General features: G+C 74.6%; 51 protein-coding genes and 2 rRNA genes (1 of these 53 running past the window's edge). 40 read left to right on the forward strand and 13 right to left on the reverse strand.

All coding sequences use genetic code 11. The features are described 5' to 3' along the window. From ACTWP5_RS27055 to ACTWP5_RS27065, 3 genes are all read left to right on the forward strand, one after another. Positions 1-106: ribosomal RNA gene (locus ACTWP5_RS27055) — 23S ribosomal RNA — on the forward strand; the annotation flags it as partial. A gap of 95 nt (positions 107-201) precedes the next feature. Continuing rightward, positions 202-319, forward strand: a 5S ribosomal RNA gene (rrf, locus tag ACTWP5_RS27060). Positions 320-848: 529 nt separating this feature from the next. Further along, positions 849-1,649, forward strand: a complete 801-nt coding sequence (locus ACTWP5_RS27065) for a hypothetical protein (protein ID WP_443223758.1) — start codon at positions 849-851, stop codon at positions 1,647-1,649. On the opposite strand, the gene ACTWP5_RS27070 is transcribed toward ACTWP5_RS27065, so the two are convergent. Further along, positions 1,567-2,913 (reverse strand): DUF1015 family protein, encoded by a 1,347-nt coding sequence (locus ACTWP5_RS27070; RefSeq protein WP_443223759.1) that lies wholly within the window; start codon positions 2,911-2,913, stop codon positions 1,567-1,569. The two genes, ACTWP5_RS27065 and ACTWP5_RS27070, sit on opposite strands and share 83 nt — an antisense overlap. 60 nt (positions 2,914-2,973) lie before the next feature. On the opposite strand from ACTWP5_RS27070, the gene ACTWP5_RS27075 reads away from it, so the two are divergent. After that, entirely contained in the window at positions 2,974-4,011 is a 1,038-nt protein-coding gene (locus ACTWP5_RS27075) for an HAD hydrolase-like protein (RefSeq protein ID WP_443223760.1), read from the forward strand. A gap of 54 nt (positions 4,012-4,065) precedes the next feature. Here the strand turns inward: ACTWP5_RS27075 and ACTWP5_RS27080 are convergent, their stop codons facing one another. Both ACTWP5_RS27080 and ACTWP5_RS27085 read right to left on the reverse strand, forming a co-directional pair. Beyond that, positions 4,066-4,947 carry a siderophore-interacting protein gene (locus tag ACTWP5_RS27080; RefSeq protein ID WP_443223761.1) on the reverse strand — a complete coding sequence of 294 codons (882 nt, stop codon included), beginning with the start codon at positions 4,945-4,947 and terminating at the stop codon, positions 4,066-4,068. A gap of 100 nt (positions 4,948-5,047) precedes the next feature. Continuing rightward, complete coding sequence (locus tag ACTWP5_RS27085) at positions 5,048-6,136, reverse strand: ABC transporter substrate-binding protein (RefSeq protein ID WP_443223762.1); 1,089 nt, start codon at positions 6,134-6,136, stop codon at positions 5,048-5,050. 163 nt (positions 6,137-6,299) lie between these two features. Between ACTWP5_RS27085 and ACTWP5_RS27090 the strand changes: the two genes are divergently transcribed. The 8 genes from ACTWP5_RS27090 to ACTWP5_RS27125 all read left to right on the forward strand — a co-directional run bounded on the left by ACTWP5_RS27090 (position 6,300) and on the right by ACTWP5_RS27125 (position 14,708). Then, positions 6,300-7,286, forward strand: a complete 987-nt coding sequence (locus tag ACTWP5_RS27090) for a FecCD family ABC transporter permease (protein ID WP_443223807.1) — start codon at positions 6,300-6,302, stop codon at positions 7,284-7,286. Between the two features lie 29 nt (positions 7,287-7,315). Further along, on the forward strand, positions 7,316-8,371 hold the full coding sequence (locus tag ACTWP5_RS27095) for a FecCD family ABC transporter permease (protein ID WP_443223808.1): 1,056 nt from the start codon (positions 7,316-7,318) through the stop codon (positions 8,369-8,371). Further along, entirely contained in the window at positions 8,368-9,297 is a 930-nt protein-coding gene (locus ACTWP5_RS27100; RefSeq protein ID WP_443223763.1) for an ABC transporter ATP-binding protein, read from the forward strand. The genes ACTWP5_RS27095 and ACTWP5_RS27100 overlap by 4 nt, the downstream gene beginning before the upstream one ends. Positions 9,298-9,340: 43 nt before the next feature. Then, the gene (locus ACTWP5_RS27105; RefSeq protein WP_443223764.1) at positions 9,341-9,628 is read left to right on the forward strand and encodes a hypothetical protein; all 288 of its coding nucleotides are present in this window, start codon (positions 9,341-9,343) and stop codon (positions 9,626-9,628) included. A 7-nt stretch (positions 9,629-9,635) separates the two neighbouring features. After that, on the forward strand, positions 9,636-10,457 hold the full coding sequence (locus ACTWP5_RS27110; RefSeq protein ID WP_443223765.1) for a TlyA family RNA methyltransferase: 822 nt from the start codon (positions 9,636-9,638) through the stop codon (positions 10,455-10,457). Further along, entirely contained in the window at positions 10,454-11,398 is a 945-nt protein-coding gene (locus ACTWP5_RS27115; RefSeq protein ID WP_443223766.1) for an NAD kinase, read from the forward strand. The genes ACTWP5_RS27110 and ACTWP5_RS27115 overlap by 4 nt, the downstream gene beginning before the upstream one ends. A gap of 73 nt (positions 11,399-11,471) precedes the next feature. Next, a complete protein-coding gene (gene recN / locus ACTWP5_RS27120; RefSeq protein WP_443223767.1) occupies positions 11,472-13,295 on the forward strand; it encodes a DNA repair protein RecN in 1,824 nt (607 codons plus the stop codon). Between the two features lie 279 nt (positions 13,296-13,574). Then, positions 13,575-14,708 (forward strand): glycosyltransferase family 4 protein, encoded by a 1,134-nt coding sequence (locus tag ACTWP5_RS27125; protein WP_443223768.1) that lies wholly within the window; start codon positions 13,575-13,577, stop codon positions 14,706-14,708. 236 nt (positions 14,709-14,944) lie between these two features. Here the strand turns inward: ACTWP5_RS27125 and ACTWP5_RS27130 are convergent, their stop codons facing one another. Then, entirely contained in the window at positions 14,945-16,756 is a 1,812-nt protein-coding gene (locus tag ACTWP5_RS27130) for a glycoside hydrolase family 15 protein (RefSeq protein WP_443223769.1), read from the reverse strand. 350 nt (positions 16,757-17,106) lie between these two features. Here ACTWP5_RS27130 and ACTWP5_RS27135 point away from each other — a divergent pair, with 350 nt between their 5' ends. From ACTWP5_RS27135 to der, 12 genes are all read left to right on the forward strand, one after another. Continuing rightward, complete coding sequence (locus ACTWP5_RS27135) at positions 17,107-18,813, forward strand: CTP synthase (protein ID WP_443223770.1); 1,707 nt, start codon at positions 17,107-17,109, stop codon at positions 18,811-18,813. Continuing rightward, positions 18,810-19,454, forward strand: a complete 645-nt coding sequence (locus tag ACTWP5_RS27140; protein WP_443223771.1) for an NUDIX domain-containing protein — start codon at positions 18,810-18,812, stop codon at positions 19,452-19,454. Before ACTWP5_RS27135 ends, ACTWP5_RS27140 begins: the two co-directional genes overlap by 4 nt. Positions 19,455-19,544: 90 nt before the next feature. After that, the gene (locus ACTWP5_RS27145; RefSeq protein ID WP_443223772.1) at positions 19,545-21,773 is read left to right on the forward strand and encodes a tetratricopeptide repeat protein; all 2,229 of its coding nucleotides are present in this window, start codon (positions 19,545-19,547) and stop codon (positions 21,771-21,773) included. A gap of 648 nt (positions 21,774-22,421) precedes the next feature. Continuing rightward, positions 22,422-23,411, forward strand: coding sequence for a ParA family protein (locus tag ACTWP5_RS27150; protein WP_443223773.1), 990 nt, complete (start codon positions 22,422-22,424; stop codon positions 23,409-23,411). Then, entirely contained in the window at positions 23,396-23,962 is a 567-nt protein-coding gene (locus ACTWP5_RS27155) for a hypothetical protein (RefSeq protein ID WP_443223774.1), read from the forward strand. Before ACTWP5_RS27150 ends, ACTWP5_RS27155 begins: the two co-directional genes overlap by 16 nt. Before the next feature lie 183 nt (positions 23,963-24,145). Next, positions 24,146-25,300: a segregation/condensation protein A gene (locus ACTWP5_RS27160; protein ID WP_443223775.1), complete on the forward strand. Its 1,155-nt coding sequence runs from the start codon at positions 24,146-24,148 to the stop codon at positions 25,298-25,300. Continuing rightward, positions 25,297-26,010 carry an SMC-Scp complex subunit ScpB gene (gene scpB / locus ACTWP5_RS27165; protein WP_443223776.1) on the forward strand — a complete coding sequence of 238 codons (714 nt, stop codon included), beginning with the start codon at positions 25,297-25,299 and terminating at the stop codon, positions 26,008-26,010. Before ACTWP5_RS27160 ends, scpB begins: the two co-directional genes overlap by 4 nt. Before the next feature lie 9 nt (positions 26,011-26,019). Further along, positions 26,020-27,273 carry a pseudouridine synthase gene (locus ACTWP5_RS27170; protein WP_443223777.1) on the forward strand — a complete coding sequence of 418 codons (1,254 nt, stop codon included), beginning with the start codon at positions 26,020-26,022 and terminating at the stop codon, positions 27,271-27,273. A gap of 56 nt (positions 27,274-27,329) precedes the next feature. Beyond that, positions 27,330-28,415, forward strand: coding sequence for a prephenate dehydrogenase (locus ACTWP5_RS27175; RefSeq protein WP_443223778.1), 1,086 nt, complete (start codon positions 27,330-27,332; stop codon positions 28,413-28,415). A gap of 171 nt (positions 28,416-28,586) precedes the next feature. Continuing rightward, positions 28,587-29,288 (forward strand): (d)CMP kinase, encoded by a 702-nt coding sequence (cmk, locus tag ACTWP5_RS27180; RefSeq protein WP_443223779.1) that lies wholly within the window; start codon positions 28,587-28,589, stop codon positions 29,286-29,288. Beyond that, the gene (locus ACTWP5_RS27185) at positions 29,285-29,929 is read left to right on the forward strand and encodes a lysophospholipid acyltransferase family protein (protein ID WP_443223780.1); all 645 of its coding nucleotides are present in this window, start codon (positions 29,285-29,287) and stop codon (positions 29,927-29,929) included. The genes cmk and ACTWP5_RS27185 overlap by 4 nt, the downstream gene beginning before the upstream one ends. A gap of 100 nt (positions 29,930-30,029) precedes the next feature. After that, entirely contained in the window at positions 30,030-31,502 is a 1,473-nt protein-coding gene (der, locus tag ACTWP5_RS27190; RefSeq protein ID WP_443223781.1) for a ribosome biogenesis GTPase Der, read from the forward strand. Positions 31,503-31,519: 17 nt separating this feature from the next. Here der and ACTWP5_RS27195 read toward each other — a convergent pair whose 3' ends face one another. Continuing rightward, positions 31,520-32,041, reverse strand: coding sequence for a hypothetical protein (locus ACTWP5_RS27195; RefSeq protein ID WP_443223782.1), 522 nt, complete (start codon positions 32,039-32,041; stop codon positions 31,520-31,522). A 191-nt stretch (positions 32,042-32,232) separates the two neighbouring features. Continuing rightward, the gene (locus ACTWP5_RS27200; protein ID WP_443223809.1) at positions 32,233-33,105 is read right to left on the reverse strand and encodes a hypothetical protein; all 873 of its coding nucleotides are present in this window, start codon (positions 33,103-33,105) and stop codon (positions 32,233-32,235) included. A gap of 422 nt (positions 33,106-33,527) precedes the next feature. Here ACTWP5_RS27200 and ACTWP5_RS27205 point away from each other — a divergent pair, with 422 nt between their 5' ends. Beyond that, positions 33,528-33,743 (forward strand): I78 family peptidase inhibitor, encoded by a 216-nt coding sequence (locus tag ACTWP5_RS27205; RefSeq protein ID WP_443223783.1) that lies wholly within the window; start codon positions 33,528-33,530, stop codon positions 33,741-33,743. 84 nt (positions 33,744-33,827) lie between these two features. Here the strand turns inward: ACTWP5_RS27205 and ACTWP5_RS27210 are convergent, their stop codons facing one another. After that, positions 33,828-34,718: a phosphatase PAP2 family protein gene (locus ACTWP5_RS27210; RefSeq protein WP_443223784.1), complete on the reverse strand. Its 891-nt coding sequence runs from the start codon at positions 34,716-34,718 to the stop codon at positions 33,828-33,830. A gap of 334 nt (positions 34,719-35,052) precedes the next feature. Between ACTWP5_RS27210 and ACTWP5_RS27215 the strand changes: the two genes are divergently transcribed. After that, the gene (locus tag ACTWP5_RS27215) at positions 35,053-36,669 is read left to right on the forward strand and encodes an MFS transporter (RefSeq protein WP_443223785.1); all 1,617 of its coding nucleotides are present in this window, start codon (positions 35,053-35,055) and stop codon (positions 36,667-36,669) included. Here the strand turns inward: ACTWP5_RS27215 and ACTWP5_RS27220 are convergent. After that, positions 36,656-37,099 (reverse strand): cell division protein SepF, encoded by a 444-nt coding sequence (locus tag ACTWP5_RS27220; protein WP_443223786.1) that lies wholly within the window; start codon positions 37,097-37,099, stop codon positions 36,656-36,658. The two genes, ACTWP5_RS27215 and ACTWP5_RS27220, sit on opposite strands and share 14 nt — an antisense overlap. A gap of 371 nt (positions 37,100-37,470) precedes the next feature. On the opposite strand from ACTWP5_RS27220, the gene ACTWP5_RS27225 reads away from it, so the two are divergent. The 3 genes from ACTWP5_RS27225 to ACTWP5_RS27235 all read left to right on the forward strand — a co-directional run bounded on the left by ACTWP5_RS27225 (position 37,471) and on the right by ACTWP5_RS27235 (position 41,420). Beyond that, positions 37,471-38,415 carry a S1 family peptidase gene (locus ACTWP5_RS27225; RefSeq protein ID WP_443223787.1) on the forward strand — a complete coding sequence of 315 codons (945 nt, stop codon included), beginning with the start codon at positions 37,471-37,473 and terminating at the stop codon, positions 38,413-38,415. Between the two features lie 544 nt (positions 38,416-38,959). Beyond that, the gene (locus tag ACTWP5_RS27230; RefSeq protein ID WP_443223788.1) at positions 38,960-40,045 is read left to right on the forward strand and encodes a S1 family peptidase; all 1,086 of its coding nucleotides are present in this window, start codon (positions 38,960-38,962) and stop codon (positions 40,043-40,045) included. A gap of 151 nt (positions 40,046-40,196) precedes the next feature. Continuing rightward, positions 40,197-41,420 carry a DUF5685 family protein gene (locus tag ACTWP5_RS27235; protein ID WP_443223789.1) on the forward strand — a complete coding sequence of 408 codons (1,224 nt, stop codon included), beginning with the start codon at positions 40,197-40,199 and terminating at the stop codon, positions 41,418-41,420. A gap of 40 nt (positions 41,421-41,460) precedes the next feature. Here ACTWP5_RS27235 and ACTWP5_RS27240 read toward each other — a convergent pair whose 3' ends face one another. Continuing rightward, the gene (locus ACTWP5_RS27240; protein WP_443223790.1) at positions 41,461-42,486 is read right to left on the reverse strand and encodes an aspartate-semialdehyde dehydrogenase; all 1,026 of its coding nucleotides are present in this window, start codon (positions 42,484-42,486) and stop codon (positions 41,461-41,463) included. Positions 42,487-42,699: 213 nt separating this feature from the next. Between ACTWP5_RS27240 and ACTWP5_RS27245 the strand changes: the two genes are divergently transcribed. The 7 genes from ACTWP5_RS27245 to ACTWP5_RS27275 all read left to right on the forward strand — a co-directional run bounded on the left by ACTWP5_RS27245 (position 42,700) and on the right by ACTWP5_RS27275 (position 50,185). Further along, on the forward strand, positions 42,700-43,002 hold the full coding sequence (locus ACTWP5_RS27245) for an urease subunit gamma (protein WP_443223791.1): 303 nt from the start codon (positions 42,700-42,702) through the stop codon (positions 43,000-43,002). A gap of 82 nt (positions 43,003-43,084) precedes the next feature. After that, on the forward strand, positions 43,085-43,396 hold the full coding sequence (locus ACTWP5_RS27250) for an urease subunit beta (protein WP_443223792.1): 312 nt from the start codon (positions 43,085-43,087) through the stop codon (positions 43,394-43,396). Next, the gene (locus tag ACTWP5_RS27255; protein ID WP_443223793.1) at positions 43,389-45,110 is read left to right on the forward strand and encodes an urease subunit alpha; all 1,722 of its coding nucleotides are present in this window, start codon (positions 43,389-43,391) and stop codon (positions 45,108-45,110) included. Before ACTWP5_RS27250 ends, ACTWP5_RS27255 begins: the two co-directional genes overlap by 8 nt. Before the next feature lie 13 nt (positions 45,111-45,123). Continuing rightward, entirely contained in the window at positions 45,124-45,825 is a 702-nt protein-coding gene (locus ACTWP5_RS27260) for an urease accessory protein UreF (RefSeq protein ID WP_443223794.1), read from the forward strand. Between the two features lie 11 nt (positions 45,826-45,836). Next, positions 45,837-46,550 carry an urease accessory protein UreG gene (gene ureG / locus ACTWP5_RS27265; RefSeq protein ID WP_443223795.1) on the forward strand — a complete coding sequence of 238 codons (714 nt, stop codon included), beginning with the start codon at positions 45,837-45,839 and terminating at the stop codon, positions 46,548-46,550. Then, positions 46,535-47,395 carry an urease accessory protein UreD gene (locus ACTWP5_RS27270; RefSeq protein ID WP_443223796.1) on the forward strand — a complete coding sequence of 287 codons (861 nt, stop codon included), beginning with the start codon at positions 46,535-46,537 and terminating at the stop codon, positions 47,393-47,395. The genes ureG and ACTWP5_RS27270 overlap by 16 nt, the downstream gene beginning before the upstream one ends. 93 nt (positions 47,396-47,488) lie before the next feature. Continuing rightward, entirely contained in the window at positions 47,489-50,185 is a 2,697-nt protein-coding gene (locus ACTWP5_RS27275; protein WP_443223797.1) for a hypothetical protein, read from the forward strand. Positions 50,186-50,194: 9 nt separating this feature from the next. Here ACTWP5_RS27275 and ACTWP5_RS27280 read toward each other — a convergent pair whose 3' ends face one another. Beyond that, positions 50,195-51,226, reverse strand: coding sequence for a helix-turn-helix domain-containing protein (locus tag ACTWP5_RS27280; RefSeq protein ID WP_443223798.1), 1,032 nt, complete (start codon positions 51,224-51,226; stop codon positions 50,195-50,197). 34 nt (positions 51,227-51,260) lie between these two features. Between ACTWP5_RS27280 and ACTWP5_RS27285 the strand changes: the two genes are divergently transcribed. Continuing rightward, positions 51,261-52,109, forward strand: coding sequence for a phytanoyl-CoA dioxygenase family protein (locus tag ACTWP5_RS27285; protein ID WP_443223799.1), 849 nt, complete (start codon positions 51,261-51,263; stop codon positions 52,107-52,109). A gap of 43 nt (positions 52,110-52,152) precedes the next feature. On the opposite strand, the gene ACTWP5_RS27290 is transcribed toward ACTWP5_RS27285, so the two are convergent. After that, on the reverse strand, positions 52,153-52,800 hold the full coding sequence (locus ACTWP5_RS27290; RefSeq protein WP_443223800.1) for an HAD family hydrolase: 648 nt from the start codon (positions 52,798-52,800) through the stop codon (positions 52,153-52,155). A gap of 26 nt (positions 52,801-52,826) precedes the next feature. On the opposite strand from ACTWP5_RS27290, the gene ACTWP5_RS27295 reads away from it, so the two are divergent. From ACTWP5_RS27295 to ACTWP5_RS27305, 3 genes are all read left to right on the forward strand, one after another. Then, positions 52,827-53,459: an AAA family ATPase gene (locus ACTWP5_RS27295; protein ID WP_443223810.1), complete on the forward strand. Its 633-nt coding sequence runs from the start codon at positions 52,827-52,829 to the stop codon at positions 53,457-53,459. Between the two features lie 24 nt (positions 53,460-53,483). Next, on the forward strand, positions 53,484-53,945 hold the full coding sequence (locus tag ACTWP5_RS27300; RefSeq protein WP_443223801.1) for a MarR family winged helix-turn-helix transcriptional regulator: 462 nt from the start codon (positions 53,484-53,486) through the stop codon (positions 53,943-53,945). A 68-nt stretch (positions 53,946-54,013) separates the two neighbouring features. Further along, positions 54,014-54,427: a GntR family transcriptional regulator gene (locus tag ACTWP5_RS27305; RefSeq protein WP_443223802.1), complete on the forward strand. Its 414-nt coding sequence runs from the start codon at positions 54,014-54,016 to the stop codon at positions 54,425-54,427. A 222-nt stretch (positions 54,428-54,649) separates the two neighbouring features. Here the strand turns inward: ACTWP5_RS27305 and ACTWP5_RS27310 are convergent, their stop codons facing one another. Next, positions 54,650-56,326 carry a glycoside hydrolase family 13 protein gene (locus ACTWP5_RS27310; RefSeq protein WP_443223803.1) on the reverse strand — a complete coding sequence of 559 codons (1,677 nt, stop codon included), beginning with the start codon at positions 56,324-56,326 and terminating at the stop codon, positions 54,650-54,652. Between the two features lie 114 nt (positions 56,327-56,440). Next, positions 56,441-56,483, reverse strand: the final stretch of a protein-coding gene (locus ACTWP5_RS27315; protein WP_443223804.1) for a LacI family DNA-binding transcriptional regulator. It continues 1,001 nt past the right edge of the window; the window shows 43 of its 1,044 coding nt (coding positions 1,002-1,044); the start codon falls outside the window, past its right edge; the stop codon is at positions 56,441-56,443.

Here is a 56,483-nt window from a genome sequence, read left to right on the forward strand (position 1 = left end):
TTTGAGGGGGTAAGGCTCCCGGTAGACGACCGGGTTGATAGGCCAGGGATGGAAGCCCTGTGAGGGGTGGAGTTGACTGGTACTAATAGGCCGAGGGCTTGTCCGCAGATGCTCGCGTCCACTATGACAGATTGATCGGCCCTTTTGTGGGCCTAATTGAAGAGTGTGCTTGTTCGCTTGGAGCACTTCTGAGAAGAGTGTTTCGGTGGTCATGGCGGGAGGGAAACGCCCGGTTATCTTTCCGAACCCGGAAGCTAAGCCTCCCTGCGCCGATGGTACTGCATGGGGGACCGTGTGGGAGAGTAGGACACCGCCGAACAATTATTGAGACCTCTGGCTCGCCAGCACACATGCTGGCGAGCCAGAGGTTTTTTGTTTTGCATACGACAGGAGTCGCGATGTCCTCTTCGTCTTCGTCCTCGTCATCCGGGGAGAATTCTGAGCCCGAGAGGCGTGAAAGCCGGGAGCGTCGGGACCGTGGCACGTTCCAGGGCCAGGGCCAGGGCCAGGGCCGGAGCGGTGACCGCGACCGGAATCGTGACCGGAGCGAGAGCCGCGGCCGTGAGGGCCAGTACCGCCGACGGGATACTCCGCGTGGCGAGGAGCGTCGCGGCGAGTACCGTCGGCGGTCGGACGATCGACCGGACAGCCGGGGCGATCGTTCCGGTCGACCCGCCCGGACGGGTGGCTCGGGCTGGGCGGAACGAGGAGACCGCCGCGGTGGGGATGGTCGCCGGGAGGGCGCCCGGGGAGGTTTCCGCGGAGACCGTGATCGGGATCGGGACCGGCGGGGTGGCTTCTCGCGGGACGGACGCGGCCCCCGTCGTGACGGTCGCGACGGTCGGGACATGCGCAGGGACCGTGACCGGCGCGACCGTGACCCGAACCGGGAGCAGGTGCGCAGGCCGCCGATCCCGGACGACGTGACAGGCGAGGAACTCGACGTGGCCGTCCGCCAGGAGTTGCGGAGCCTTCCGAAGACCCTGGCGACCGACGTCGCGAAGAACCTCGTGATGGTGGCGCGGCTGCTCGACGAGGACCCGCAGCGCGCCTACGAGCACGCCCGGACGGCGTTGCGGCTGGCCTCGCGCGTGGCGGCGGTCCGTGAGGCGGCAGGGTTCGCCGCGTACGCCGTCGAGAAGTACGGCGAGGCGCTCGGGGAGTTCCGGGCCGCGCGCCGCATGTCCGGCTCGGTCCACCTGTGGCCGATCATGGCCGACTGCGAGCGGGGCCTCGGTCGCCCCGAACGCGCCCTCGCCATGGCGGGCGAGCCGGAGGTGCGCCGACTGGACAAGGCCGGCCGGGTGGAGATGCGGCTGGTCGCGGCCGGCGCGCGGCGCGACATGGGCCAGGCCGAGGCGGCCGTCGTCACGCTCCAGAGCTCCGAGCTGGCCTCGCCCGCGCTGCACCCCTGGACGGCCCGACTCCGCTACGCCTACGCGGACGCGCTGCTCGCGGTCGGTCGGGAGGAGGAGGCCAGGGAGTGGTTCGCCAGGGCGCTGGAGGCCGACCAGCAGGGCACGACGGACGCCTCCGACCGGCTCGCGGAGCTGGAGGGTGTGGAGTTCATCGACGCTCTCGATCCGGACGCCGAGGAGGAGCCGGAGGCGGGCTCGGAGCAGGAGCACGAGGAGCCGCGGGAGGCGTAGCGGGCTCGTCGAGGGTGCGCATCACCAGTCCGGAGGCCGGCTTCGGCCCGAAGGACGTGGACTTGTGCGGCATGGTCACGCCCTCCTCGGCGAGACTCCGAACCGTCTCCTCCGCCACCGGCCGCATCAGGACGGCGCTGCCGCCCGTCTCCTTCGCGCGGGTGGCGGCCGCCGCCGCGTCGTGCAGATAGCCGATCCGCGACGCGGGGCCGTCGGCCAGGCCCCACACCTCACCCAGCAGCGCCGCGTGGAGCACGGTCGCGTCCAACTCGCGCCAGGCGGCGGGGCGGTCCGGCCGCACCGTCCTGGCCAGCAGTGCGGGGGCGGGCCGGTCCAGCAGGTGGAAGCTGCCGTCGGCGCCGGCGAGGACGAACGCCGTGCCCGGGGTCCGTGCGAGTGTCGCCAGCGCGGCGTCGAGCGAGCCGCCGAGCGGTCGGGCGCGGAAGGCGCCCGCGAGCCGGGCCAGCGCGTCGTCGGCGGTCGTCTCGGGGAGGAGACGGTGGATGGCCTGCACGCGCAGCGGATGGCGGGCGGCGTCGACGAGCAGAACCAGGCCCGTGTGCCACGGCGGGCGGTCGCCGTGCTCGGCGGCCAGCCGGAGGTAGGTGGCCCACCGGTGGTGGCCGTCGGCGATGAGGGCCCGGCGGCGCGCGAGGTCTCGCGTCACCTCCGCTGTCTCGGCCGGGTCCGTGACGGCCCACAGGCGGTGCGCGGCGCCGTCCGCGGTGGTGATCGACAGCAGCGGTGGCCGGGTGACGGCGCGTTCCACCACGTCGGCGGCGGCCGAGGGGCCGTCGCCGCGGTAGGAGAGCAGCAGCGGCTCCAGCTGCGCGGCGGTCGCCCGCATCAGCGCGGCCCGGTCGGCCACCACCTCCGGCATGACGTCCTCGTGGGGGAGCACGACGCCCGCCTCGGGAGGTGTCAGCCGCAGCGCGCCCATCACGCCCCGCTGGAGCGCGCCGCCGCCCGGTGGCCGCTGCTCGTACACGTAGAGGGCGGGCGTCGGGTCGTGGGCGAGCACGCCGTCCGACCGCCAGTGCCGCAGGGTGTCGGCCGCTTGGCGGTGGCCCGCCGCGGGGTCGGCGGCGCGCGGCAGGATCAGCCGCACGATGTTGTGGGGGTCGGCGGTCTCCAACGCGCGCTGGCCCCCGGGCCGGACCACGACGTCGTAGGGCGGTGACGTCACCGCCGCCAGTTCGCTGACGCGCTCGGGCACGTAGCGCAGGCCGCGGAAGGGACTCAGCTGGAGGCCGTCGGCACGCATCCTCGCATCGTAAGGGTGGGCCCGCTCCCACGCGGCCGGTCATGAGGGATGATCGGATGCATGAGTGACCTGGTGACAGCCCCTCGCGCTTCGACCCGCCCGCTGTGCGAGGCGTACGACGTGGCCCTGCTCGACCTGGACGGCGTGGTGTACGCCGGGGGCGAGGCCGTCGTGCACGCCGTGGACTCGCTGGCCCTCGCGCGGGCGCGCGGGATGCGCCTGGCGTACGTCACGAACAACGCCGCGCGCACCCCGCAGACCGTCGCCGAGCATCTGACGCGGCTCGGCGTGGCCGCCGACGCCTCCGAGGTCGTGACCTCGGCGCAGGCCGTGGCGCGGCTCATCGCCGAGCGGGTGCCGGCCGGCGCCCGGGTGCTGTGCGCCGGGGGAGAGGGGCTGCGGGTCGCGCTGCGCGAACGCGGCCTGGTGCCCGTGGACTCCGCCGACGACGCGCCGACGGCGGTCGTGCAGGGCTACGGCGGCCCCGGCATGGCCTGGGGGGTGCTGGCCGAGGCCGCCCTCGCCGTGGGCCGGGGGGTGCCGTGGTTCGCGTCCAACACGGACCTGACGATCCCGAGCGGCCGTGGCATCACGCCCGGCAACGGCGCCGCGGTGGAGGTGGTGCGGATCGCGACCGGCCGCACCAGGGAGCCGGTCGTGGCGGGCAAGCCGGCGCCGCCCATGCACCGGGAGACGATCCTGCGGACGGGGGCGAGCCGGCCCCTGGTGGTGGGGGACCGGCTCGACACCGACATCGAGGGCGCGCACGCCGGGGAGGTGGACTCGCTGCTGGTGCTGACCGGTGTGACGGACCCGGCGTTGCTCCTCGCCGCGCGGCCCGACCACCGGCCCTCCTTCGTGGCGGCCGACCTGCGCGGGCTGCTCGAGGCGCAGCCGCCGGTGCTGCCGGAGGGCGAGGGCTTCGCCTGCGGCGGCTGGCACGCGGTGGCCGGGGCCGAGGAGCTGTCGCTCGACGGCCCCGGCGGTGACCCGGTGGACGGCCTGCGGGCGCTGTGCGCCGCCGCCTGGACCCGGGCGGGTGCCGAGGACGGCGGCGGGCTCGCCGCGGGGAAGGCCCTGGCGCGGCTCGGCTGGTAGGCGCGGGACCGGGTTCGGCGGGCCAGGGAGGGGAGGCGGAGGTCCGCCCCGCGGCTACGCCTCGGGCGCTGCCTCGCCGGTGTCGCCGCCCTCCGCCGCGATCGCGGCCTCGATCAGGTCGTCCTCGCTGGTGCCGCGGCGCCAGTAACCGGTGAACGTGACGCGCTTCCTGTCGATGCCGCGTTCGCGCACCAGGTGACGACGGACGGCCGTGACGCTCCCGGCCTCGCCCGCCAGCCAGGCGTAGGGCGCCCCGTCGGGCAGGGAGGCGGAGCGCACCGCGTCCAGCAGGGAGGCGGGGGCCGCGTCGGAGGGTTCCTCGCGGTGGAGCCAGGTGACCTCGGCGTCGGCCTTGGTCGGCAGCTCGCGGCGGTCCGCCGCGTACGGCACCTCGATCCACACCCGCGCCGGGGTGCCGGGCGGCAGCCAGGCGAGGATGCCCGCCGCCGCGGGCAGCGCGGTGGCGTCGGCGGTGACCAGGACCCACGCGGTGTCGGCGGGAGGGCGGAAGTCGACCCCGACGTTGTCCTCCTCGGTCGGGCCGAGGATGGTGACGGGGTCCCCCGGGCGGGCGGTGCGCGCCCAGCGCGAGGCCGGGCCGTCGGCGCCGCCGTCGCCGTGGAGCGCGAAGTCGATGTCGAACTCGCCGGGGTCGCGGCGGTGCTCCAGCACGGTGAAGGTGCGCATGACGGCCCGTCGTTCCGGGTCCATCCGCTGCCAGGCCGGCCACCAGTTGGCCGCGCCCTCCTCGCGGGGCACGGCGACCTCGCGTTCACCGGGGTGGCGGGGCAGGAACAGCTTGAAGCGCTGGTCCCGGCCGCCGCAGGTGAGGCGCGCCAGGTCCTCACCGCCGAGGGTGACCCGGACGAAGGAGGGGCTGATGCGCGCCGACCGTAGGACGTGGAGGTCGAAGAAGTCGAGGGCGGGTGCCGTCATGAGGTCGTCGGTCCTCTCGGGAAGGTGACGTCGAAGGACGGGTCGGGATCGAGGGAACGGCGGAGCCGCCGGGCGGGGGCCCGCGGTGGCGGCGCGGGCGTCAGACGACCTTCCGCGCCGACCCCACGGCCTCGGCGAGGTCCTCCAGCAGCGGCGCGCAGCCGGCGTAGGAGTAACGCGGCTCGCTCTGCCAGGGGATGACCTGGCCCGCCTGGACCGCCGGGAGACGATTCCAGGTGGGCTTGTCGGCGAGGGCCTCGGGCTGCACGGCCACGCTGCGGCTGTCCATCAGCAGGATGTCGGCCGGGTAGGTGTCGGCGTTCTCCCAGCTCAGGCTCTGGAAGAAGCCGAGGTCGTCGAGCTCCTCGGGGACGATCAGCTCGACGCCGAGCTCCTGGAAGTACGTCAGGTCGGCGGCGGCGCCGGGGTTGGAGGCGTAGAAGAGGTCGGGGTCGGCGGAGCAGGCCAGCACCCGGATGCCGGGGTTGTCGCGGGCGGCCCGACGCAGGGCCTCCGACGCGTCCTGGAAGCGGGTCCTGGCCTGGCGGACGGGGTCGGAGGACAGGTCGGCGCCCAGGGCCTCGGCGAGCTCGGCGTACCGCTCGATGGGTGTGGTGAGGGTGACCCGGGGCTGGTCGGCGGTGGGGGCGACGAGGATGCCGACACTGGCGGCGAGGCCGGTGACCTCCTCGGCGCTCTCCTCCGGGACGTACCACAGGACGTCCTGCTCGAACATGTTGCTCACGACCAGCTGCGGTTCGAGCAGGGCGTACTCCTCCAGGTCGAACTCGCCCCACTCCTGGCCGAGGATCGTCACCCGGTCCACGGCGACCTCGCCGGCCTGCTGGTCCGGCGTGCCGTCCGAACCCCGGGTGGGGCCGAAGACGCCGACACACTCGACGCCGTAGTCGGCCAGGACCGCGGCGGAGCCGATGAAGGCGACGATGCGCTCGACGGGGCCGTCCAGCGTCACGGTCTCGCCCCGGTCGTCCGTGAAACGGAACGCGCCCGCGCCGCCCTGTCCGCCGCCGGAACCGCCCGAGGCGGCGGAGTCGTTGGCGGAGTCGCCGCCGCAGGCGCTGACGAACGCGCCCGCGCCGACGGCGCCGCCGGCGGCCAGCAGGGCGCGACGCGACAGGCGTGGCGTGGGGAGGAGGCGGGACGACGGGGTGCGGTGGGTCGGTCTCACAGTGGTCTCACGTGTCTCTCGGATGCGGATGCGGACGGATGCGAAGGTTAGGCTAACCTAACCCCATGTCGCTCGACTTCTGCCAGAGGTGCGCCACGTGACCGTGGTGAGACCGGCCGCGTCGCCGTCGGCGCCTCCCACCGAGAAGGGGCCCTCCCGGCGGGTGGTGGCCCGGGGCGTCGGCCTCGCCTGCGCCGTGGGCGTCCTGCTGCTGGTGACGCTCGCCAGCGTCGCCCTGGGCGCCAAGTCCGTCTCCCTGGGCGAGGTGTGGCACGGCCTCTTCTCGTACACGGGGACCGACACCGACGTCGTCGTTCGCGACATGCGGCTGCCGCGCACGGTGCTCGGCCTGCTGGTGGGCGCCGCGCTCGGCCTGGCCGGTGCCGTCATGCAGGCCCTCACCCGCAACCCGCTGGCCGATCCCGGCATCCTCGGCGTCAACTCCGGCGCCGCGGCCGCCGTCGTCTCGGGCATCAGCTTCTTCGGCGTCACCTCACTGACCGGCTACGTGTGGTTCGCGTTCGCCGGCGCGGCCGGAGTCTCCGTCGTGGTCTACGCGATCGGCGGCGCCCGCGGCGCGACCCCCGCGCGGCTGGCGCTCGCCGGCACCGCCGTCATGGCCGCCCTCTACGGCTACACCAACGCCGTCATGCTGCTGGACACCGCGGCGTTGGACCGGATGCGCTTCTGGACCGTCGGCTCGCTCGCCTCGGCGAACTGGGACGTGATCGGCCAGGTGGCGGGCTTCCTCGCCGCGGGGACGCTCCTCGCGCTCGCGCTCGGCCGGCCGTTGAACGCCATCGCCCTCGGCGACGACGCGGCCCGGTCGCTCGGTGCCCGCGTCACGCGCACCAGGGTGCTGACGATGCTCGCCGTCACCCTGCTGTGCGGCGCCGCGACCGCCGCGTGCGGGCCGATCGTCTTCGTCGGCCTGATGGTTCCGCACATCGTGCGCGCGCTGACCGGGCCCGACATGCGCTGGATCCTGCCGTACGCCATGGTGCTCGCCCCGGTGCTGCTGCTCGGCGCGGACGTCGCCGGGCGGCTGGTGGCCCGGCCCAGCGAGCTGCAGGTCGGCATCGTCACCAGCCTCGTCGGCGGCCCGCTCTTCATCCACCTGGTGCGGCGGCGAAGGATGGCGCAGCTGTGAGGGCCGTCGGGAAGGCCGACGGCGGGGTCGTGACGCGTTCCTCCGGCACGCTCGGGACGCTGCTGCTGCGGACCCCGGGCGGCAGGTCGGTCCGGGTGCCCACGCGCGCCGCCGTCACGGGGCTCGTCACGGCGCTGCTCGCCCTCGCCATGACGGTGGTCCTGATCGGGACCGGCGCCTACCCGCTCAGCCCCGGCGAGGTGCTCTCCACTCTGGCGGGGAACGGCAGCCCGGCGCAGGAGTTCATCGTCCGCGAGCTGCGGCTGCCACGCGCCCTGCTCGCGCTGCTGGTCGGCGCGGCGCTCGGGACGAGCGGCGCCGTCTTCCAGGCGGTCACCCGCAACCCGCTGGGTAGCCCCGACTTCATCGGCTTCACCCAGGGCGCGGCGGCCGGTGCCCTCACCGTCATCGTGCTGTTCTCCGGCGGCAGCGGCCAGGTCGCCCTGGGGGCGCTCGGCGGCGCGCTGGCGACCGGGGTCGCGATCTACCTGCTCGCGTGGCGGCGCGGTGTCCACGGGTACCGCCTGGTGCTGGTCGGCATCGGCGCGTCGGCCGTCCTGACCGCCCTCAACGGCTACCTGCTGACGCGGGCCGAGATCGTGGACGCCGCGCGGGCGGTGCTGTGGCTGACCGGCTCGCTGGACGGCCGCGACTGGGACCAGTTCTGGCCGCTGCTGGCCGGCTGCTGCGTGCTCCTGCCCGCGATCCTGCTCCAGGCCCGCCCGCTGCGGATGATGGAGATGGGCGACGACACCGCGGCGGCCCTCGGCGTGAGGGTCGAGCGGACCCGGGTGGTGCTGCTGGTCTGCGCCGTCCTGCTGACGGCCGGCGCCACCGCAGCCGCCGGGCCCATCGCGTTCGTCGCGCTGACCGCGCCCCAGGTCGCGCGCCGCCTCACCCGCGCGACCGGGCCGAACCTGCTGCCCGCCGCCGTCATGGGGGCCCGGCTGATGGTCCTCGCCGACTTCCTCGCCCAGTGGGGCTTCGCCGACCGGGAGCTGCCGGTCGGCGCGGTCACGGCGGTGCTGGGCGGCGGCTACCTGCTGTGGCTGCTGGTCACCGAGCGCAGGACGGGCCGGATATGACGGACGAGACGAACCCGGAGAAGGACGTGACCGTGACCGCCCGTACGAGCCCTGAGAGCCCGCAGCACCCGCAGCGCCCGCGGAGCGCGAAGAGCCCGGCAGGCCCGGCAGGCCCGGGTGCCGCCGCCGGCTCCCGCCTGGTCGCCGACGCCGTCACCCTCGCCTATGACCAGCGGGTCATCGCCGAGCGGCTCTCCCTCGCCGTCCCCGACCACTCCTTCACGGTCATCGTGGGCCCCAACGCCTGCGGCAAGTCCACCCTGCTGCGCGCCCTGGCCCGCATGCTGAAGCCCACCGAGGGCAGCGTGCTCGTGGACGGCCGGGCCATCGGCAGCCTGCCGACGAAGCGGCTGGCCCGCATGCTCGGGCTGCTGCCCCAGACCCCGCTCGCGCCCGACGGCATCACCGTCGCCGACCTCGTCGCCCGCGGCCGCTACCCCCACCAGGGGCTGCTGCGCCAGTGGTCGCCGCAGGACGAGCGGGTCGTCGCAGAGGCGATGGCCGACACCGGCGTCGCGGAGCTGGCCGAGCGCTACGTCGACGAACTCTCCGGCGGCCAGCGACAGCGGGTGTGGATCGCCATGGCACTCGCCCAGCAGACCCCGCTGCTGCTCCTGGACGAGCCCACCACCTTCCTCGACATCGCCCACCAGATCGACGTGTTGGAGCTGTGCTCGCGCCTCCACCGGGAGCAGGGCCGCACGCTCGTCGCCGTCCTGCACGACCTCAACCACGCCGCCCGCTACGCCACCCACCTCGTGGCCCTGCGCGACGGGCGGGTCGTGGCCGAGGGTCCGCCCGGCGAGGTCGTCACCGCCGAGCTCGTCGAGGAGGTCTTCCGGCTGCCCTGCCGCGTGATCGAGGACCCGGAGACGGGCACGCCCCTCGTCGTGCCCTCGGCGCGTCACCGCGCGGGAAGGGCCTGAGCCGGAGGCCGTGACGGGGCGGCCACCCGGTAGCGTCGGGTGCATGGACGACCCGCACGTCACCCCGGTGCGCCCCGCACCCGGTCCGCAGCCCCCCATCACCCCGCCGGACGGCGGCCCCGCCGGCCCGCCCGCCGCCCCCCTCGGCGTCGGCACGCGGCCCACCGGGCACCCGGGGGTCGACGCCCAGCTCGACCGCCTGGCCGACGTCGACCACCTCGACGTCGCCGAACACCTCGCCGTGTACGAGGATGTACACCGCGCCCTGCGCGACACCCTGACCGCCCTCGACCAGCAGCCGCCCGGCCCGCGCCCCGGCCCCAGGAGCTGAACACCCCGTGGCAGCGACCCCACGACGCCTCGCTCGCCTGGACGCCGAACTCGTGCGCCGCGGGCTGGCCCGCTCCCGGGAGCAGGCCAGGAGCCTCGTCGACGCGGGCCGGGTGACCGTCGACGGCACCACGGCCACCAAGGCCGCCACCCAGGTCGCGAAGGGCTCCGCCCTCGTGGTCCGCGCCGACGACACCGGGCCCGACTACGTCTCCCGCGGCGGCCACAAGCTCGCCGGCGCCCTGGCGGCGTTCGTCCCCCACGGCCTGCGGGTGGCCGGCCGGCGGGTGCTGGACGCCGGCGCGTCCACCGGCGGCTTCACCGACGTGCTGCTGCGCGCCGGCGCCGCCCACGTCGTCGCCGTGGACGTCGGCTACGGCCAGCTCGCCTGGGCCCTGCAGGCCGACGAGCGGGTCACCGTCAGGGACCGCACCAACGTGCGCGAGCTGACGCCCGAGGACCTCCAGGGACCGCTCGTCGAACTGGTCACCGCGGACCTCTCCTTCATCCCGCTCGGGCTCGTCCTGCCCGCCCTCGTCCGCTGCGCGACGCCCGACGCCGACCTCGTGCTCATGGTGAAGCCCCAGTTCGAGGTCGGCAGGGAACGGCTCGGCAGCGGGGGAGTGGTGCGCAGCCCGCGGCTGCGCGCGGAGGCCGTCACGGCCGTCGCGCACCGGGCCGCCGACCTCGGACTCGGGGTGCGGGGCGTCACCGCCAGCCCTCTGCCGGGACCGTCGGGGAACGTCGAGTACTTTCTCTGGTTGCGCGCCGGGGCGCCGCCCCTTGACCCGGCCGAGGTGGACAGCGCCGTAACGGAGGGACCGCAGTGACCCAACGCACCGTCTTCCTGCTCGCCCACACCGGACGCCAGGCCGCGGTCCGCAGCGCCGAACTCGTCGTCCAGGGGCTGCTGGCCCACGGCATCGGCGTGCGAGCCCTCGCCGAGGAGGCCGAGGACCTCCCCCTGCCCGACCAGGTGGAGCGCGTCAAGAAGCCCCAGCGGGGGGACGCGTCCACCGCCCTCGACCCCGGGGCCGGCAGCGAACTGCTCGACGGCTGCGAGCTGCTGATCGTGCTCGGCGGCGACGGCACCCTGCTGCGCGGCGCGGAGTTCGCCCGGGCCTCCGGCGTGCCGATGCTGGGCGTGAACCTCGGCCGCGTCGGCTTCCTCGCCGAGGCCGAACGGGACGACCTCGACCAGGTGGTCGGCCGCGTCGTCGCCCGCGCCTACGAGGTCGAGGAGCGCATGACCCTCGACGTGCTGGTGCGCGCGGACGCCGGCACCGGGCACGTCGTCCACACCGACTGGGCGTTGAACGAGGCGACCGTCGAGAAGGCCGCCCGCGAACGCATGGTGGAGGTCGTCACCGAGGTGGACGGCCGCCCGGTCTCGGCGTTCGGCTGCGACGGCGTGGTCTGCGCCACCCCCACCGGCTCCACCGCCTACGCCTTCTCCGCCGGCGGGCCCGTGGTCTGGCCGGAGGTCGAGGCGCTGCTGATGGTCCCGATCTCCGCCCACGCCCTGTTCGCCAAGGCCCTGGTCACCGCACCCGACTCCGTGCTCGCCGTCGAGGTCAGGCGCCACACCGGGCACGGCGTGCTGTGGTGCGACGGCAGGCGCAGCACCGAACTGCCCCCCGGCGCGCGGGTGGAGGTGCGGCGCGGGGCCGTTCCTGTCCGTCTGGCGCGGCTGCACCGCGCGCCGTTCACCGACCGGCTCGTCGCGAAGTTCGCGTTGCCGGTGGCGGGTTGGCGGGGCGCGCCGCACTGACCGCGCGCCGGACGGCGGCCGGGGGAGGAGCCGAGGGACGAACCGCCGTCGCCTTCGGGGCCGCGCACCTCGTATGGTCGTACCCGTGTTGGAGGAGATGCGGATCAGGGACCTCGGCGTGATCGACGACGCCGTGGTCGAGCTGTCCTCGGGCTTCACCGCGGTGACCGGCGAGACCGGTGCGGGGAAGACCATGGTCGTCACCAGTCTCGGCCTGCTGCTCGGCGGGCGCGCCGACGCCGGCCTCGTACGCGTCGGCGCCGCCGCCGCCGTCGTGGAGGGCCGGGTCGCCGTGCCCGCCGACGCGCCGGCCGCCCGTCGCGCCAGGGAGGCGGGCGCCGAACTCGACGAGGGGGCTCTGCTGGTCAGCCGCACGATCTCCGCCGAGGGACGGTCCCGCGCCCACGTCGGCGGCCGCACGGTGCCCGCGGCCCTCCTGGCCGAGCTCGGCGAGGAGCTCGTCGCCGTCCACGGCCAGACGGACCAGCAGGGGCTGCTGCGCCCGGCCCGGCAACGCGAGGCGCTGGACCGCTACGCCGGGGCCGCGGTCGCCGAGCCGCTCGCCGCCTACCGGGAGGGCTACCGGCGGCTGCTGGAGGTCTCGGGCGAGCTGGCCGAGCTGACCACCCGCGCCCGCGAACGCGCCCAGGAGGCCGACCTGCTGCGCTTCGGGCTCGACGAGATCGCCGCCGCCGAGCCCCGGCCGGGCGAGGACGCCGAGCTCGCCGCCGAGGCCGAGCGGCTCGGCCACGCCGAGGCCCTGGCCTCGGCCGCCGCGGCCGGCCACGCCGCGCTCGCGGGCGACCCGGCCGACTCCGACGGCACCGACGCGGTGACGCTCACCGCCGGCGCACAGCGGGCGCTCAGCGCCGTGCAGCAGCACGACCCGGCGCTGGCCCAGCTCGCCGAGCGGCTCGCCGAGGTCGGCATCCTGCTGGCCGACGTCGCCGGCGACCTCGCCGGGTACGCGGCGGGCCTGGACGCCGACCCGCTGCGCCTGGCCGCGGTCGAGGAGCGCCGCGCCGTGCTGGCCCAGCTGATCCGCAAGTACGCGGACCCGTACGGGCCGGGCGGGGAGGGACGGGCCGACGACGGCTGCGCGGCCGTGCTGGCCTGGGCGGAGCGGAGCGCGGCCCGCCTGTCCGAGCTCGACGGCGACGACGACCGCATCGACGGCCTGGCCGCCGAGCAGGCCGCGCTGCGTGACCGGCTCGCGGCGCTGGCCCTGGCCCTCACCGAGGCCAGGAGCGAGGCCGCCAAGCGGTTCGCGGACGCGGTCACCGAGGAGTTGACGCAGCTGGCCATGCCGCACGCGCGCGTCCACGTCGACGTGCGGCAGACCCCGGCGCCCGAGGGCGAGGAGGGCCTGGAGGTGGGCGGGCGCCAGCTGGCGTTCGGCCCTCACGGCGTCGACGAGATCGAGCTGCTGCTCGCCCCCCACCCCGGGGCGCCGCCGCGCCCGATCGCCAAGGGTGCCTCCGGCGGCGAGCTCTCCCGCGTCATGCTGGCGGTCGAGGTCGTCTTCGCGGGCGCCGCGCCGGTGCCGACGTACCTGTTCGACGAGGTGGACGCGGGCGTGGGCGGGCGCGCGGCCGTGGAGGTGGGGCGCCGGCTGGCGCGGCTGGCGGACTCCGCCCAGGTCGTGGTCGTCACGCACCTGCCGCAGGTCGCCGCGTTCGCCGACCGGCATCTGGTGGTGGAGAAGACCAGCGACGGATCCGTCACCCGCAGCGGGGTGCGGTCGGTCCACGGCGAGGGACGGGTGCGGGAGCTGTCGCGCATGCTCGCGGGCCAGGAGGACTCCGACCTCGCCCGCGCCCACGCGGAGGAGCTGCTGGCCACGGCGGCCAGGCTGGGCCACGGCGGCGGGGCGGGGAGGGACGCGGCGCCCGCGTAGACCGTGCGGGTGGCGGGCGCTGTCGCGCGGGCGGACTGGCTGGCATGCTGGACGACGCGATTCCACGTCGTGGACTCCCGGTCTCGGATGCCACCTCGTGTGTGTGTCCGGCGGACACGTGGCCAGAGCACCAACGAGCCAGCCGATCCCCGGGAACTCCCGGACCGTCCAGAACTCCGAGCGGAACGTGCAGCGGAACCTTCAGCGGAACTCCCAGCGAATGAGGTACAGCCGTGAGCCACGCACAGCTGCGTGCGACGGGGCAGGTGAGGGATTGCCGTGAGTAGCCCCGCCCCCGGGCACGGCCGCGCTCCCCAGCACGTCGTGCAGCTGCTGGGCGGAGGCAGCGCCGGCACCGGGGCGCACGTGCGGTCGCTGTCGGCGGGGCTCGTGGCGCGGGGCCTGCGCGTCACGGTCTGCGCGCCGCCGTCGGCCGAGCGGCGGCACGACCTCAGCCGGGCCGGGGCGACGTTCGTGCCGGTGACCGCGCGGTCCCGGCTGGCCGCCGTCGGTCTGCTGCGCGTGGTGTGCGCCGACGCCGACCTGGTGCACGCCCACGGGATGCGGGTGGGGCTGCTCGCCTCCCTGGCCCTGCGCGGCCGGCGGGTCCCCCTCGTGGTCACCTGGCACACCCGGCCCGCGCTGCGCGGCCTCCACGCGCAGCTGCGGCGGGTGAGCGAGCTCTGGGTGGCCAGGGCCGCCACCGTGGTGCTCGGCGCCACCTCCGACCTCGTGGAACGGGCCCGCAGCCGCGGCGCCCGCGACGCACGCCTGGCCCCCGTGGTGCTGCCCGCGCCCCGCTCCCCGCTGGACCACCAGGACCGGCACGTCGCGTCCGCCCACAAGCTGCGGGCGGAGCTCGGCGCCGTCGACCGGCCGCTGCTGGTCACCGCGGTCCGCATCGAGCCCGACGGGGACCCGGCGCCGCTGGAGACGCTGCTGGCCGCCGCGCGGGCCTGGCGTGGGATGAGCCCGCAGCCGTTGCTGGTCGTCGCGGGGGAGGGCTCGCGGCGGGCCGCGGTGCGGCGGCGCGTGGAGCGGGAGGAGCTGCCGGTGCGGCTGCTCGGCCGCGGTGAGGACGTGACCCGCCTGGTGGGCGTGGCCGACGTCGTGGTGTTCGCGGCGCGGTGGGCGGCGCAGGCGCCCCTGGCGCAGGAGGCGATGCGGTGCGGCGTGCCGCTGGTGGCGACCGCCGTTGGCGGGGTGCCCGACCTCGTCGGGGACGCGGCGGTCCTCGTGCCCTACGGTGACGCGGTGGCGCTCGGCAGGGCGGTCGCCGCCCTGCTGGCCGACCCCGAGCGCCGCGCGGCCCTGGCCGAGGCGGGCCGTGGCCGCGCGGGCAGCTGGCCGACGGAGGACACCACGGTCGCGCAGGTGCTGAGCGTCTACGACGAGCTCGCGCCCTCGACCTGAGCACCGTGCTCCGCCCCGGCTGGCGGAGTGGAAGGGCGGGGTTCACGGGGCGTGGGGGCGCGCACCCGGGCGAACGGGGAGGGTCCAGCCCCGGAGCCATCCGGGGGCGTCGAGGCGTTTCAGGGGCGCGTGGGCGCGTCCGTGCGCCGTCGGCGCACACAAACGCGAGCGCGCCCGGCCCGGGGCACAGGCCCCGCGTCGAGCGCGCTCGTGGAGGTGTCGGTCCGGCGCGGGCCTCAGTCGCCGTACGCGCCGGAGGCGGTCAGCCGCAGCGCCGTGTCGATCAGCGGCACGTGACTGAAGGCCTGCGGGAAGTTGCCCACCTGCCGCATGCGGCGCGGGTCCCACTCCTCGGCCAGCAGCCCCAGGTCGTTGCGCAGCGCCAGCAGCTTCTCGAACAGCTTCCTGGCCTCGTCCACCCTGCCGATCATGGCCAGGTCGTCGGCGAGCCAGAACGAGCAGGCCAGGAACGCGCCCTCGTCGCCCTCCAGCCCGTCCACGCCGGTCTGCGCGCCCGCCGTCGGGTACCGCAGGATGAAGCCGTCCAGCGTGGACAGCTCGCGCTGGATCGCCTCTATCGTGCCGATCACCCGCTTGTCGTCCGGCGGCAGGAAGCCCACCTGCGGGATGAGCAGCAGGGAGGCGTCCAGCTCCTTGGATCCGAAGGACTGGGTGAAGGTGTTGCGCTCCTTGTCGTAACCGCGTTCACAGACCGTGCGGTGAATCTCGTCACGCATCTCACGCCACCGCTCCAGCGGGCCGTCCACCTCGCCGGACTCGATCAGCTTCACCGTCCGGTCCACCGCGACCCAGGCCATCACCTTGGAGTGGACGAAGTGCCGGCGCGGCCCGCGCACCTCCCAGATGCCCTCGTCCGGCTCGAACCAGTGCTCCTCCAGGTACCGGATGAGCTTGAGCTGGAGCAGGTTGGCGTGGTCGTTGCGGGCCAGGCCCGTCATGTGCCCCAGGTGCAGCGCCTCGGTCACCTCGCCGTAGACGTCGAGCTGGAGCTGGCCGGCCGCGCCGTTGCCGATCCGCACCGGCTGGGAGTTCTCGTAGCCCGGAAGCCAGGACAGCTCGGCCTCGGCGAGCTCCCGCTCGCCGGCGATGCCGTACATGATCTGGAGGTTCTGCGGGTCGCCCGCGACGGCGCGCAGCAGCCACTCGCGCCAGGCGCGGGCCTCCTCGACGTAGCCGGTCCGCAGCAGCGAGGAGAGCGTGATGGCCGCGTCCCGCAGCCACGTGAAGCGGTAGTCCCAGTTCCGCGAGCCGCCGATCTCCTCCGGCAGGGAGGTGGTGGGGGCGGCGACGATGCCGCCGGTGGGCTCGTAGGTGAGCGCCTTCAGCGTGATCAGCGAGCGGACCACGGCCTCGCGGTACGGGCCGTGGTACGTGCACTGCGCCACCCAGTCCCGCCAGAACTCCTCCGTCTCGGCCAGCGCCTCCACGGGCGTCGGCACCGGCGGCGGCTGCTTGTGGGAGGGCTGCCAGCTGATCGCGAACGTCACCCGGTCGCCGGGCGCCACGGTGAAGTCGGAGTACGTGGTCAGGTTCCGGCCGTAGGTGTCCACGTCGGTGTCCAGCCAGACCGAGTCGGGGCCGGCCACCGCCACGGTGCGGTCGTCGACCTTGTGGACCCAGGGCACCACCCAGCCGTACGAGAAGCGCATGCGCAGCGCGGAGCGCATCGGCACCCGGCCGCTGATGCCCTCCACGATGCGGATCAGCTGGGGAGCGTCCCGGCCGCGAGGCGGCATGAAGTCCGTCACTCTCACGGTGCCGCGGGGCGTGTCCCACTCCGACTCCAGCACCAGCGAGTCGCCCTTGTACCGGCGACGGCTGGCGGGAGGCGGGGGTACGTCCCGGCCGTGGGCGGGGCCAAGCCGCCAGAAGCCGTGTTCCTCGGTGCCCAGCAGGGCCGCGAAGACGGCGTGTGAGTCGAATCGCGGGAGGCAGAGCCAGTCGGCGGAGCCGTCCCGGCCGATGAGCGCGGCGGTCTGCATGTCTCCGACGAGCCCGTAATCCTCGATGCGCCCGGCCACTTGCATCTCCAGTCGAACAGCAGGGAGTGCGCCCCCGAGTGCCGTGGGACGCCATTGTCCAACGCCCATCAGAGCGTCCGAGCAGGATACGACGAGGCTTTGGGTTCCGCTCGACCGCTGCGTGACAACGAGTGGAGTATACGAAGAGCTTTGTTGGATAATGAAGGGAAGAGTCCGATCTCTCACGAGTGCACGATTGGCCGTGCGCGCCCCCGCGCGGGCGCCCGCTGATACGCTGGTAGCCCGTGGAGCGGAGGGCAGCGCAACCCCCGAACCGCACCGATGGCGCCCCGCTCGGACCCCCGGTGGACGTCGTCGCGCATCCGACCTCGCGACCACGGGAGCACTTCTTGGCCATGCCGCCCAGTACTACGACGACCAAGCACATCTTCGTCACCGGCGGAGTCGCCTCCTCACTCGGCAAGGGGCTGACCGCCTCCAGTCTCGGAGCGCTGCTCAAGGCGCGCGGGCTGCGGGTCACCATGCAGAAGCTGGACCCGTACCTGAACGTCGACCCGGGCACGATGAACCCGTTCCAGCACGGTGAGGTGTTCGTCACCAACGACGGCGCCGAGACCGACCTCGACATCGGACACTACGAGCGCTTCCTTGACGTCGACCTCGACGGCAGCGCGAACGTCACCACCGGCCAGATCTACTCGACCGTGATCGCCAAGGAGCGTCGCGGCGAGTACCTGGGCGACACCGTGCAGGTCATCCCGCACATCACCAACGAGATCAAACACCGCATCCGCCGCATGGCCTCCGACGACGTCGACGTCGTGATCACGGAGGTCGGCGGGACGGTCGGCGACATCGAGTCCCTGCCCTTCCTGGAGGCCGTCCGTCAGGTGCGGCACGAGGTCGGCCGGGACCGCGTCTTCGTCGTCCACATCTCCCTCCTGCCCTACATCGGCCCCTCCGGTGAGCTGAAGACCAAGCCCACCCAGCACTCGGTCGCCGCCCTGCGGAACATCGGCATCCAGCCCGACGCGATCGTGCTGCGAGCCGACCGCGACGTGCCCGCCGCGATCAAGCGCAAGGTCTCCCTCATGTGCGACGTCGAGGAGGCCGCGGTGGTGGCCGCCATCGACGCCAAGTCGATCTACGACATCCCGCGCGTGCTCCACGGCGAGGGCCTCGACGCGTACGTGGTGCGCCGCCTGGACCTGCCGTTCCGCGACGTGAACTGGACCCAGTGGAACGACCTGCTGCGCAGGGTCCACCACCCCGAGCACGAGGTCACGGTCGCGCTGGTCGGCAAGTACATCGACCTGCCCGACGCGTACCTGTCGGTGATCGAGGCCCTGCGGGCCGGCGGCTTCGCCAACAACGCCCGCGTGCGGATCAAGTGGGTCACCTCCGACGACTGCCGGGCCCCCGGCGGCGCCGCCCGGCTGCTCGCGGACTGCGACGCCGTCTGCATCCCCGGCGGCTTCGGCGAGCGCGGCGTGGAGGGCAAGATCGCCGCGATCACCTACGCCAGGGAGCACCGCATCCCGCTGCTGGGGCTCTGCCTGGGCCTGCAGTGCGTCGTGATCGAGGCGGCGCGCAACCTCGCGGGCATCGGCGAGGCGAACTCCACGGAGTTCGAGCAGGGCACCGCGCACCCCGTGATCTCCACCATGGCCGAGCAGCTCGACATCGTCTCGGGCGACGGCGACATGGGGGGCACGATGCGGCTGGGCCTGTATCCGGCCAAGCTCGCCGAGGGCTCCATCGTCCGCGAGGTCTACGGCGGCGAGCCGTACGTCGAGGAGCGCCACCGCCACCGGTACGAGGTCAACAACTCCTACCGGGCGGAGCTGGAGAAGAAGGCCGGCGTGGTCTTCTCCGGGACCTCGCCGGACAACCGGCTCGTGGAGTTCGTCGAGTACCCGCGCGAGGTCCACCCCTACCTGGTCGCGACCCAGGCTCATCCGGAGCTCAGGTCGCGCCCGACCCGCCCCCATCCGCTCTTCGCGGGGCTGGTCGAGGCGGCCGTCCGGCTGCGCGACACGCACGCCGACAAGCCGGCCACCGCCACCGCCCCGGCGGCCGACGCGAGGACACCGGCGCCATGACCCATCCGGAGGGGAAGCCCCTCGCCGACGCCCCCGCCAGCTGGCCCGTCACCACCACGACGGTCCCGTTCACCGGCAACAAGACGAGCGTCAGGACCGACCAGGTGGTGATGCCCGACGGCACCACCTCCCCCCGTGACTACCAGGTCCACCCCGGATCGGTCGCCGTCGTCGCGCTCGACGAGCGGGACCGCGTCGTCGTCATCGAGCAGTACCGCCACCCCGTGCGGCACACCCTCTGGGAGATCCCCGCCGGCCTGCTCGACGTCCCCGGCGAGAACCCGCTCCACGCCGCGCAGCGCGAGCTGTACGAGGAGGCCCACGTCAAGGCGGAGGACTGGCGCGTCCTGCTCGACGTCTACACGACGCCGGGCGGCTGCGACGAGGCGGTCCGCGTCTTCCTCGCCCGCGAGCTGTCGGAGGCCGAGGGCGAGCGGTACGCGGTGACGGGGGAGGAGGCCGTCATGCGTCACGCCCGTGTGCCGCTGGCGGAGCTGGTCGGGGGCGTCCTCGCCGGACGCCTGCACAACAACTGCCTCGCCGTGGGCGTGCTCGCCCTCCAGGCCGCCCGCGCCGGGGACGGTCTGGAGGCGCTCCGCCCGGCCGACGCCCCCTGGCTGGCCCGCCCCTACCCCGCCTGAGGCGGGGCGCGGGCGCCCGCGCGGCCGCGGAACCGTCGCGTTGACGTGTCCTGACCTGCCATCAGGGGCGCACTGGCATACGCTCACTCCGTGAGCGAGGAGGGCACCGTGACGGAGCGGGCAGGCGAGCAGGCGAGCGCCACCGTCACGACGGCCCTGCTCGGCCGCCGCGAGGAGTTGGCCGCGCTCCATGCCGACGTGGAACGGGCCGGCCTGGACACCCTGGCGGGCCGTCCCGTCCCCCGCGCCCGCGTGCTGCTGGTGGCCGGGCGGCCCGGCAGCGGGCGGACCGCGCTGGCCGAGGAGTTCGCCGGCCGGATGCTCGCCTCGGGCGCGTACCCCGACGGCCTGCTGCGCGCCCGGCTGACCGACCCGGACGGGCGCCCGGTCACCACCGAGCGCACCGTCCGCGAGCTGTTGGGTCACCTCGGCCTCGGGGCACCCGCCGGCGCGGACGAGGACGACCTCACCGCCGAACTGCGCGAGGCGCTCGACCGACGGCGCACGGTGCTGCTGCTGGACGACGTGGCCTCGGGCACGCAGCTGGACGGCCTCCTGCCCGACACGCGGGACTGCCTGGTCATCGCGGTGTCCCACGGTCCGCTGACCGGCGTGCCCGACGTGCGGCCGTGCACCCTGGGCGGCCTGCGGGGCACGCCGGCCGTGCGGCTGCTGGCGCGCGGCGCCGGGGACGTCCGCGTCACCGTCGACCCCACGGCCGCGGAGCGGCTGGCCGAGGCGTGCGGGCATCTGCCCGCGGCGCTGGTGCTGGTGAGCGGGTGGTTGGCCGCGCACCCCGAGGCGGCCGTCGTCGACGCCCTGCGCCGCATGGCCGAGCCCGCCGCCGACGGCCTGGACGACCTCGGTGACTCCACCGGGGCGGTGGGAGACGAGGCGGGGGAGTCCGTCGTGGGGGCGACGATCGGGACGCCCGGGGCGAGTGGGGTGCCCAGGACGGGTGGAGCGTCCGGGACGAGCGGGATGCATGGAATGCCCGGGATGGGCGGGATCAGTGGGGCGAGCGGGACGGCGCGGGCGGAAGGACCCGAGGGGATGGCGGGCGGCGCGGCCGGCCCGGCCGTCGCGACCCCCGCCGTGGACGTACCCCTGCGGCGGGCGTTCCGCATGGTCCACGCGATGCTGCCCACCCCGGCCGCCCGGCTGCTGCGCCTGCTGGCGCTCGCGCCCCTCGGGATCGCCGACGCCCAGACCGCCGCCGCCCTCGTCGGCAGCCCCACCGACGTCGCGCGGTCGCTCCTCGCCGACCTCGCGGGAGCCGGCCTGCTCCATCCCACGCGGCCGCGCCCCGCCCCCGGCACCCCGGCCGCCGCCGAGCCCTCCTACCGTGTCCCCGGCTGCCTGCACCCGCTGCTCACGGCGCTGCTGCGGACGCGGGAGAAGTCCGCCGACGCCCTCCTGGCCCAGGCCAGGATGCTGGAGCGGACCGTGACGCTGCTGCGCGCCTGCGAGGCTGTCACCGAGCCGCCCGGCACCCCGGCGCGCACCTGGCTGGCGTCGCTCCCGGCGACGCTGCGCTTCGGCAGTGCCGCCTCGGCCGACGCCTGGCTGGCCGCCCGTCGGCCCGAACTGCTCGCCGCCGCCCGCCTGGCCGCCACCGACGGGGAGCTCGACACCCTGGCCCGGCGGCTGATCGCGGCGCTGGGCAGGGCCCTGGTGACCCACCGCGGCGAGGACGACGCCGCCCCCGACCTCTACCGCCTGAACGAACTCGTCCTCGGGGTCACCGAACGTCAGCGGCTGCCCCGAGAGCAGGCGACGGCCCTGCTGAGCCTCGGCGACCTCGACGCCGGCGCCGGCCGCCCCACCGAGGCGCTCGATCGCTACCGCGCGGCGCTGGAGGCCGCCAGAACCCACCGCGACCCCGACCCGGCGGCGGGCCGCGCCCTGATCTCCCTCGGCGACACCTACGCCGACCTCGGGGACTGGCAGCGGGCCGCCGACTGGTACGGCAGGGCGTTGGCCCACGCGCAGTCCCGCGGCGACCTGGCCGGTGCCGCGCGGCTCCACGGCCGGATCGGCACCGTGCTCGGGCGCGTCGCGAACTGGCAGGAGGCGCTGCGCTCCTGGCGGGCGTCGGCCGCGGCCTACCGGCGGCTGGGGGACGTTCACGCGCAGGCGGAGGCGCTCGCCGAGGCGGCGCTCGTGCAGCGCCTCGCCGGCTGGCTGAAGGACTCCCAGCGCACGGCCCGGCTGGCGCTGCGGCAGGCCGGCAGGACGGGCGACGAGCAGCTTCAGGCCGCCCTGCGGCTGCGCCTCGCCGGACGCCTGGAGGAGGCGGGCCGGGGCCTTCCGGCCTGACGCGCCGACGGCGCGCGCGTCGGCCGGGCGCGGCGGGGCGGTGGTGTAGGGTCCGGGAGCCCGGACAGCGCGGGACGCCGTCGGCGGTGACCCGTCCGGCGGCGGCTCGTTCGGTGCGCCTCTCGTGGGTTCGCGGGTCGACTGGTCAACCTACGACGTCAACATCACGAATGTCACACCAGGGGGATGGACTTGGCCGAGGCGTGACCGCGCGATCGTCCGGTGGGGAGACGGTGACCACCCATCGACTCGCCTCGAACGTCGCTTTTCGGCCGATTCGCTCGCTGGTGAATCGCCCCACTGGAGAGGGTTGTGCCCTTGACAAGTGAATGTTCGACGCCCGACACATCCATGCCGGTCCGGCGGATTGTGTTGCTGCGGACCGCCGACACGCCATAGAGTCGCCAAACGTCGGCATGGTGAACGCTGACCCTGTCTAGAAGTTTCCTGGTCCCCAAGGAGGTAAGACGACTTGTGAATGAGTCGACAATTACTCCCGGGGAAGGACAACCAGGGGTCCCTCACAGGCATCTAGGAGTCTCGGATCTGACGGGCCTCGGCTCCGTCGCTGTCCACACATTCGCAACCCACCAGAGCCAACCGAGCATGACAGCGCATCAGAGCACGGACGGCCATGAGATGAACCGCATGGCATCAGACCACACGGCCGGCAAGACCGACCGTTACCCTGACTACGACCTCTCCGACGGGGAGTTCTTCGACCCCGACGCGGAGTACGAGCCCGATCCCGAATACGCGGCCACCATCGCGCCCGACGCCGCCCGGCAGCGCCGCGAGCGCATCGGACCCACCGGCCGCCCTCTGCCGTACTTTCCCATCCCCGGCCCCCTGACCGAGCGTGGCCCGGCGAAGATCATCGCCATGTGCAACCAGAAGGGGGGCGTCGGCAAGACCACCTCGGCCATCAACCTCGGCGCCGCCCTCGCCGAGTACGGCCGCCGCGTGCTGCTGGTCGACTTCGACCCCCAGGGCGCGCTCTCGGTCGGCCTCGGCGTCAACCCCATGGAGCTCGACCTCACGATCTACAACCTGCTCATGGAGCGGGGCATGGCCCCCGACGAGGTGCTGCTGAAGACCGCCGTCGCCGGCATGGACCTGCTGCCGAGCAACATCGACCTGTCCGCCGCCGAGGTCCAGCTCGTCAGCGAGGTCGCGCGGGAGTCCACCCTCCAGCGCGCGCTCCAGCCCCTCCTCGGCGACTACGACTTCGTCATCATCGACTGCCAGCCCTCCCTCGGCCTGCTCACCGTGAACGCGCTCACCGCCGCGCACAAGGTGATCGTGCCGCTGGAGTGCGAGTTCTTCGCGCTGCGCGGTGTCGCGCTGCTGACGGAGACGATCGAGAAGGTGCAGGAGCGGCTCAACCCCGACCTGCGGCTCGACGGCATCCTGGCGACCATGTACGACTCCCGCACCGTCCACAGCCGGGAGGTGCTCGCCCGCGTCGTCGAGGCGTTCGACGACAACGTCTACCACACGGTGATCGGTCGCACCGTCCGCTTCCCGGAGACCACGGTCGCCGGTGAGCCCATCACCACCTACGCCTCGAACTCCGTCGGTGCCGCCGCCTACCGCCAGCTCGCCAGGGAGGTGCTCGCCCGGTGCCACGCCGAGTGAGTCTCCCGGCGGCCGACGAACTGTTCCGTAGTACCGGAGGGGCCGCGGTGCAGCCCTCGACCCCTCCCGAGCACGCGAGTAGCACCCAGGACACCCCCCGGGACGGCACCCCGCCCCGGGTGCCGGGCCCGGCGGGCGAGCAGCGGCCGCCCGCGACGACTGCCGCCGGTGAGGGCGGCGAGGAGACGGCGGGCGCCGAGACCGCGACCGAACGGTCCTCCGTCAGCCGCGACGCGGCGGTGCCGGGGCAGGGCACGCGGGCGGCCCGCTCCCGCGGCAAGGCGTCGGGCGGCGGTCAGGAGAGCGCGTCCCGCCGCGGCCGCGCGGCGCGTCGCCCCAGCGGTCGGGAGCGGCACGACGAGAAGATCACGGTCTACGTCTCCGCCGAGGAGTTGATGGACCTGGAGCACGCCCGGCTCGTGCTCAGGGGCGAGCACGGCCTGGCGGTGGACCGTGGCCGGATCGTCCGGGAGGCCGTCGCGGTCGTGCTCGCGGACCTGGAGTCCCGTGGCGAGGCGAGCATCCTCGTGCGCCGCCTCCGTGGCCGTTAGCCGTCCCGTGGGACGCGTCGACCGACACCCCGTACTCCCCGCGGCCCGCCACGGGCGGGCGGGCGACGCCGTGTGCCGGAGTCGACATGCCGCCCTGTCGCGGTGGCGCCCTGTCGACGAGGGCGTTCGTCGCGATGTCGACCAGGGCGGCGCGACGTGGCGCGCGCGAGGCACCGGCCCGCGATGAGCGGGTCCCCTCGCCGTCGTCGCGCCCTGGGCGCGGGCCCGGGCGCGTCGGCGCCGCTCTCCGAGCCCGCCACCGGCCCCGTACCGCCGGCGCGGGAGACGCCCGCCCCGCCGCGCCCCCCCACGGCGGACCGTGCGGACGCCGTGGGCGACATCGGCCCCGAGCCCGCCGAGCCCGCCGAGGTCCCCGAGGCCATCGACGGCACCGGGGACGTCGAAGGCGTCGCAGGCGTCGACGAGAGCGACGGCACCGGAGGACCTGACGGGGCCGAGGAGCCAGACGACGTCGGGCACGCCGACGGGGCCGAGGAGCCCGGCGCCGAGGACGCCCCCGCCGAGGAGGACGACGGGCGCTTCCGCGTCGTGCTGGAGAACTTCGAGGGCCCCTTCGACCTGCTGCTCCAGCTGATCTCCAAGCACCGGCTCGACGTCACCGAGGTGGCGCTCTCCCGCGTCACGGACGAGTTCATGGCCCACATCAGGGCCATGGGCCCGGACTTCGACCTCGACCAGACCACCGAGTTCCTCGTCGTGGCCGCGACGCTGCTGGACCTGAAGGCGGCCCGCCTGCTGCCGGCGGCCGAGGTGGAGGACGAGGCCGACCTCGCCCTCCTGGAGGCCCGCGACCTGCTCTTCGCCCGCCTGCTCCAGTACCGCGCCTACAAGCGGGTCGCCGCGATCCTCTCCGACCGGCTGGCCAGCGAGGCCCACCGCCACCCCAGGACCGTCGGGCTCGAACCACACCACGCCGAACTGCTTCCCGACGTCGTGATCAGCCTCGGACCCGAGGGGTTCGCCCGGCTGGCCGTGAAGGCGATGCAGCCCAAGCCCAAACCCCAGGTCTACGTCGACCACATCCACGCACCGCTGGTCAGCGTGCGCGAGCAGGCCCGGCTGGTGGTCTCCCTCCTCCGCGAACGGGGCGAGGCCACCTTCGCCGACCTCGTCGAGGACGCCCCCGACACCCTCACCGTGGTGGCCCGCTTCCTCGCCCTCCTGGAGCTCTACCGCGAGCGCGCCGTCACCCTGGAGCAGGACGAGGCGCTCGGTCCGCTGACCATCGCCTGGCGTGGCCCGGAGGACGGGCACACCCTCGTCACCGACGAGTTCGACCGCGCGTCGCGGCCGGAATCCGAGAAGGAGCGCACATGACGCAGCCGGCCGACGGCGCCGCCGCCGCCCCCGTGCCCGTGCCCGCCCCGGCCGACGAGGCCCCGCAGGCCGCCGAGCCGGAGCTGAAGCCCGCGCTGGAGGCCGTGCTGATGGTGGTCGACGAGCCCGCCACCGTCGACCACCTCGCCCGGGTGCTCGGCCACCCGCGCCGGGCCGTGGCCGACGCGCTGCGCGAACTGGCCGACGAGTACGCGCGGGACCGTCGCGGCTTCGAGCTGCGGCTGGTCGCCGGCGGCTGGCGCTACTACACCCGTCCCGAGTACGCCGAGGCCGTGGAGCGTTTCGTCCTGGACGGCCAGCACGCCCGGCTGACCCAGGCCGCGCTGGAGACCCTCGCCGTGATCGCCTACCGCCAGCCCGTGAGCCGCTCGCGGGTCTCCGCGGTGCGCGGAGTCAACTGCGACGGCGTCATCCGCACCCTGCTCCAGCGCGGACTGGTCGAGGAGGCGGGCACCGAACCGGAAACAGGTGCGATCCTGTACGTGACGACGAACTACTTCCTGGAGCGGATGGGGCTACGCGGCCTCGACGAGCTCCCCGAGCTGGCGCCGTTCCTTCCGGAGGCGGACCAGGTCGAGGGCGAGAGCCAGGAGGGGATGCCGTCGTTCGACGCGGACGTGGACGCCGACGACACGGATGACACGGGCGGCGCGGACGGCACACCCACCGACCATCAACCAACCAGCTAACGGATCACGATGCGAAGCAGCGGCAGGAACAGCAACCGGAACCACCGGGGCGCGGGCGAGGGCCGCGACACCAGGCGGCAGCAGCGGACGGGCAGGCCCCGCCCCGAGGAGCGCCGCTACGGCAGCGCCGCGGGCGGAGGCGGCACGGGCTCCGCCGGCAGGCGAGGCGGCGGCCAGGGAGGCCAGCAGGGGGCAGGAGGCCGGGGAGGCCAGCAGTCCCAGGGCGGCGCCCAGGCGGGCGGCCGGCAGTCCACCGGCCGGCAGGCCACGGGCAGGCCCTCCGGCGGCGCGTCGGGCAGGCCCACCAGCGGCGCCACGGGCAGGGCGGCCGGCAGGCCCGTGGGCAAGGCCACGGGCAAGCCCGCGGGACGCTCCGCCGCCCCGGGCGCGAGGAAAGGCCCGGAGCGCGCCGGCGGCCGGCGCGGCCAGGCGGCGCCCCCCGCGCGCTCCCGGGAGCTCCAGGCGCAGATGGAGGACCGCGTCCGCTCCGGATACGAGCGCGAGCGCCCCGCCCCGCGCCTGCCGAAGACCTTCGGCGAGCCCGAGGGCGAGCGCCTCCAGAAGGTCCTCGCCCGCGCCGGCCTCGGCTCCCGCCGGGCCTGCGAGGAGCTGATCGACGCCGCCCGCGTCGAGGTCAACGGCCGGATCGTCACCACCCAGGGCAAGCGCGTCGACCCCGAGCGGGACGAGATCAAGGTGGACGGGCTGACCATCGCCGCCCAGAAGTACCTGTTCTTCGCCCTGAACAAGCCGGTCGGCGTCGTGTCCGCCATGGAGGACCCCGAGGGCCGCCCCTGCCTGGGCGACTACGTCACCAACCGTGAGACCCGGCTCTTCCACGTCGGCCGCCTCGACACCGAGACCGAGGGCCTGCTCCTGCTCACCAACCACGGCGAGCTCGCCCACCGCCTCACCCACCCCCGCTACGGGATCACGAAGACCTACCTCGCCGCGATCCAGGGCCCCGTGCCGCGTGACCTCGGCAAGCGGCTGAAGGAGGGTGTGCGCCTGGAGGACGGCCTGGTCCGCGCCGACCACTTCCGCGTCGTGCAGAACACCGGCCGCAACTACCTGGTCGAGGTCTCGCTCCACGAGGGCCGCAAGCACATCGTGCGCCGCATGCTCGCCGAGGTCGGCTTCCCGGTCGACCGCCTGGTGCGCACCCACTTCGGGCCGATCGCGCTCGGCGACCAGAAGTCGGGCTGGCTGCGCCGCATGACGACCACCGAGGTCGGCCAGCTGATGAGGGCGGTCGGGCTGTGAGCGGTGCCGGCCGGGCGGGTGACCCGGCTGCCGGGGACGGGACCTAAGCTGGAGCAATGCGCACCGCTCTGGTCATCGGCACCGGACTGATCGGCACCTCCGTCGCCCTGGCCCTCTCCGGCCGCGGCGTGCGGGTCCACCTGGAGGACCGTGACCCGGACGCGCCCCGCACCGCCGCCGCCCTGGGCGCGGGCACCGAGGAGCCCGCGTCGGAGCCGGTGGACCTGGCCGTCGTCGCCGTGCCGCCCGCGTTCATCGCCCCGACCGTGGCCGCCGCGCAGCGGCGGGGCGCCGCCCGCGGCTACGTGGACGTCGGCAGCGTCAAGAGCGGCCCGCGCCAGGAGCTCGTCGCCCTCGGCGGGGACCTGGCGAGCTACCTCGGCACCCACCCGCTCTCGGGCCGGGAGCGGTCCGGGCCGCTGGCGGCCACCGCCGACCTCTTCGAGGGCCGCCCCTGGGCGCTCACCCCCACCCCGGAGACCGACACCGAGGTGCTGAACCTCGCGCTGGAGCTGGTCGCGCTCTGCCGGGCCGTGCCGGTGGTGATGGACGCCGAGGCGCACGACCGCGCGGTCGCCCTCGTCTCCCACGCCCCCCAGCTGGTCTCCAGCCTCCTCGCCGCCCGACTGGAGGACGCCGAGGAGAGCGCGGTGCGCCTGTGTGGGCAGGGCATCCGCGACGTGACGAGGATCGCCGCCTCCGACCCCGGGATGTGGGTCGACATCCTCGCCGCCAACCCCGGCCCCGTGGCCGACGTGCTCGCCGAGGTCGCCGCCGACCTCGACGAGACGGTGCGCGCGCTGCGTGCCCTGCAGGCGGCCGACGAGGCCAAGCGCGAGCACGGCGCCGCGGCCGTCGGGGACGTGCTGCGGCGCGGCAACGCCGGGCGCGTACGGGTCCCCGGCAAGCACGGGGCGGCTCCCGCGGTCTACGAGACGGTGGCCGTCCCGATCAGCGACCAGCCGGGCGAGCTCGCCCGCATCTTCGCCGAGGCCGGCCGCGCCGGGGTGAACGTCGAGGACGTCCGCATCGAGCACGCCACGGGCCAGCAGGCGGGCCTCGTCCAGCTGATGGTCGATCCGGCCGCGGTGCCGTCCCTGGTCGCCGCGCTGCGGCAGCACGGCTGGTCGATCCGGCCGTAGTCCGCGTCGGCCGGTCGCGGGGTACCGGTACCCTTCATCCCCGGGAGAGGACGACCCCCGTCCCGGGGGAAGCGCGTCCGTCCCACCGTTCGCGCGCGAGCCGAGCCGCGCCGGTCGATCCCGTCGAGTCCGCCGAGTCTGTCGAGTCTGTCGAGAAAGGTGCCTCTCACCGTGGCCGCACACCCCGTCATCGTCGCCATCGACGGCCCGTCCGGCACGGGAAAGTCCAGCACCTCCAGGGCGGTGGCCGCCCGGCTGGGCCTGAGCTACCTCGACACCGGCGCCCAGTACCGGGCCATGACCTGGTGGATGCTGACCAACGACATCGACGTCAGCGACCCGGCGGCCGTCGCCGCCGTCGCGGCGAAGCCCTCCATCGTCTCCGGCACCGACCCGCTGGCCCCGACCATCACCGTCGACGGCGCCGACGTCTCGGGACCGATCCGCGGCCCGGAGGTCACGGGAGCCGTCAGCGCCGTCAGCGCCGTCCCGGAGGTGCGTGCCCTCGTCACCGAGCTGCAACGCTCGATCGCCGCGGCGGCGAGCGGCGGGATCGTGGTGGAGGGTCGCGACATCGGCGTGGTGGTGCTGCCCGCGGCGGACGTCAAGATCTTCCTCACGGCCTCCCCCGAGGCCAGAGCCGCGCGCCGCAGCGCGGAGCTCGCCGGAGTGGTGGGCGGCCCGGCCACCGATGTCGCCCGCACCAGGGAGGCGCTCGTGCGGCGCGACGCCGCGGACGCCGGACGGAAGGCCTCTCCCATGGCCAAGGCGGACGACGCCATCGAGGTGGACACCACCGACCTCTCCCTGGAGCAGGTCGTCGAGTGCGTGGTCGGCCTCGTCGAGGAGCGGCGGGGACGGCGGCGGAGTTGACCAATGCACGCCAAGCTGCGACCGGTCGCCGCCTGGCGGCCGGAGTCCTGCACGGGGCCTGGCGGCTGAGGTCGCTCGGCGCCTGGCGGGTGCCGGCCGAGGGGCCGGTGATCCTCGCCGTCAACCACTCCCACAACGTCGACGGCCCGGTCCTGATGGCCCTGGCGCCGCGCCCGGTGCACTTCCTGGTCAAGCGGGAGGCGTTCGTCGGCCCGCTCGGCGTCTTCCTGCGCGGCATCGGCCAGCTCCCCGTCGACCGTCACAACGCCGACCGGGCCGCGATAGCCTCGGCCCTGGCCGTGCTGGGCGACGGCGGTGTCCTCGGCATCTTCCCCGAGGGCACCCGCACCTCGGGGGACTTCGCCGCCATAAGAGCGGGGCTCGCGTACTTCGCGCTGCGCTCCGGCGCACCCGTCGTGCCCGTCGCCATACTCGGCGGCAGCGACCGCGGCGGCCGGGTCGTCAGAACGCTTCCGCCGCTGCGGGCCCGTATCGACGCGGTGTTCGGGGACCCGTTCACGGTCGGCGACGCCGGCGGGGGCGGGCGGCGCACCCGCGCGGCGCTGGACGAGGCCACCACCCGCGTCCAGCAGCGGCTCACCACCCACCTGAAGGAGGCCAGGAGGCTCACCGGGCGGTGACGCCCACCGGACCCCACCGGACCGGACCCGACCGGACACCACCCAGCCCCCGCGGCCACGACCGCCCACGAGACACGCCACGAACGAGGTACAGGACGTCATGAACGAGCAGAACCAGGCCGGCGCCGGAGGCGGACACGGCGCGCTCGGCGATGCCGAGTACGCGGAGTTCATGGAGCTCGCCGCCGACGAGGGCTTCGACGCCGCGGAGGTCGAGGGTGAACTGGCGGCCGCCTCCACCGGCCCCCTGCCTGTCCTCGCCGTGGTCGGCCGCCCGAACGTCGGCAAGTCGACACTGGTCAACCGCATTCTGGGCCGCCGCGAGGCCGTCGTCGAGGACCGCCCCGGCGTCACCCGGGACCGGGTGACCTACGAGGCGGAGTGGGCCGGGCGCCGCTTCAAGGTGGTCGACACCGGAGGCTGGGAGCGGGACGTGCTCGGCGTCCATGCGTCGGTGGCCGCGCAGGCGGAGTTCGCCGTCGAGGCCGCCGACGCGGTGGTGCTCGTCGTGGACGCCACCGTCGGCGTCACCGACACCGACGAGGACGTCGTCCGGCTGCTGCGGCGCGCCGGCAAGCCCGTCGTGCTGTGCGCCAACAAGGTGGACGGACCCTCGACCGAGGCCGACGCGGCCTACCTGTGGTCCCTCGGGATCGGCGAGCCCCACCCCGTCTCCGCGCTCCACGGCCGGGGCACCGGCGACATGCTCGACGCGGTGCTCGACGTGCTCCCCGAGGCACCGGCCGAGGGCCTCGCCCTCGGCCCCGGCGGCCCGCGCCGCATCGCGCTGCTCGGCCGCCCGAACGTCGGAAAGTCGTCCCTGCTGAACAAGGTCGCGGGCGAGGAGCGTTCCGTGGTCGACTCGGTGGCGGGCACCACCCGCGACCCGGTCGACGAGCTGATCGAGCTCGGCGGGGAGACATGGCGCTTCGTCGACACGGCCGGCATCCGCCGCCGGGTCCACCTCCAGGACGGCGCGGACTACTACGCGTCGCTGCGCACCGCCGCCGCCCTGGAGAAGGCCGAGGCCGCCGTCGTGCTCATCGACGTCACCGAGCCCATCAGCGTGCAGGACACCCGCATCATCTCGATGGTGGTGGACGCCGGCCGCGCCCTCGTCATCGCCTACAACAAGTGGGATCTGCTCGACGAGGACCGCCGCGTCTACCTGGAGCGGGAGATCGAGCAGGAGCTGGTCCAGGTGCGCTGGGCGCCCCGGGTCAACATCTCGGCCCACACCGGGCGCCACACCGACAAGCTCGCCCCGGCGCTGCGGACCGTGCTCGAAAGCTGGGAGAGCCGGGTGCCCACCGGCAAGCTCAACGCGTTCCTCGGCCAGCTCGTCGCCTCCCACCCGCACCCGGTGCGGGGCGGCAAGCAGCCCCGCATCCTGTTCGGGACGCAGGCGGGCACCATGCCACCGCGGTTCGTGCTGTTCGCCTCCGGATTCCTGGAGGCGGGGTACCGCCGCTACGTCGAACGCCGGCTGCGCGAGGAGTTCGGCTTCGAGGGCACCCCCATCCACCTCTCTGTCCGGGTCAGGGAGAAGCGGGGGAGGGCCCGCAAGGGCTAGACCCTGGCCGGTGGGCGTCAGGGCCCCTCGGGCGTCCCCTCGTGGGGCCCGGCGCCGGGAGCGTCGCGGCGGCCGGCGGGCAGGGCCGCGGGCAGCGCCCTGCCGTGGTCCGGATAGCCCGCCTGTGGCGGGCCGCCGGCCTGCGGGGCGTAGAGGGAGGTGTGGGCGGTGTGGGCGGTGTGGGCCCCGTACCCGCCGAGGGGGTGGTGGCTCGGCGGGACGGCCTGCCAGACGCCGCCGGATCGGATCACCCCCGGCTGCCGGACGTGGGCCCGCCAGCCGCCGATCCCCCCAACCGTCGCCGCGTAGGTGACGCGCGGCACCCCGAACCCCGAGAACCGCAGCTCCTCCTCGCCCGACCTGTCCCCGGGTAGCGCGCGGAACATCCGCCGGTACTCGGCGTACAGCGAGTCGTAGATCGGCGTCGACGAGGCGACCGGCCGATCGTGAGGCGCGCGCATGCCGGGGATGTCCGTGCCGGTGGGAGCCTGCCCGTGGCGGTAGGAGAGCTGCGGTCGTGAGGGTTCGTAAGGCTGCACGTCCGTCCAACGATCCGCCGCACCGACGGATGCGGCCAGCGGCGTGGGTGCACCTGAACGTCCCAGCCGCGTGCGCGCCAGAGGGTGAGCGCCCGGAGACGGGAGCGCTCACCGGCGCTCACACCGCCGAGCGGGCACCGGGTCGGCGCGCCCGGGTCGGCGCGCCCGGGTCAGCGCGTCCGCGGACCGCCCTAGGTGCCCGCCAGGGGCATCGCCGCGGCCACCAGCAGGCCGCTCGCGGCGGCCTTCTCCAGGGCCTCCCGCAACAGGTCCTCCCGCGGCTGCTGGCCGATCGATCCGGCGGGGGCGGCGTAGACGTACACGGTCTGGTGGCGGTTGGCGCTCGCACGCCAGCCGTCGGTGACGGGCAGCGCGTCGTGGGCCTGCCACCAGGCGACCGGCTGCGTCTCGCCCGGCACGGACTGCAGGACGGCGTGGAGCCGGCCCATGGCCAGCAGCACCGACCAGCCGGGCAACGGCGCGGGAATCGAGGTGAGGTCCGTGACCAGCGGGAAGCCCGCCTCCATCAGCAGCGGCAGGAAGTCGTCGCCGGGGCCGTGGCTGCCCGGGCGGGCGATGGGCCCGGTGGGCTCGACGACGATCGCGGCGAGCAGCTGGCCGTCGATCAGGATCTGACCGCAGGTGACGCTGAGCACGGCCTGCCCCGGAGCCGGCTGGTGCGGCTCGGGCGCCGGCGCGTACCCCCCGGCGTGCGGGGCCGTCGCGTCCATCGCGCCGCCCGCCTCGACGGTGCCGGCGCTCGGGCCCGCGCCGTGGTACGCCTCGCCGCCGTCGGCCGCGCCGGTGAGGGAACGCACCGCGCCGCGCAGCTGGTCCTCGGAGACGGCGACGACCTGGGAGGGGATGCACGAGGCGTGGGCGAAGGCGAGGACCGCCGTCTCCTCGCCGACGAACAGCACGGTGCTGGTGAGCTCCTGACGCGTGTTGCCGGGGGTGCGGCACGAGGTGCAGTCGTAGCTCTCCGGGGCGTTCTCGCCGGTGAGCAGCCGTTGGGCCTCTTCGTCGCCGATCTCGGCGCGTACATCGTCGCTGACGTCGAGCAGGGGGGACACTGTCGCTCCTCGGGTCGGGATCCCGCCGCGGCTGGCGGGATGCCCCGTGCTCAACGGGCGGGGCGGGGCGCGGGTCACGCCCGTGTGAGGGGAATCGCCTCATCGGGCGGTGGGCCCCGCGGCCCCGGCCACGGCCCGGAGGACCGCCGGTGTGAGCCGTCATAAACCTCACGTTCACCCGGTTCATCTCGCGGGTGAATTCGACACTTTCCGCGCGGCGTCTCGCGGACGTCGGAAAAGGGCGGCAAAGCACCCGGGAATTGTCGCGGGAGTCGGAAGCCGAAGAGCCGTTCGGGCACGCCCATTACAGAACGTGCACGAGGCGCGGATCGGGGGAGCTGTGACACAAGCGTGACACTTCGCGGATCAGGGCGGGACTTCCGGGTGGTCGGGCGAGGACGTACGGTGGCGCCATGGCACCGCTTCCCCCTCGGCAGCAGACTCCCGACGACCCTCCCGACGCGTACGTCGGCCTCGCCGCGGACGAGGCGGCCGAGCGTGCCACCGCCCGCGGCTGGCGCACGGTGCGCCGCCTCCCGCCGGACGCCGTCATCACCATGGAGTACATGCCGGGCCGGCTCAACCTCGCGGTCAGGGACGGCGAGGTCGTCCGCTGCTGGCAGGGCTGAGGGCCCTCGCTGCCTTCAGGACCGGGCCCCGCGCCACGGCCGACGTCGCGTGCCCGAGGGCACCCGCCCGCGAGGGCGGCGCCGTCACCGCACCCCGGGGGCCGCGCCGGCCACCGCGCGTTCGGGCTCCTGCCCCGCCTCCTGGCCCCGCCGGGCGGCGGCGCTCGCCACCGGGGAGACCACCCGCGTCACCGGGTCGGTGACCTCGAAGTCCAGCGGGCGCAGGCCGGTGGCGGGCGGCGGCGTGCCGCGCAGCCGGTCCCACAGGCGCCGCAGCAGGCGCTCGGCCCGCGCGATCGCCGGCTCGCACCAGGGCAGGGCGAGCAGCACGAGCAGGCCGGCCGCCCAGCCCAGCACCACGTCGCTCACCCAGTGTGTACCGAGGTAGACCGTGGTGGTGCCGACGCTCAGCGAGAAGACGGCGGCGACGACCGACAGGATCCGGCGGGTGGTGGGCGTGGTGGCGAGGTAGGCGAGGATTCCCCAGGTGACGACCGCGTTCGCGGTGTGGCCGGACGGAAATATATCGCCGGTGGCCCACATCTCGTTCGAGCCGATGACGGTCGCGTAGTGGGGGCCCTCGCGCGCCATGCCGAGCTTGGCGGCGCCCACCGAGAGGTTCAGCAGCAGCAGCGTCGTGAACAGCACCAGGAGCGGACGAATCGTCCGCTGTCGCCAACAGCGCCAACTCAGCCAGGAGGCGACGAGGACCGCCATGGGGCCGCGCTGCCCGAGCACCACGAAATAGTCGAGGAAGGCGTGCACCTCCGGCCACTGCTTGTACGGCCGGAACAGCATGACCTGCCAGTCGAGCCGGACCAGCCACGAGGTGCTCAACACGGCCGCGACGACGGCGGCGTAGATGCCCACCGTGACCCACAGGAGCGTGATCCGGGTCCGGCTCATCGCGGGGGTGGGCACCTCGGGCGGTGTCGGCTCCCGTGAGAGGCGGGCGAGGAATCGGTCGGTACGCACTCTCTCAAGATTACCGGCCGTGATAGCGGGACTCCGACCCCCGACGGCATTCGTAACTGCTATGTGATGTATGCCGTTACAATTCGCGATCCGATGCGCCCGGCTTTACGTATTGCGTTGGCACGGGATTTGCCGTCCCGTCGGGCACGAGGCGGGGGTATGGATTTGCGCTTTGATTGTTTTCCTCTGGTGTCACGAGGTGAACGGTGGCCACCGCCGCGACGGGGGGCGGGGCTGTCGTAGTCTGTCTGACCATCTGCTTCCCGCGCCGCGCCCGCGTGGCGTCTGACGGACCTACGGACCATACGGATACAAGGAGGCGAAGAGCGTCCCCGTGAGTCACGCGCGTCCGCTCCCCGCCAGGCCGTCCGCTCCCTCCGGCCCTCGCGGCCGATGGACGGTCCTCGTCGTGCTCTGCGCGAGTCTGCTGCTGGTGGCCGTCGACGCCACGGTGCTGCACGTGGCCGTGCCCGCCGTGAGCGAGGACCTGAGGCCCGACGGCATCGAACTGCTGTGGATCGTCGACGCCTACCCCCTCGTCTGCGCCTCGCTGCTGATTCTCTTCGGCACCCTCGGCGACCGCGTCGGGCGTCGTCGGGTGCTGTTGCTGGGCTACGCGAGCTTCGGGCTCGCCTCGGCGCTGGCGGCGTACGCCCCGACCGCGGAGGTGCTGGTCCTCGCCCGAGGGCTACTCGGCGTCGGCGGTGCCATGATCATGCCCGCCACGCTGTCGATCCTGCGGCACGTCTTCCCCGACCGGCGCGAACGGGCTCTGGCGATCGGCGTCTGGAGCGCCGTGGCCGCCGTCGGCGCGGCCCTGGGCCCGTTGGTCGGCGGGTTGCTGCTGGAGCACTTCTGGTGGGGGTCGGTCTTCCTGGTCAACATCCCGTTGATGGTGGTGTGCCTGCCCGTGGGCCGCTGGCTGCTGCCGGAGTCGACGGGGGACGGCACCGGACCCTGGGACGTGGCCGGCGCCCTGCTGGCGGCCAGCGGCCTGTTCGCCGTCATCCTCGCGGTCAAACGCGTCGGCGGGGGTGACGCGTTGACCGCGGGCACCGTGCTCGCCGCGGGGCTCGGCGTCGGGCTGCTGGCCCTGTTCGTCCGCCGCCAGCGCCGCCGCCGGTTCCCGCTGATCGACCTCGCCGCCTTCGCCCGGCCGGCCTTCGGCACCGCCGTGGCCTGCATCGTGCTGACCGTCCTGGCGTTGGTGGGCCTCGCCCTGGTGGCCGCGCAGTACCTGCAGCTGGTGCTCGGCCTGTCGCCCTCCGAGACGGGCCTGCGGCTGCTGCCGCTCAGCCTCGCCGCGATCGCCGCCGGGCTGGTCGGCGCCCGGCTGCTGGGCCGGCTGGGACCACGCGTCATGGTCGCCTCCGGGTTCCTGCTCACGGCGGTCGCCGTCGTGACGATGCTGGCGCTCGACGAGCAGGACCGGCCGCTGGTGATGGCCGCCGGCTTCGTCCTGCTCGGGTTCGGCCTGGAGACGACGCTCTTCGGCTCCTACGAGTCGATGCTGAGCGACTGTCCGTCCCGGCAGGCCGGGGGAGCGGCGGCGATCGGCGAGACCGCGTACCAGTTCGGGGCGGGCATCGGGATCGCGCTGCTCGGCAGCGTCATGAACTTCAAGTACGCCCACCAGGTCCGTGGCCTCGGCGAACGGCGGGAGATCGAGCGGGCGGACGCGGAGGCCGCCAGCCACTCGTTGGGCGAGGCGTACACGGTGGCCGCCCGGCTCGGCGGCGACCGGGGTCAGCTGCTGCGGGACACCGCGAGGGACGCGTTCGTGCACGGGATGCACATGACGTTGGGGGCCAGCGCGCTGATGCTGGCGCTCGGCGCGCTCGCCGCGCTGCGGCTGCCGCGGGGCCGGGTACTCGTCCCGGCCGCCGCCGACGGCGGGAGGACCCCCGAGGGGGACGCGGCCCGCCGCCGGCGCCTGGTCAGCTCTGGTTGAAGAAGCCTCCGTCCGACCCGCCGTGGGGGTCGCCGCTGACGACCTGGTAGTCCGGCGGGGTCAGGAGGAAGACGCGGGTGGCGACGCGGTCGATCGAGCCCCGCAGGCCGAAGATGAGGCCCGCGGCGAAGTCGACCACGCGCTTGGCGTCGGCGGCGTCCATCGCGGTGAGGTTCATCACCACGGGAACGCCGTCGCGGAAGAGCTCGCCGATGCGGCGCGCGTCCCGGAAGCTGTGCGGGGTGACCGTCGCGATGCGGCTGCCCTGCTCCTGCGCCGCCTCGGCCGCGACCCGCAGGCGGGGATCGGTCGTCCACGGCGCGGGGGCGTCGCCGGGCTCCGGACCCTCCGCGTACTCGTCGTCGTAGTAACGCATCTCGCGGTCATCGACGAGGCCCAACCAGGCACTCGCCCTTCGCACGGATCCCATGAATGCCTCCTCTCCTGACGCGGCCGAACCATCCACCGCTGGCTCGCCTCCCTATCGTCGTCCATGAGGTGGACGGTGTGCCAAGCGGATTGCGTCTCCTACCGGGTTTCGTGACGGTTCTGGTGCATACGATGTGGCTCCCCATCAGGCCGACGTGGCGTCAGCTCGTCACGGAAGGTGATCGACGTCGAGGGCGCCGGACGGGTGAGGAGGGGCGCTCGCCTGGCCGAAAGACATCCTTGGCAACAGGGCGGATGGTGAGAACACTCAGAGCAGCGCTTGTCAGGAGCATGCCCGAACGGTGGCTCCTGGCCACGCCTCACGGGTCCGCACAGCCGGCGGAGCCGCTCATCCTTACCTGGAGGAAGTAAGTGAGATCCAAGCGCACCAACCCCCACGCCACCCCCCACAGACCAGGACTCCGCCGAACGGTGACGCGACGGCTCCGGCTCGTCGCGGCGGCCTCGGGTCTGCTGGCCGTCGCCGCCTTCGTGCTGCCGACGACCGCGCAGGCCGAGCCCGTCCAGACCTTCAGCAAGGCGCAGCTGACCACCGCGAGCGAGGCCGTGCTCGCGGCGGACGTGGGCGGCACCGCGTGGGCCGTCGACGCCGAGACCAACAGCGTCGTCGTCTCGGTCGACGAGACCGTCTCCGCGGCGGAGATCGCCCGCATCGAGCGGCAGGCGGGCCGGCTCGCCGACGCCATCACCATCGAGCGCACCGAGGGAACGCTTGAGCGGTACCTCGCGGGCGGTGACGCGATCTACGCGAGTAGCTGGCGCTGCTCCGCCGGCTTCAACGTGCGCAGCGGCAGCACGTACTACTTCCTGACCGCCGGCCACTGCACCGACGGCGCGGGGACCTGGTACACCAACTCCGCGCGCACCACCACGATCGGCCCGACCGCCGGGTCGAGCTTCCCGACCAACGACTACGGCCTGGTGCGGTACAGCAACACCTCCCTGGCCCACCCCGGCACGGTCAACCTCTACAACGGCTCCACCCGGGACATCACCGGGGCGGCCAACGCGACCGTCGGCCAGTCCGTGCAGCGCAGCGGCAGCACGACCGGCCTGCACAGCGGCTCGGTGACCGGGCTCAACTACACCGTGAACTACGGCGGCGGCGACATCGTGTACGGGATGATCCGTACCAACGTCTGCGCCGAGCCCGGTGACAGCGGCGGCGCGCTCTTCTCCGGCGGCACCGCGCTGGGTCTGACCTCCGGCGGCAGTGGCAACTGTTCCACGGGTGGCACGACCTACTTCCAGCCGGTCGTCGAGGCCCTGAACGCCTACGGCGTGGCCGTCTACTGACGGCCTGCCGCGGCCCGTCCGTCGGTCCGCGGCCCCCCCTTCGCGGCACGTCCGCGTTCCTCCGCACGGCCCTCCGCCGCCCCCGCCCGCGTTCCGCCGGTCGGGGGCGGCGGTCTGTCGTCGCATATGCACCGAGCACATGACATAGGGAATATGTCATGCTGCCATGTCGTGACGCTCGCCCGACTTTCGGACGACTGGAGGCGGTAAGCGAACCCCGCCCGACGATTTTCGGACAGCTCCTGCCGGTCGGCTCACGTGTTCGTGTCGGTCGCGCTCTGCTCCCGTCCGGTGAACGGAGCACGCGGCGTCACCCTGCCGTGGGAATCCCCGGAGTGTTGTGGACGATTCGCAACGGTTTGCTGTGAAGGTGTGTTGATATGGCCGGGGCGCGAACTCGTTCTTGTGCGCGTCCCTGCCCGCTCGCGATACTCGCCAGTACCGCTTGGCATGGACGTGACCACCGCGAACGGTCCGTACCGCTCGTACCGGGTCCGTGCTCTCTCCGGAGCGCAAGCTCCATCCCCCACAGGAGGCATAGAGCGTGACACACCGACGCACGTCACGGCGGCGCCTGGCGCTCGCGACGACCGGCATCGCGGCCCTGGTGGCCGGATCCTTCGCCGTCGCACAGGCGAACGCCACCCCCAATCCCGCTGCGGACACACCCGAGCTGAGGGTCCTGAGCTCGGCGGAGGCGGGCCCGCTGGCGGCCGACCTCGCCGAGAGCCTCGGCGCGGCCGGCGCCGGCAGCTTCTTCGACGCCGAGACCGGCCGGCTCGTGGTCAACGTGGTGGACTCCTCGGCGGTCGAGGTCGTCGAGGCCGCGGGGGCCGAGGCGAGGGTGGTGGAGAACACCCTGGCCGAGCTCAACCAGGTCACCGCGGAGGTCGAGCACTTCGCGGTGCCCGGCACCGCGTGGGCGGTCGACCCGGTCAGCAACATGGTCAAGGTCACGGTGGACAGCACCGTCACCGGCGAGGAGTACCAGCAGGTCCGCGCCGGCGTGAAGGCGCAGGCCGGCCTCGCCTCCCTGGAGCGCGCGGCGGGCGAGTTCCAGCCCTACATCGCCGGCGGCGACCCCATCTACGCCGCGGGCGCCCGCTGCTCGCTCGGCTTCAACGTCACACTGTCCGACGGCAGCCCCGGCTTCCTCACGGCCGGGCACTGCGGCAACATCGGCGCCAGCTGGAGCGACGAGTCGGGCGCGGAGATCGGCCAGGTCGTCGACAGCGTCTTCCCCGACGCCGACTACGCGCTGCTGCAGTACACCGGGGACGTGGACAACCCGAGCTCGGTCAACCTCTACGACGGCACCTTCCAGGACATCAGCGGCGCAGCCGAGGCGGTCGTCGGCCAGGAGGTCGTCCGCAGCGGCAGCACCACCGGAGTCTCCGACGGCGTGGTCGAGGCGCTGGACGTCGCCGTCCAGTACGCCGAGGGCACGGTCTACGGCACCATCCAGACGGACGTCTGCGCCGAGCCGGGCGACAGCGGCGGCGCCCTGTTCTCGGGCTCCTCGGCGCTGGGTCTGACCTCGGGCGGCAGCGGCAACTGCTCCGTGGGCGGCACGACGTTCTACCAGCCCGTCGCCGACGCCCTGGCGGAGACCGGCGCGTCGCTGCCGTAGGGCGCGGGACGTCGACCGCCGTACGATCCGCACGTCACAGCAGTGCACCGGTTCGCGTGCGCTGACGCCGACGCGGAAGCGGTGATGGCACACTACGGAAGCCCTCGGCCGGACAGGCCGGGGGCTTCCAGTGTGTGACGGGGGATCGACGATGTTCGGCATCATCCGGCCGTGCCAGCACCGGCTGTCCGAGGGACTGCGAGCCGAGTGGATGGCACACCTGTGCGGGCTGTGCCTCGCGCTGCGCGGCACCCACGGCCAGGCCGCCAGGCTCGCCACCAACTACGACGGCCTGCTGATATCCGTGCTGCACGACGCGCAGGCGGCACCGACGGCCGCGTCGGGGCGGCGCACCGCCGGCCCCTGCCCGTTGCGCGGCATGCGCACCGCACGCGTGGCGCACGGCGAGGGTGCCCGGCTGGCCGCCGTCGTCTCCCTCGTGCTGGCCTCGGCCAAGATCCGCGACCACGCGCACGACGGCGACGGGCTGCTGGGTCGTCGGCCCCTGGCCGCGGCCGCCCGTCGCGTCGCGCGCGGCTGGGACGTGGCGGCCTCGCGCGGCGGCGCGGACGTCGGGTTCGACACGGCGGTGCTGGTGGCCGCGGTGGAGCGGCAGCAGGAGGTGGAGGCGCTGGCCGGCCCCGGCACCTCGCTGCTCGCCGTGACCGAGCCGACCGAGACCGCCACCGCCGCGGCGTTCGCGCACACCGCCCACCTGGCGGGACGGCCGGGCAACGCGGCGCCGCTGGCCGAGGCCGGACGGCTCTTCGGCCGGCTGGCGCACCTGCTCGACGCCGTGGAGGACCTGGCCCGCGACGAGGCGGCGGGCGCCTGGAACCCCATCGCCGCCACCGGCACCCCGCTGGCGGAGGCGCGGCGGCTGTGTGACGACGCGGTGCTCGGGGTGCGGCTGGCGCTGCGCGAGGCGGAGTTCACCGACGAGCGGCTCGCCCACGTGCTGCTCGTCCACGAGCTGCGCCGGGCCGTCGACCGCGGGTTCCGGGCGGGCGACCGCGCGACCCTCCTCCGTCCCGACGCCGCGCGGCCCGGCCTCCCGCCGCCGGAGGGCTCGTTCGCGCCCCCGGGGACGCCGCCCGGCGCGCCGCCGCGTCCGCCCCGCCGGCGCCGGGGCCTTGTCGCCGGCTGCGCGGTGTGGACGACGCTGTGCTGCACCGCCCAGCTGTGCTGCCGCGACCCCTACCACGACCCGTGGAGCGGCGAGCCGCGCGAGGGCTGGTGCCACAAGCTCGGCGACTGCTGCGAGTGCTGTGACTGCTGCGGAAACTGCAGCAACTGCTGCTCGTGCTGCGGCGGCGAGGACGGCGACGGGGGCGACGGCGGCGACGGGTGCTGTGACTGTAGCTGCGACTGCTGACGGCCGCCCCCGCGCCCGCGCGCGGAGGCGGCCAGAACGGCTACGCGCCCGCCGCGATCAGCTCGGCGATCTGGACCGTGTTGAGCGCGGCGCCCTTGCGGAGGTTGTCGTTGGAGACGAAGAGGGACAGCCCGTGCTCGACCGTCTCGTCGCGCCGGATGCGTCCGACGAAGCTGGGGTCCCGGCCCGCCGCCTGCAGCGGGGTGGGGATGTCCGACAGCTCCACGCCCTCGGCCGCCGACAGCAGCTCCCGGGCGCGCTCGGGCGTGATCGGCCGCTCGAACCGAGCGTTGATCTGGAGCGAGTGGCCGGTGAAGACGGGCACGCGCACGCAGGTGCCGGAGACCCGCAGCCCGGGGATGTCGAGGATCTTGCGGCTCTCGTTGCGGAGCTTGTGCTCCTCGTCCGTCTCGCCGAGCCCGTCCTCGACGATCGAGCCCGCCAGGGGCAGCACGTTGAACGCGATGGTGCGGGCGTACACCTCGGGGGAGGGGAAGTCGACCGCCTCGCCGTCGTGGGTGAGGCGGGCGGCGTCCTGCTCCACCGCCGCCCTGGCCTGGGTGGCGAGCTCGGCGACGCCACTGCCGCCACTGCCGGAGACCGCCTGGTACGAGGCGACGACCAGGGCAGTGAGCCCGGCCTCGGCGTGCAGCGGGCGCAGCACCGGCATGGCGGCCATGGTGGTGCAGTTCGGGTTGGCGACGATGCCCTTGGGGCGGTGGGCGAGGGCCTGCGGGTTGACCTCGGAGACGACGAGCGGGACCTCGGGGTCCATGCGCCAGGCCGAGGAGTTGTCGATCACCACGGCGCCGGCGGCGGCGACCTTCTCCGCGATCGCCTTCGCCGTGGTCTTGCCGGCGGAGAACAGCACGACGTCCAGACCGGAGAAGTCGGCGGTGGCGGCGTCCTCGACGGTGATCTCGTCGTCCTGCCACGGCAGTCGACGGCCGGCCGACCGGGCCGAGGCGAACAGCCGCAGCCGGTCCACCGGGAACTTCCGCTCGGCCAGAATCTCGCGCATCGCGCCGCCGACCTGGCCGGTGGCCCCGACGATCCCGATCTTCATGGGCTCCTGGTCCTCCTCGTCTCGCGTCCGTGGCAGCTTCCTAGCCTGCACTGCTCACGACCATACGGGCCAATTCTTTCACTACGACCCCACTGTCATCACCGTCTGTCACAATCGGTGACGGCGAGGAGTGGAGTGTCGCCGAGCGAAGGTAACGCCCCCGTAACGATATCGAACTAATCTCCACGGGATGACGACGGAGAGGTGGGAACCGTGCACCTGACCCCGCACGAGCAGGAGCGGCTGCTGATCCACGTGGCCGCCGACGTGGCCGCCCGGCGGCGCGGCCGCGGGCTGCGGCTGAACCACCCCGAGGCCGTCGCCCTCATCACGGCCCACGTCCTGGAGGGCGCGCGCGACGGGCGGACCGTGGCCGAGCTGATGGAGTCGGGCCGGCGGGTCCTCAGCCGCGCCGACGTGATGGAGGGCGTGCCCGAGATGATCCACGACGTGCAGGTCGAGGCCACCTTCCCCGACGGCACCAAGCTCGTCACGGTCCACGAGCCCATCGCCTGACACGTCCCCGGCCCCCGAGCGATCCACCCGACAGCGCACGCGAGTGCGACCCGGAACCCGAGCGAGAGGCGGCGTTCGTCCCGTGATTCCCGGAGAGATCCTGTTCGCCGACACCCCGGTGCGGCTCAACGACGGCGCGCCCGTCACGCGCCTGACCGTCCGCAACGTCGCCGACCGGCCCGTCCAGGTGGGCTCCCACTACCACTTCGCCGAGGCCAACCCCGGCCTGGACTTCGACCGCGCCGCCGCCCGCGGCCTGCGTCTGGCGATCGCCGCCGGCACGGCCGTGCGCTTCGAGCCCGGCATCCCGGTCGAGGTCGAGCTGGTGCCGCTGGCCGGCCACCGCGTCGTGCCCGGCCTGCGGGGCGAGACGGCGGGAGCGCTCGATGGCTGAGCTGACGCGCGCCGCCTACGCCGACCTCTTCGGGCCCACCACCGGGGACCGGGTGCGGCTCGCCGACACGGGACTGCTGGTGGAGATCGAGCAGGACCTGGCCGGCGGCCCGGGACGCGCCGGCGACGAGGCCGTGTTCGGTGGCGGCAAGGTCATCCGGGAGTCGATGGGCCAGTCCCGCACCACGCGCGCCGAGGGCGCCCCCGACACCGTCATCACCGGCGCGGTCGTGCTCGACCACACCGGGATCGTCAAGGCCGACGTCGGCATCAGGGACGGCCGCGTCACCGCCCTGGGCAAGGCGGGGAACCCGGACACCATGACCGGCGTCCACCCCGAGCTGGTCATCGGTCCGGAGACCGAGATCATCGCGGGCAACGGCAGGATCCTCACCGCCGGCGCGATAGACGCCCACGTGCACTTCATCTCCCCGACCCTCGTCGACGAGGCCCTCGCGGCCGGCGTCACCACGCTCGTCGGCGGCGGCACGGGCCCGGCCGAGGGCAGCAAGGCCACCACCGTCACCCCGGGCTCCTGGCACCTGGCCCGGATGCTCCAGGCCCTCGACGGCACGCCGGTCAACGTCGGCCTCCTCGGCAAGGGGAACACCGTCTCCCGCGACGCCCTCCACGCCCAGCTGCGGGGCGGCGCCGTCGGCTTCAAGATCCACGAGGACTGGGGAGCCACGCCGGCCGCGATCGACGCCTGCCTGAGCGTCTGCGAGGAGACCGGAGCCCAGCTGGCCATCCACACCGACACCCTCAACGAGGCCGGCTTCGTCGCCGACACCCTCGCCGCGATCGCCGGCCGCACCGTCCACGCGTACCACACCGAGGGCGCGGGCGGCGGACACGCCCCCGACATCATCACGGTCGTCTCCGAGCCCCACGTGCTGCCCAGCTCCACCAACCCCACCCGCCCGCACACCGTCAACACCGTCGAGGAACACCTCGACATGCTGATGGTCTGCCACCACCTGAACCCTGCCGTCCCCGAGGACCTCGCCTTCGCCGAGTCCCGCATCCGCCCGACGACCATCGCCGCGGAGGACGTCCTGCACGACCTGGGCGCCATCTCGATCATCTCCTCCGACTCCCAGGCCATGGGCCGGATCGGCGAGGTCGTCCTCCGCACCTGGCAGACCGCGCACGTGATGAAGCGGCGGCGCGGCCCGCTGCCGGGCGACGGCCCCGCGGACAACCTCCGCGCCCGTCGCTACGTCGCCAAGTACACGATCAACCCGGCCGTCGCGCAGGGCCTGGACCACGAGGTCGGCTCCGTGGAGCCCGGCAAGCTCGCCGACCTCGTGCTGTGGGATCCCGCCTTCTTCGGCGTCCGTCCCCTGCTCGTCCTCAAGGGCGGCCAGATCGCGTACGCCCAGATGGGCGATGCCAACGCCTCCATCCCCACCCCCCAGCCGGTGCTGCCCCGCCCCATGTTCGGCGCCCACGGCCGGGCACCCGCCGCCAACTCGGTCACCTTCGTCAGCCCCGCGGCGCTCGACGACGGCCTCGACCAGCGGCTGGAGCTCGGCAAGCGCCTCGTCGCCGCCCGCGACACCCGCCGCACCACCAAGGCCGACATGCGGCTGAACGACGCCCGCCCCGAGGTGCGGGTGGACCCCGACAGCTTCACCGTCACCATCGACGGCGAGCCCGTCGATCCCGAGCCGGCCACGGAGCTGCCCATGGCCCAGCGGTACTTCCTCTTCTAGGCCCACGCCCGCGATGACAGCCTCCGACCCGGCCCTCGCCTCCGCCCCGGGCGCCCCCGCCCGCTCCACCCTGCTGCTGCTCGCCGACGGCCGCTTCCCGGCCGGCGCCCACGCCCACTCCGGCGGCGTCGAGGCCGCGGTGCGCGCCGGCCGCGTCACCGACCCCCCGTCCCTGGCCGCGTTCTGCCGGGGACGCCTGCACACGGCCGGCCTGGTCGCCGCGTCCCTCGCCGCCTGCGCCTGCGCCGGCGGGGACCTGGACCGCCTCGACGCCGCGGCCGACGCCCGCACCTCCTCGCCCGCGCTGCGCGCCACCTCCCGCCGCCTCGGCCGTCAGCTGCTGCGCGCGGCCCGCGCCACGTGGCCCTCGCCCACGCTGGACGCGCTCGCGCCCCGGCGGCCCGGCCCCCACCAGCCCGTGGTCCTCGGCCTGGCCGCCCGCGTCGCGGGCCTCACGCCCCACGACGCCGCCCAGGTCGCCGCCTACGAGTCCGTCAGCTCACCCGCCACCGCCGCCGTCCGCCTGCTCAGCCTCGACCCCTTCGACGCCACGGCGCTCCTCGCCTCACTCGCGGCGGCGGTCGACGCGGTCGCCGCCCATGCCACGGAGGCGGCCCGCGACGGCCCCGACGCACTGCCCGCCGCCTCCGCGCCCCTGCTCGACCTCACCGCACAGCAGCACGCCACCTGGCCCGTGCGGCTGTTCGCCTCCTGACGGGAGCCGCCATGCACCTCGACCACCCCGTGACCTATCCCGAGCGCCACACCCACACCCACAGCCACACCCCGGGGCGTCGTGGCGCCCCGGTGACGCTGCCCGACGGTTCGCGCCGTGCGCTGCGGATCGGCCTCGGCGGGCCGGTCGGCTCGGGCAAGACCGCCACCGTCGCCGCGCTGTGCCGCGCGCTTCGCGACCGCCTGTCCATCGGCGTGGTCACCAACGACATCTACACCCGCGAGGACGCCGACTTCCTCCTGCGCGAGGCCGTGCTGCCCGCCGAACGCATCACCGCCGTCGAGACCGGCGCCTGCCCGCACACGGCGATCCGCGACGACATCTCCGCCAACCTCGACGCCGTCGAGGAGCTGGAGGAGCGGACGGGGCCGCTCGACCTCGTCCTCGTCGAGTCCGGCGGGGACAACCTCACCGCCACGTTCTCCGTCGGCCTGGTCGACGCCCAGCTCTTCGTCATCGACGTGGCCGGCGGCGACGACATCCCCCGCAAGGGTGGCCCCGGCGTCACCACCGCCGACCTGCTGGTCATCAACAAGACCGACCTCGCGCCCCACGTCGGCGCGAACCTCGACGCCATGGCCCGCGACGCCGCCGCGCAGCGCGGCGAGCTGCCCGTCGTCCTCACCTCGCTGACCGCGCCCGACGGCGTCCGCCCCGTGGCGGACTGGGTCCTCGCCCGCCTCGCCGCATGGCGGGCCGCGTGACCCGAGGGGGAGCGGCCGTCACCGCCCACGCCCGGATCACCGCCGCCCACCGTGCCCCCGGCGGCGCGGCCGGCGGCCCGCCCGCCGGCACGGTGCTGCCCGTGCTGCGGGGCGACGGCCCCCTGGCGCTGCGACGCACCCGCGCGCCCGCCCCGTTCGCGCAGGTCACCGTCGTCGGCGCGATGAGCGCCCCGCTCGGCGGCGACCGGCTGCGGCTGAGCGTCGAGGTCGGCCCCCGCGCCGCGCTGCGCGTCACCTCCGCCGCCGCCACCCTCGCCCTCCCCGGTCGCCGGGACCCCGCCGGTGGCCCCGGCCACGACCCCGCCGGTGCCGTCGGCGGCCCTCCCCGGCGGCGCCCCGACCCGGCGCGGTACGACACCGAGCTCACCGTCGGCGCGGACGCCGAGCTGCACTGGCTGCCCGAGCCGCTGATCTCCGCCCGCGGCAGCGACCTCGTCCAGACCACCCGCGTCACGCTCGCCCCCACCGCCCGCCTGGTCCACCGCGAGCAGCAGGTGCTCGGCCGCCACGGCGAGGAGCCCGGCCGCCTCCTCACCCGTCTCGTCGTCCACCGCGACGGCCGGCCCCTTTTGGACCAGGAGCTCTCCCTCGGCTCCGGCGCCGCCCCCGGCTGGGACGGCGGCGCGGTCCTCGGCGGCCACCGCGCCGTCGGGCAGCTGCTGGTGGTCGACCCGGCGTTCGCGGAGAAGCCGCCCGAGCCCGTGCTCCTCGGCGACAGTGCCGCCCTCACCCCCCTGGCGGGTCCCGCCGCCCTGGTCACCGCCCTGGCCCCCGACGCCCTGACGCTTGGTCGGCTCCTGGCGGAGGGCGCCGCCCTGCTGTGACACCGCTGTGACGCCGCGAGCCGATTGGGGAGGGCTCCCCGACGGGTATCGCGACACTGCGCCGTGACGGCAGACCGACCGAGAGGGACAACGATGTCCTGGGACACTCTGGTGAAGGCGTTCCGCTATGCCGCGGCACCGGTCAACGACCGGGGCGGCCCGGACCGAAGGACCACGGCGCGGGTGGCGCTGTCGCCGGTCCTGGTGCGCGCGCAGGGGAGCGCCGAGCGGGTCCTCGAGACGCTCTGCGGCGTGCTGAACGACCGCGGCGGCCGGTGCGTGGCCCACGCGCGGGCCACCGTTCCCCCCGAGGCCGCCTCGCCGCACGACCGCGTGATGCCGCTGTCGGAGGTCATCACCCCGACGCTGCTGCGCAGCGGCGTCGTGGAGCGGACGGGACGGCTGCGGCTGCCGAACTACGCCCTGCTGTGCGACGTCGTCGAGTGGCTGAGCCGGACCCCGGCCCCCGAGACCTCGCTGCGCGACCACTGCTACGCCCGCAAGAGACAGCGGCGGCCCTTCCTGAACTGGCTGTGGAAGCTCGGGAACACCCCCGCCGACGGCGGCGCGCTCGCCTTCCTGTGGAACGTCCTCGGCGGCCTCTTCCAGGTGGCGCCGCAGTGGCGGTGGACGCGGGGGCTCACCCGCCACCTGCTGCGGTCGCGGCGCCAGCGGCACGGCTGGTACCGCTCGGCGCTCGGCGACAGCGCCCCCGTCTTCGGCATCGACTTCTTCGACCACGTCGAGGAGCACGTCGGCGAGCTGCTGGCGGACGGCGGCACGCACCGCGGCCTCGTGACACAACGACAGCGGGAGCTCGACCGGCTGCTGGTGCACGCCCTCTTAGCCGACCTGGCGCGGTGGTCGCGCCCCTCGCGCGTCGCGCCGTGGCGCCGCCGCCGCGTGACCCGCTTCGTCATCCTCCTGCACCTGCCGGAGGACGGGATGGGCCCGGGAAACCGCTGGGAGCACTTCCTCCAGGTGTGCGGCTCGGCCGTGGAGGCGACGGGCTGCGCGGCGGCGATGTGGGTCGCCGTCGGCCCCCGGGACGCGGAGGTCCGCGCCGTCGACACCACGCCGGGCGACGCCGCCCAGATGCTCAGGTCGCGCCACGGCGACATCCCGGACGACATCCGTCCGCTGCGGCTGTCGCTGCCCGCCGGCGTGGAGGCGCCCCGCCCCCGCCCCGCCCGACGCAGCATCAGGCCCGTCCCGGGGCCGCGTGCCTGGGTGACGGGTGAGGCGATGGCGGGGGTGGTGGCCCTGACGCTCGCCCTGTGGGGCACGGACCTGCTCTTCGAGCTCGGGCCCGAGGCGGAGCGCACGTGCCACGGCGGTTCGCCCCCCGGCGACGAGGGCCCCGCCCCCCGGGACCCGGCCGACATGGAGCTGCCCGCCCTCTACCGCGAGGCCGAGGAGATGATCGCCGAGGAGAACGCGCGGGCCGAGCGCGAGGCGGCCGACGGCAGGGCCGTCCGGACGATCGCCTACCTCGGCGTGCCGGTCACCGGCGACTGGATCGAGGGGGAGCGGCAGCGCTCCGACGGCGCCCTCCCCGAGCTGCGGGGCGTCGCCCTGGCGCAGCGGGCGCTCAACGAGGAGGCGCAGGCCGACCGCGACAAGGTGTGGCTGCGCGTGGTGCCCTACCACTTCGAGACCTACGAGGAGGCGGACGACGCGGCGCGCCGGATCGTGGCGGACGTCCGCGAGGGCCGGCACGCCCACGAGCTGATCGGCGTCGTCGGCGTGGCCCAGAGCTGGAGCGGCACCCAGGAGGCCGTGACGATCCTCGACGAGGCGGAGATCCCCACGATCGTCACCAACGCCACGGCGGACGAGATGCAGGTCGGCGCGCACCTGCACCAGATCGCGCCCCCCAGCAGCCGCGAGGCGGAGGTGGCCGGCGCGTTCGCCCGCGAGGCGAACATCGTGGAGGACACGGACGGCGCGTGCGCGCCCGCCCAGGCCGCGATCGTCGTCCAGAGCCCGCACGACCTCTACAGCAGGTCACTCGGGGACAGCTTCGCCGAGGACTTCAGGAGTGCCGCCGGCCCCGGCAGCGTCGAGCGCCTGTGGCACACCCCGGACGCCGACGCCCCCGACGACCTGCCCCGGGACGTCACCTGGGAGGAGGACGTCCACGGCGTGGCCGAGTCGGTGTGCGAGCGGATCCAGCAGGCCGAGGAGACCCCCACCATCGTCTACTGGGCGGCCAGGGCCCAGCAGTTCCGCGCCTTCCTCAGCGACATGGAGGACTCCACGCCCTGCGCCGGCGCGCCGCTGACCGTCGTCGGCGGCAACGGGCTGTCCAACCCCACCCTGTCGGGCCTGTGGGAGGGTCTGCCCTGGCTGCGGCTGTACCACGCCTCCCACGTACTGCCCGCCGGACAGGAGCGCAGCCACATCGCGGAGGGCTTCAACGCCGACTACGCGGGGGAGTTCGGCGTCGACGACCCCTGGCGCGACGACGGCCACGCGGCGCTGGCGTACGACACCCTGCAGGTGATGGCGGAGGCCGCCAACCAGGTGTACCGCAGCACGGCGGCGCGGAGCGTCAGCCGTGAGAGCGTCCAGGTCGTCCTCGACCAGGGCGTCGAGAGGACCGGCGCCAGCGGACACCTCGACTTCCCCGTGGGCGAGCCCGTCTCGCGTGACAAGCCGCTGGTCATCCTCCACCACACCGACTCCGGGCCCGATCCCGTGTTGGCCTGCGGGGCGTTCGCCACGTACGACGTCGCCGAACGATGGGGCCCTGACGGGGCGTTCGACTGCCCGAGCGACGACGACTGAGCCGCTTTCTCATTCCCTCGACGGAGCGCTGGGCGGGCTTGGGCCCGCGCCGCGCGGCCCGTCCCTGTAGGCGCCCGGCGGCACCCCGTACCGCGCCCGGAAGAGGCGGCTGAAGTGGTGTGGGCTGGCGAACCCCGCCACGGCGGCGACGCGCGCCACCGGCAGCGCCGTCGCCTCCAGCAGCAGCGCGGCGTGGCGCAGGCGGGCGTCGCGCAGCGCCCGCATCGGTGAGTGCCCCAGCTGCTCGGTGAAGAGGTGCGCCAGCCGGGAGGGCGACAGAGACACCTCCGCCGCCAGCGAGGCGACCGTGTGGCGGGCCCCGGGGTCGGCCGCGATGCGCGCCACCACCCGCCGGACCCGCGGGTCGACCCCGGCCTCCGCGTCCGACCCCGACCGCGCCGCGGCCCCGTCCGCCGTCACGGCCACGGCGGCTCCTCCCGCCGTCGCCAGCAGCAGGGCCTCCTCGACGCCGCCGAGCGCCAGCTCGCGGGCGCGCCAGCCGTGCGCCACCGCCACCTGTCCCGGCTCCGGCACGCCGGGCGGCGCGGGCGGATGGGCGTCGCCCGCCCACCGCGCGGCGGCGTGAGCCCGCGCGAACGCCGCCGCCACAGGCGTCCGCGTGGCCCGCGGCACGGGCCCGACCACGTGCACCGCGCCGCCGACGCGGAACGGCCGCAGCCAGCCGCCCCACGGCGGCCTGGCCTGGCAGTGCACCCACCAGAACGCCCACCGCCGGGCATCCGCCGCGACCCCGTAGCGGTGCGGCACGCCCGGCCCGAGCACCACCAGCTCACCCGCCGTGGCCACCGTCGTGACGCCGCCCTGTTCCAGCCGGCCGCGCCCGGCCGTGGTCCACGTGACGAGCCAGCTGTCGGCGCCGCGCGGCCGGTCCACCGCGTACCCGGGGCGCTCGTCGAAGTACCCGACGGTCACCAGGCCGGGAGGGGGCGCCGGCACGCCGGCCCGTCCGGGCGCGGCGGCGTTCGGCGGGGCGCCGTCGGGCGCAGCAGTTTCCGGCACCTCCTCAGCATCCCCGGGCATCCCCGCCAGAGTGTCCCCGGCCTAGCGTCGGACCATGACGGACGCGACGGGCACGACGGGCGGCACGGGCACGACGGCGCCGCCGATCCTGACGGACGCCGCGCTGCGGCGCTTCACCGACGAGGGCTACGTGGTGGCGCGCGGGCTGTTCGACCCCGCCGAGATCGAGGAACTGCGCGGCGCGTTCACGGCCCTGCGCGAGGCCGGACGCATCCCCGGGCACTTCGAGCCCCGCACGACGGAGTCCACCGGTGACACCGACCCGCTCCACGCCTACCCCCGGGTGATGCACCCGCACGAGGTGAACGAGGTCGCGCTGCGCTACCTCACCGACCCGCGGCTGGCCAGGGCGCTGCGGCTGCTGATGGGGGAGGAGGTGCTGGCGGCGCAGAGCATGTTCTACTTCAAGCCGCCCGGCGCCCGCGGCCAGGCCCTCCACCAGGACAACTTCTACCTGCGGGTGGAGCCGGGCACCTGCGTGGCCGCGTGGGTCGCCTGCGACGTGATCGACCGGGCCAACGGGGGCCTGGAGGTCGTCCCCGGCACCCACCGGATGGAGCTGTTCTGCCCCGAGGAGGCCGACGCCTCGGTCTCCTTCGCCCGCGAGTACGTCCCCCCGCCGCCGGGCCTCACACCGGTCGCGGTCGACATGGACCCCGGCGACGTGCTGTTCTTCAACGGCAGCCTGGTCCACGGCTCGCAGCCCAACCAGACCACCGACCGCTTCCGCCGCTCCTTCATCGGTCACTACGTGGGCCGCTCCGCGACGCGCATCGGCTCCTTCTACCGCACGATCTCGATGCGCGGGGAACGCGTTCCGCTCGCGGAGAGCGTGGGCGCGGGCCCCTGCGGCACGGAGTTCCCGCCGGCCGGGCCCCACTGACCACGCCGTGCCCCGACCGTACCCGGCCCCGGTCCCTGACCGGTCAGCCGGCCAGCAGCACGGGCAGCTTCCGCATGTCGTCGAAGACCACCGTGCCCTCGCCCGCCAGCCACGCCGCCGGGGTGAGGCCGCCCGCGTAGCCGAAGGACCGCATACCGGCCGCGCGGGCGGCCTGGACGCCGTACTGGCTGTCCTCCACCACCACGCAGCGCTCGGGCGCCGCCCCCATGCGGGCCGCCGCGTGCAGGAAGAGATCGGGCGCGGGCTTGCCGTGCGCCACCTCGCTGGCGCTGAAGATGCGGCCCGCGAACCGCTCGTAGAGGCCGGTGCGGCCGAGCGTCCGACGCATCTTCGCGTGGTGCCCGCTGGAGGCCACGCAGTCCGGCAGGGTCAGGGCGTCCAGCGCCTCGCTGATCCCCTCGACCTCGGTGAGCTCGGCGTCGACGGCCGCCGCCAGCCGCTCCCGGTACAGCGCGCCCCAGCGCTCCGCCGCCGCCCGCCCGAGCCGCTCGGCGACCTGGGCGGACACGGCCCGCTCCGAGCGGCCGAGGAAGCGGTCGACGATCTCCTGCTCGGTGAGCGGCCAGCCGAGCTCGGCGCCGAGGCCGAGGCAGACCCGCAGCGCGAGCGGTTCGCTGTCCACCAGCACGCCGTCGCAGTCGAAGATCACCAGATCGATGGGTTGGGCCACGCAAGGAACCCTAACCTGTCGGGGTGATGAGGCCCGAGACCCCCGAGACCCGCGAGCCCTCCGAGACCCGCGAGCCCGTCGGGACGCCCGAGACGCTCGACCCACCCGGGAGCCCCCCGACGCCGGGCGAGGTCCTCGTGCTCAGCGGGCCACCGGGCGCCGGCAAGTCGACGGTGGCCCGGCTGCTGACCGACGAGCGGCTCGCCCCGCCCACCGTGCACCTGCACGCCGACGACTTCTGGGCCGCCATCCGCCGCGGCGTCATCGCGCCGTTCCTGCCGGCCTCGCGGCGGCAGAACGAGGTCGTCGTCGACGTCGTGGCGCGGGCCGCCACAGGCTACGCGGTGGGCGGCTACCGCGTGGTGGTCGACGGCGTCGTCGGCCCGTGGTTCGTCGACGCCTTCCGCGCGCCCGCCACCGCCGCCGGCGTCGCCGCGCACTACGCGGTGCTCCGCCCCGACGAGGCCACGACACTGGCCCGCGGCACCGCGCGCCCCGGGCACCCGCTGACCGACTCCGGGCCGATCCGCTCCCTGCACGCGCAGTTCCGCGTGCTCGGCCCGTACGAGCGTCACGCCCTCGACAGCACCGCGTGGACGCCGGGGGCCACGGCCGACGCCGTGGTGGCCGCCCTGGCGGCCGGGACGCTACGCCTGTGACGCCGGACGGCGCATCATGAGGGCATGGCACAGACGCGATGGCTCGACGAGCCGGAGATGGCGGCGTGGCTGGCGTTCCTGGAGGCCAGCCACCGCGTCTCCCGGGCCGTGGAACGCCAGTTACGGGACGAGGCGGGCCTGTCCCACCAGCAGTACGAGATCCTCGTCAAGCTCGACGCCGCCGGCCCCGCGGGCCTGCGCATGACGGAGCTGGCCGACTCCCTCATCACCTCCAAGAGCGGGCTGACCTACCAGATCGGCCGGTTGGAGAAGCGGGGGCTGGTGGAGCGCCGCGACTGCGCCACGGACGTCAGGGGCGTGATCGCCCACCTCACCGACGCCGGCCGTGACACGCTCGTCGCCTCGGCTCCCGGGCACGTGGCACGCGTGCGCGAGGCGCTGATCGACGTCCTGGCGCCGGAGGAGATCGCCGTGCTCGCCGACGCCTTCGGCCGCGTCGGCGCCCGGCTGCGCGACGAGAGCTGACGGCCCGTCCGGCCGGATCCGGCACGACGCACCGGACAGCTCCCCCCGCCTGCGGCAGAATCGGGCCCGTGAAGGTCACCATCGATCCCCGCTCGCCTCTGGCGCCCTACGAGCAGCTGCGCGCCCAGATCGCCGGCCAGGCCCGTGCCGGACAGCTGCCCGTCGGCTACCGGCTGCCGACCGTGCGAGCGCTCGCGGGCGAGCTGGGGCTCGCCGCCAACACCGTGGCCAAGGCGTACCGCGTGCTGGAGGCCGACGGCGTGGTGGAGACCCGGGGGCGCAACGGCACCTTCGTCGCCGCCGCGCGGGACGCCGCCGCCCGGGAGGCGGCCGCCGCGGCCCAAACGTACGCCCAGCGCGTGCGCCGGCTCGGCCTGGACCGCGCCGCGGCCCAGGCCGCCGTGGCGGACGCGCTGCGCGCCGCCTACCCCGGCCCGGCGGACCGGGCCGGCGAAGGCGAGCCGACGGACACGCCTGGCTAAAGGCTGTCCCGCAATCCCCGGCGGGCTCGCGACGTCCTGCGACGTCCTCCCCCAGACCCCTCCGGGGTCCGGGCGGTGCCCCCAGCCGCGTTGTCGTCGGTCGCCAGCCCGCAAGGCTGACTCCCTCCCCGCCTTGCTGCGGGCACCCCGCGCCGCGGAGCGGCGTGGGGGAGAAGCCACAGGACGCCGCTCCCTGATCCACCAGGGACTGCGGGACAGCCCTTAGGCCCGCGCGCCCCCACCCCACAGCCAGACCGTGGTGTCGGGCGGCAGCTTGCCGCCCTCCAGCCGGTCGCTGGACAGCAGGACGCCCCAGTTCCGCGGCAGCGGGAACGGCTCGTCCGACAGGTTCACGGCACACCGCAGCTCGGGGCCGCGTTCGAACGCCAGCACCCCCTCGGGCGTCGGCAGCCAGCGCAGCGTCATGCCCTCGAAGCCCGGCTGCTCACGGCGCAGCCGCAGCGCCGCGCGGTACAGCTCCAGCGTCGACCCCGGCGTCCCCGACTGCTTCTGCGCGGTCAGCTCGGCCCACTGCGCCGGCTGCGGCAGCCACGGCTTGCTTCCCCGTGGCCCGAAGCCGAACGGGCTGTCGGCGCCCGACCAGGGCAGCGGCACCCGGCAGCCGTCCCGCCCGCGCACGTTGTGGCCCGAACGCTCCCAGGTCGGGTCCCGCAGCAGCTCCCGCGGGATGTCCTCGACCTCCCACAGCCCGAGCTCCTCGCCCTGGTACAGGTAGACGCTGCCCGGCAGCGCCAGCATCAGCAGCGCCGCCGCGCGGGCCCGGCGGGTGCCGAGCGACAGGTCGCACCCCCCGGCCTCGACGTCGTGCTCGACCCCGTGGGAGGTGTCCCTCCTGCCGTACCGGGTCACGTGGCGGGGCACGTCGTGGTTGGAGAGCACCCAGGTGGAGGGGGCGCCGACGGAGCCGAGCAGGGAGGTGTTGTCCTCGATCGCCCGCCGCAGCGCCGCCGGCTCCCAGGCCGCCTTCAGGAAGGCGAAGTTGAACGCGGTGTGCAGCCCGTCGGGGCGCAGGTAGTTCGGCAGCCGCTCGGGGCGGACGTGCGCCTCGGCGACGAACATCCGGTCGCCGGCGTAGGAGTCGGCGATCTTCCGCCAGGTCTGGTAGATCTCGTGGACCGCGTCCCTGTCCCAGTGCGGGTGGTCCTCGCGGTGCCGGTCGTCGTCGAAGAGCAGCTCGTCGGGTATGCCGAGGTCGGGCAGGGCCGGGTCCTTCACCAGCCCGTGCGCGACGTCGATCCGGAAGCCGTCCACCCCGCGGTCGAACCAGAACCGCAGGATCGACTCGAACTCGGCGCGCACCTCCCGGCTCTCCCAGTTGAGGTCCGGCTGCTGGGCGGCGAACAGGTGCAGGTACCACTGGCCCGGCCTGCCGTCGGGCCCGGTCGTGCGGGTCCAGGCCCGGCCGCCGAAGCGGCTGCGCCAGTCGTTGGGCGGCAGCGCGCCGTCCTCGCCCCGGCCGTCCCGGAAGACGAAGCGCTCGCGCTCCGGCGAGCCCGGCGGCGCCGCCAGCGCCTCAAGGAACCACGGGTGCTGGTCGGAGGTGTGGTTCGGCACGAGGTCGAGGATCACGCGCAGGCCGAGCGCGTGTGCCTCGGCGATCATCTCCTCGGCGCCCGAGAGGGTGCCGAACGAGGCGTCGACGCCGCGGTAGTCCGCGACGTCGTACCCGCCGTCGGCCATCGGCGAGGGGTACCACGGATTGATCCACACGGCGTCGATGCCCAGCTCCTTGAGGTACGGGAGGCGGGCCCGCAGGCCGGCTATGTCGCCGACACCGTCGCCGTTCCCGTCGGCGAAGCTGCGGATGTAGACCTGGTAGGTGACGGCGCTACGCCACCAGGGAGCGTGCGTGTCGGTCTCGGTGCGGGTGCGGGGCACGTGTCTTCCACTCCTCTGACGGGTTGACCCTGCGTGTCTGCGCGGTCCCAACGCGGTCCGCCGCGCATCAGTGCATGCGACGGCGCGCCGCGACGGGAGGAGACGGCCCGGCGGTCACGACCAGTCCGGGTCGGCTCTCCTCCTGGGTCGTGTGGCC

This window comes from Streptomyces sp. 4N509B, assembly GCF_052245655.1.
Taxonomy (GTDB): Bacteria; Actinomycetota; Actinomycetes; order Streptomycetales; family Streptomycetaceae; genus Streptomyces.

Excerpts from the sequence above, each read along its gene's own strand:
- ACTWP5_RS27065 (WP_443223758.1), top strand. The coding sequence starts at position 849 with ATGCGCAGGGACCGTGACCGGCGCGACCGTGACCCGAACCGGGAGCAG.
- ACTWP5_RS27070 (WP_443223759.1), bottom strand. The coding sequence starts at position 2,913 with ATGCGTGCCGACGGCCTCCAGCTGAGTCCCTTCCGCGGCCTGCGCTAC.
- ACTWP5_RS27075 (WP_443223760.1), top strand. The coding sequence starts at position 2,974 with ATGAGTGACCTGGTGACAGCCCCTCGCGCTTCGACCCGCCCGCTGTGC.
- ACTWP5_RS27080 (WP_443223761.1), bottom strand. The coding sequence starts at position 4,947 with ATGACGGCACCCGCCCTCGACTTCTTCGACCTCCACGTCCTACGGTCG.
- ACTWP5_RS27100 (WP_443223763.1), top strand. The coding sequence starts at position 8,368 with ATGACGGACGAGACGAACCCGGAGAAGGACGTGACCGTGACCGCCCGT.
- ACTWP5_RS27105 (WP_443223764.1), top strand. The coding sequence starts at position 9,341 with ATGGACGACCCGCACGTCACCCCGGTGCGCCCCGCACCCGGTCCGCAG.
- recN (WP_443223767.1), top strand. The coding sequence starts at position 11,472 with ATGGTCGTACCCGTGTTGGAGGAGATGCGGATCAGGGACCTCGGCGTG.
- ACTWP5_RS27130 (WP_443223769.1), bottom strand. The coding sequence starts at position 16,756 with ATGCAAGTGGCCGGGCGCATCGAGGATTACGGGCTCGTCGGAGACATG.
- ACTWP5_RS27135 (WP_443223770.1), top strand. The coding sequence starts at position 17,107 with ATGCCGCCCAGTACTACGACGACCAAGCACATCTTCGTCACCGGCGGA.
- ACTWP5_RS27140 (WP_443223771.1), top strand. The coding sequence starts at position 18,810 with ATGACCCATCCGGAGGGGAAGCCCCTCGCCGACGCCCCCGCCAGCTGG.
- ACTWP5_RS27150 (WP_443223773.1), top strand. The coding sequence starts at position 22,422 with ATGGCATCAGACCACACGGCCGGCAAGACCGACCGTTACCCTGACTAC.
- ACTWP5_RS27160 (WP_443223775.1), top strand. The coding sequence starts at position 24,146 with ATGAGCGGGTCCCCTCGCCGTCGTCGCGCCCTGGGCGCGGGCCCGGGC.
- scpB (WP_443223776.1), top strand. The coding sequence starts at position 25,297 with ATGACGCAGCCGGCCGACGGCGCCGCCGCCGCCCCCGTGCCCGTGCCC.
- ACTWP5_RS27170 (WP_443223777.1), top strand. The coding sequence starts at position 26,020 with ATGCGAAGCAGCGGCAGGAACAGCAACCGGAACCACCGGGGCGCGGGC.
- ACTWP5_RS27175 (WP_443223778.1), top strand. The coding sequence starts at position 27,330 with ATGCGCACCGCTCTGGTCATCGGCACCGGACTGATCGGCACCTCCGTC.
- der (WP_443223781.1), top strand. The coding sequence starts at position 30,030 with ATGAACGAGCAGAACCAGGCCGGCGCCGGAGGCGGACACGGCGCGCTC.
- ACTWP5_RS27205 (WP_443223783.1), top strand. The coding sequence starts at position 33,528 with ATGGCACCGCTTCCCCCTCGGCAGCAGACTCCCGACGACCCTCCCGAC.
- ACTWP5_RS27220 (WP_443223786.1), bottom strand. The coding sequence starts at position 37,099 with ATGGGATCCGTGCGAAGGGCGAGTGCCTGGTTGGGCCTCGTCGATGAC.
- ACTWP5_RS27235 (WP_443223789.1), top strand. The coding sequence starts at position 40,197 with ATGTTCGGCATCATCCGGCCGTGCCAGCACCGGCTGTCCGAGGGACTG.
- ACTWP5_RS27240 (WP_443223790.1), bottom strand. The coding sequence starts at position 42,486 with ATGAAGATCGGGATCGTCGGGGCCACCGGCCAGGTCGGCGGCGCGATG.
- ACTWP5_RS27255 (WP_443223793.1), top strand. The coding sequence starts at position 43,389 with ATGGCTGAGCTGACGCGCGCCGCCTACGCCGACCTCTTCGGGCCCACC.
- ACTWP5_RS27260 (WP_443223794.1), top strand. The coding sequence starts at position 45,124 with ATGACAGCCTCCGACCCGGCCCTCGCCTCCGCCCCGGGCGCCCCCGCC.
- ureG (WP_443223795.1), top strand. The coding sequence starts at position 45,837 with ATGCACCTCGACCACCCCGTGACCTATCCCGAGCGCCACACCCACACC.
- ACTWP5_RS27270 (WP_443223796.1), top strand. The coding sequence starts at position 46,535 with ATGGCGGGCCGCGTGACCCGAGGGGGAGCGGCCGTCACCGCCCACGCC.
- ACTWP5_RS27275 (WP_443223797.1), top strand. The coding sequence starts at position 47,489 with ATGTCCTGGGACACTCTGGTGAAGGCGTTCCGCTATGCCGCGGCACCG.
- ACTWP5_RS27280 (WP_443223798.1), bottom strand. The coding sequence starts at position 51,226 with ATGCCCGGGGATGCTGAGGAGGTGCCGGAAACTGCTGCGCCCGACGGC.
- ACTWP5_RS27285 (WP_443223799.1), top strand. The coding sequence starts at position 51,261 with ATGACGGACGCGACGGGCACGACGGGCGGCACGGGCACGACGGCGCCG.
- ACTWP5_RS27295 (WP_443223810.1), top strand. The coding sequence starts at position 52,827 with ATGAGGCCCGAGACCCCCGAGACCCGCGAGCCCTCCGAGACCCGCGAG.
- ACTWP5_RS27300 (WP_443223801.1), top strand. The coding sequence starts at position 53,484 with ATGGCACAGACGCGATGGCTCGACGAGCCGGAGATGGCGGCGTGGCTG.